This window comes from Sphingobacterium lumbrici, from assembly GCF_006476045.1.
Taxonomy (GTDB): Bacteria; Bacteroidota; Bacteroidia; order Sphingobacteriales; family Sphingobacteriaceae; genus Sphingobacterium; species Sphingobacterium lumbrici.
Window position 1 is genome coordinate 460,380 of record NZ_SRZY01000011.1, and the last position, 57,671, is coordinate 518,050.

Annotated in this window: 56 protein-coding genes and 1 pseudogene (2 of these 57 cut by a window edge); 28 read left to right on the top strand and 29 right to left on the bottom strand. The window is 40.5% G+C overall.

The features are described 5' to 3' along the window. From E4F24_RS04170 to E4F24_RS04215, 10 genes are all read left to right on the top strand, one after another. On the top strand, window positions 1–108 hold the 3' end of the coding sequence (locus E4F24_RS04170; RefSeq protein ID WP_140937406.1) for a cytochrome c oxidase subunit II. The gene continues 1,191 nt to the left of window position 1, outside the view; 108 of the gene's 1,299 nt are visible here — the last part of the coding sequence; the start codon falls outside the window, past its left edge; the stop codon is at window positions 106–108. Between the two features lie 27 nt (window positions 109–135). Continuing rightward, window positions 136–2,010, top strand: a complete 1,875-nt coding sequence (locus E4F24_RS04175; RefSeq protein ID WP_181182358.1) for a cytochrome c oxidase subunit I — start codon at window positions 136–138, stop codon at window positions 2,008–2,010. A gap of 20 nt (window positions 2,011–2,030) precedes the next feature. Continuing rightward, the gene (locus E4F24_RS04180; RefSeq protein WP_140937409.1) at window positions 2,031–3,074 is read left to right on the top strand and encodes a COX15/CtaA family protein; all 1,044 of its coding nucleotides are present in this window, start codon (window positions 2,031–2,033) and stop codon (window positions 3,072–3,074) included. A gap of 30 nt (window positions 3,075–3,104) precedes the next feature. Next, a complete protein-coding gene (gene cyoE, locus E4F24_RS04185; RefSeq protein ID WP_140937410.1) occupies window positions 3,105–4,010 on the top strand; it encodes a heme o synthase in 906 nt (301 codons plus the stop codon). A gap of 8 nt (window positions 4,011–4,018) precedes the next feature. Continuing rightward, entirely contained in the window at window positions 4,019–4,603 is a 585-nt protein-coding gene (locus E4F24_RS04190; protein ID WP_140937412.1) for a cytochrome c oxidase subunit 3, read from the top strand. Between the two features lie 9 nt (window positions 4,604–4,612). Then, complete coding sequence (locus E4F24_RS04195) at window positions 4,613–5,350, top strand: cytochrome c oxidase subunit 3 (protein WP_140937414.1); 738 nt, start codon at window positions 4,613–4,615, stop codon at window positions 5,348–5,350. A gap of 105 nt (window positions 5,351–5,455) precedes the next feature. Then, entirely contained in the window at window positions 5,456–5,833 is a 378-nt protein-coding gene (locus tag E4F24_RS04200; RefSeq protein ID WP_140937416.1) for a cytochrome C oxidase subunit IV family protein, read from the top strand. 5 nt (window positions 5,834–5,838) lie between these two features. Further along, on the top strand, window positions 5,839–6,561 hold the full coding sequence (locus E4F24_RS04205; RefSeq protein ID WP_140937418.1) for an SCO family protein: 723 nt from the start codon (window positions 5,839–5,841) through the stop codon (window positions 6,559–6,561). Window positions 6,562–6,569: 8 nt separating this feature from the next. Further along, window positions 6,570–7,103: a DUF420 domain-containing protein gene (locus tag E4F24_RS04210; protein ID WP_235891143.1), complete on the top strand. Its 534-nt coding sequence runs from the start codon at window positions 6,570–6,572 to the stop codon at window positions 7,101–7,103. Window positions 7,104–7,168: 65 nt separating this feature from the next. Continuing rightward, window positions 7,169–7,624 (top strand): PDZ domain-containing protein, encoded by a 456-nt coding sequence (locus E4F24_RS04215; RefSeq protein ID WP_140937420.1) that lies wholly within the window; start codon window positions 7,169–7,171, stop codon window positions 7,622–7,624. Between the two features lie 31 nt (window positions 7,625–7,655). Here E4F24_RS04215 and pckA read toward each other — a convergent pair whose 3' ends face one another. Continuing rightward, entirely contained in the window at window positions 7,656–9,269 is a 1,614-nt protein-coding gene (gene pckA, locus E4F24_RS04220) for a phosphoenolpyruvate carboxykinase (ATP) (RefSeq protein WP_140937421.1), read from the bottom strand. 214 nt (window positions 9,270–9,483) lie between these two features. Then, entirely contained in the window at window positions 9,484–10,386 is a 903-nt protein-coding gene (locus tag E4F24_RS04225; RefSeq protein WP_140937422.1) for a S66 peptidase family protein, read from the bottom strand. Window positions 10,387–10,535: 149 nt separating this feature from the next. On the opposite strand from E4F24_RS04225, the gene metG reads away from it, so the two are divergent. After that, complete coding sequence (metG, locus tag E4F24_RS04230; protein WP_140937423.1) at window positions 10,536–12,605, top strand: methionine--tRNA ligase; 2,070 nt, start codon at window positions 10,536–10,538, stop codon at window positions 12,603–12,605. A 46-nt stretch (window positions 12,606–12,651) separates the two neighbouring features. Here the strand turns inward: metG and E4F24_RS04235 are convergent, their stop codons facing one another. The 11 genes from E4F24_RS04235 to E4F24_RS04280 all read right to left on the bottom strand — a co-directional run bounded on the left by E4F24_RS04235 (window position 12,652) and on the right by E4F24_RS04280 (window position 21,377). Continuing rightward, complete coding sequence (locus E4F24_RS04235) at window positions 12,652–13,116, bottom strand: hypothetical protein (RefSeq protein ID WP_140937424.1); 465 nt, start codon at window positions 13,114–13,116, stop codon at window positions 12,652–12,654. 1 nt (window position 13,117) lies between these two features. Then, window positions 13,118–13,708: a hypothetical protein gene (locus E4F24_RS04240; RefSeq protein WP_140937425.1), complete on the bottom strand. Its 591-nt coding sequence runs from the start codon at window positions 13,706–13,708 to the stop codon at window positions 13,118–13,120. 35 nt (window positions 13,709–13,743) lie between these two features. Then, a complete protein-coding gene (locus E4F24_RS13725; RefSeq protein ID WP_181182359.1) occupies window positions 13,744–13,899 on the bottom strand; it encodes a hypothetical protein in 156 nt (51 codons plus the stop codon). 58 nt (window positions 13,900–13,957) lie between these two features. Beyond that, complete coding sequence (locus E4F24_RS04245) at window positions 13,958–14,221, bottom strand: hypothetical protein (protein WP_140937426.1); 264 nt, start codon at window positions 14,219–14,221, stop codon at window positions 13,958–13,960. After that, window positions 14,218–14,790, bottom strand: coding sequence for a tetratricopeptide repeat protein (locus E4F24_RS04250; protein ID WP_140937427.1), 573 nt, complete (start codon window positions 14,788–14,790; stop codon window positions 14,218–14,220). Before E4F24_RS04250 ends, E4F24_RS04245 begins: the two co-directional genes overlap by 4 nt. Before the next feature lie 82 nt (window positions 14,791–14,872). Beyond that, complete coding sequence (locus tag E4F24_RS04255) at window positions 14,873–15,193, bottom strand: hypothetical protein (RefSeq protein ID WP_140937428.1); 321 nt, start codon at window positions 15,191–15,193, stop codon at window positions 14,873–14,875. A gap of 11 nt (window positions 15,194–15,204) precedes the next feature. Then, window positions 15,205–15,774 carry a DUF6498-containing protein gene (locus E4F24_RS04260; RefSeq protein ID WP_140937429.1) on the bottom strand — a complete coding sequence of 190 codons (570 nt, stop codon included), beginning with the start codon at window positions 15,772–15,774 and terminating at the stop codon, window positions 15,205–15,207. A gap of 12 nt (window positions 15,775–15,786) precedes the next feature. Next, the gene (locus E4F24_RS04265; protein WP_216629125.1) at window positions 15,787–17,649 is read right to left on the bottom strand and encodes an MORN repeat-containing protein; all 1,863 of its coding nucleotides are present in this window, start codon (window positions 17,647–17,649) and stop codon (window positions 15,787–15,789) included. A gap of 277 nt (window positions 17,650–17,926) precedes the next feature. Then, complete coding sequence (locus tag E4F24_RS04270) at window positions 17,927–18,988, bottom strand: hypothetical protein (RefSeq protein ID WP_140937431.1); 1,062 nt, start codon at window positions 18,986–18,988, stop codon at window positions 17,927–17,929. Between the two features lie 10 nt (window positions 18,989–18,998). Then, complete coding sequence (locus E4F24_RS04275; RefSeq protein ID WP_140937432.1) at window positions 18,999–20,312, bottom strand: hypothetical protein; 1,314 nt, start codon at window positions 20,310–20,312, stop codon at window positions 18,999–19,001. Window positions 20,313–20,342: 30 nt separating this feature from the next. Next, window positions 20,343–21,377 (bottom strand): hypothetical protein, encoded by a 1,035-nt coding sequence (locus E4F24_RS04280; protein ID WP_140937433.1) that lies wholly within the window; start codon window positions 21,375–21,377, stop codon window positions 20,343–20,345. Window positions 21,378–21,813: 436 nt separating this feature from the next. Between E4F24_RS04280 and E4F24_RS04285 the strand changes: the two genes are divergently transcribed. Continuing rightward, on the top strand, window positions 21,814–22,950 hold the full coding sequence (locus E4F24_RS04285) for a helix-turn-helix domain-containing protein (RefSeq protein WP_181182361.1): 1,137 nt from the start codon (window positions 21,814–21,816) through the stop codon (window positions 22,948–22,950). Here the strand turns inward: E4F24_RS04285 and folP are convergent. From folP to E4F24_RS04305, 4 genes are read right to left on the bottom strand one after another with little or no spacing between them, the layout of a single operon-like run. Beyond that, window positions 22,947–23,786, bottom strand: coding sequence for a dihydropteroate synthase (gene folP / locus E4F24_RS04290; RefSeq protein ID WP_140937435.1), 840 nt, complete (start codon window positions 23,784–23,786; stop codon window positions 22,947–22,949). The genes E4F24_RS04285 and folP overlap by 4 nt on opposite strands. A 2-nt stretch (window positions 23,787–23,788) precedes the next feature. Continuing rightward, the gene (locus E4F24_RS04295; RefSeq protein WP_140937436.1) at window positions 23,789–24,223 is read right to left on the bottom strand and encodes a DUF4920 domain-containing protein; all 435 of its coding nucleotides are present in this window, start codon (window positions 24,221–24,223) and stop codon (window positions 23,789–23,791) included. 8 nt (window positions 24,224–24,231) lie between these two features. After that, window positions 24,232–24,810 (bottom strand): L-threonylcarbamoyladenylate synthase, encoded by a 579-nt coding sequence (locus E4F24_RS04300; protein ID WP_140937437.1) that lies wholly within the window; start codon window positions 24,808–24,810, stop codon window positions 24,232–24,234. A gap of 11 nt (window positions 24,811–24,821) precedes the next feature. Continuing rightward, window positions 24,822–25,634: a 2,3,4,5-tetrahydropyridine-2,6-dicarboxylate N-succinyltransferase gene (locus E4F24_RS04305; protein ID WP_140937438.1), complete on the bottom strand. Its 813-nt coding sequence runs from the start codon at window positions 25,632–25,634 to the stop codon at window positions 24,822–24,824. Window positions 25,635–25,774: 140 nt separating this feature from the next. On the opposite strand from E4F24_RS04305, the gene E4F24_RS04310 reads away from it, so the two are divergent. After that, window positions 25,775–26,179, top strand: a complete 405-nt coding sequence (locus E4F24_RS04310; protein WP_140937439.1) for an RNA-binding S4 domain-containing protein — start codon at window positions 25,775–25,777, stop codon at window positions 26,177–26,179. Window positions 26,180–26,235: 56 nt separating this feature from the next. Here E4F24_RS04310 and E4F24_RS04315 read toward each other — a convergent pair whose 3' ends face one another. From E4F24_RS04315 to E4F24_RS04340, 6 genes and pseudogenes are all read right to left on the bottom strand, one after another. Beyond that, the gene (locus E4F24_RS04315; RefSeq protein ID WP_140937440.1) at window positions 26,236–27,702 is read right to left on the bottom strand and encodes a glutamate synthase subunit beta; all 1,467 of its coding nucleotides are present in this window, start codon (window positions 27,700–27,702) and stop codon (window positions 26,236–26,238) included. Window positions 27,703–27,720: 18 nt separating this feature from the next. Further along, window positions 27,721–32,234 (bottom strand): annotated as a pseudogene (gene gltB, locus E4F24_RS04320) (glutamate synthase large subunit). A 319-nt stretch (window positions 32,235–32,553) separates the two neighbouring features. Further along, a complete protein-coding gene (locus tag E4F24_RS04325) occupies window positions 32,554–33,258 on the bottom strand; it encodes a hypothetical protein (RefSeq protein ID WP_140937441.1) in 705 nt (234 codons plus the stop codon). A gap of 213 nt (window positions 33,259–33,471) precedes the next feature. Continuing rightward, entirely contained in the window at window positions 33,472–34,089 is a 618-nt protein-coding gene (locus E4F24_RS04330) for a hypothetical protein (RefSeq protein WP_140937442.1), read from the bottom strand. Between the two features lie 505 nt (window positions 34,090–34,594). Beyond that, the gene (locus tag E4F24_RS04335; RefSeq protein WP_140937443.1) at window positions 34,595–35,557 is read right to left on the bottom strand and encodes a helix-turn-helix domain-containing protein; all 963 of its coding nucleotides are present in this window, start codon (window positions 35,555–35,557) and stop codon (window positions 34,595–34,597) included. 183 nt (window positions 35,558–35,740) lie between these two features. Further along, the gene (locus E4F24_RS04340) at window positions 35,741–36,529 is read right to left on the bottom strand and encodes a DUF3575 domain-containing protein (protein WP_140937444.1); all 789 of its coding nucleotides are present in this window, start codon (window positions 36,527–36,529) and stop codon (window positions 35,741–35,743) included. Window positions 36,530–36,865: 336 nt separating this feature from the next. Between E4F24_RS04340 and E4F24_RS04345 the strand changes: the two genes are divergently transcribed. The 4 genes from E4F24_RS04345 (at window position 36,866) to E4F24_RS04360 (ending at window position 40,332) form a co-directional block, all read left to right on the top strand. Next, window positions 36,866–37,963 carry a mandelate racemase/muconate lactonizing enzyme family protein gene (locus E4F24_RS04345; RefSeq protein ID WP_140937445.1) on the top strand — a complete coding sequence of 366 codons (1,098 nt, stop codon included), beginning with the start codon at window positions 36,866–36,868 and terminating at the stop codon, window positions 37,961–37,963. Between the two features lie 56 nt (window positions 37,964–38,019). Beyond that, window positions 38,020–39,000, top strand: coding sequence for a deoxyhypusine synthase family protein (locus E4F24_RS04350; RefSeq protein WP_140937446.1), 981 nt, complete (start codon window positions 38,020–38,022; stop codon window positions 38,998–39,000). A 56-nt stretch (window positions 39,001–39,056) separates the two neighbouring features. Further along, complete coding sequence (locus E4F24_RS04355; protein WP_140937447.1) at window positions 39,057–39,602, top strand: hypothetical protein; 546 nt, start codon at window positions 39,057–39,059, stop codon at window positions 39,600–39,602. A 157-nt stretch (window positions 39,603–39,759) separates the two neighbouring features. Continuing rightward, window positions 39,760–40,332 carry a non-canonical purine NTP diphosphatase gene (locus E4F24_RS04360; RefSeq protein ID WP_140937448.1) on the top strand — a complete coding sequence of 191 codons (573 nt, stop codon included), beginning with the start codon at window positions 39,760–39,762 and terminating at the stop codon, window positions 40,330–40,332. On the opposite strand, the gene E4F24_RS04365 is transcribed toward E4F24_RS04360, so the two are convergent. After that, a complete protein-coding gene (locus tag E4F24_RS04365) occupies window positions 40,329–42,677 on the bottom strand; it encodes an OstA-like protein (protein ID WP_235891144.1) in 2,349 nt (782 codons plus the stop codon). The two genes, E4F24_RS04360 and E4F24_RS04365, sit on opposite strands and share 4 nt — an antisense overlap. Before the next feature lie 767 nt (window positions 42,678–43,444). Here E4F24_RS04365 and tilS point away from each other — a divergent pair. The 5 genes from tilS to E4F24_RS04390 all read left to right on the top strand — a co-directional run bounded on the left by tilS (window position 43,445) and on the right by E4F24_RS04390 (window position 47,180). Then, window positions 43,445–44,764, top strand: coding sequence for a tRNA lysidine(34) synthetase TilS (gene tilS, locus E4F24_RS04370; protein ID WP_140937449.1), 1,320 nt, complete (start codon window positions 43,445–43,447; stop codon window positions 44,762–44,764). Between the two features lie 5 nt (window positions 44,765–44,769). Continuing rightward, the gene (locus E4F24_RS04375; RefSeq protein ID WP_235891145.1) at window positions 44,770–45,258 is read left to right on the top strand and encodes a hypothetical protein; all 489 of its coding nucleotides are present in this window, start codon (window positions 44,770–44,772) and stop codon (window positions 45,256–45,258) included. 168 nt (window positions 45,259–45,426) lie between these two features. Further along, window positions 45,427–45,744 (top strand): DUF4834 family protein, encoded by a 318-nt coding sequence (locus tag E4F24_RS04380; RefSeq protein ID WP_140937451.1) that lies wholly within the window; start codon window positions 45,427–45,429, stop codon window positions 45,742–45,744. 25 nt (window positions 45,745–45,769) lie between these two features. Further along, window positions 45,770–46,873, top strand: coding sequence for a DNA replication/repair protein RecF (gene recF / locus E4F24_RS04385; RefSeq protein ID WP_140937619.1), 1,104 nt, complete (start codon window positions 45,770–45,772; stop codon window positions 46,871–46,873). After that, entirely contained in the window at window positions 46,866–47,180 is a 315-nt protein-coding gene (locus tag E4F24_RS04390) for a DciA family protein (protein WP_140937452.1), read from the top strand. The genes recF and E4F24_RS04390 overlap by 8 nt, the downstream gene beginning before the upstream one ends. A 16-nt stretch (window positions 47,181–47,196) precedes the next feature. Here the strand turns inward: E4F24_RS04390 and E4F24_RS04395 are convergent, their stop codons facing one another. The 3 genes from E4F24_RS04395 to sucC all read right to left on the bottom strand — a co-directional run bounded on the left by E4F24_RS04395 (window position 47,197) and on the right by sucC (window position 50,830). Further along, complete coding sequence (locus E4F24_RS04395; RefSeq protein WP_140937453.1) at window positions 47,197–47,817, bottom strand: L-threonylcarbamoyladenylate synthase; 621 nt, start codon at window positions 47,815–47,817, stop codon at window positions 47,197–47,199. Window positions 47,818–48,036: 219 nt separating this feature from the next. Next, the gene (asnS, locus tag E4F24_RS04400; protein ID WP_140937454.1) at window positions 48,037–49,482 is read right to left on the bottom strand and encodes an asparagine--tRNA ligase; all 1,446 of its coding nucleotides are present in this window, start codon (window positions 49,480–49,482) and stop codon (window positions 48,037–48,039) included. 154 nt (window positions 49,483–49,636) lie between these two features. Continuing rightward, window positions 49,637–50,830: an ADP-forming succinate--CoA ligase subunit beta gene (gene sucC, locus E4F24_RS04405; RefSeq protein WP_140937455.1), complete on the bottom strand. Its 1,194-nt coding sequence runs from the start codon at window positions 50,828–50,830 to the stop codon at window positions 49,637–49,639. A gap of 152 nt (window positions 50,831–50,982) precedes the next feature. Here sucC and E4F24_RS04410 point away from each other — a divergent pair, with 152 nt between their 5' ends. Genes E4F24_RS04410 through E4F24_RS04430 form a run of 5 tightly spaced genes read left to right on the top strand, consistent with a single transcriptional unit; the run spans window position 50,983 to window position 55,303 of the window. Then, complete coding sequence (locus E4F24_RS04410) at window positions 50,983–51,633, top strand: ABC transporter ATP-binding protein (protein ID WP_181182376.1); 651 nt, start codon at window positions 50,983–50,985, stop codon at window positions 51,631–51,633. A 3-nt stretch (window positions 51,634–51,636) separates the two neighbouring features. After that, window positions 51,637–52,107 (top strand): hypothetical protein, encoded by a 471-nt coding sequence (locus E4F24_RS04415; RefSeq protein ID WP_140937457.1) that lies wholly within the window; start codon window positions 51,637–51,639, stop codon window positions 52,105–52,107. Between the two features lie 58 nt (window positions 52,108–52,165). Next, a complete protein-coding gene (locus tag E4F24_RS04420) occupies window positions 52,166–52,720 on the top strand; it encodes an HAD family hydrolase (RefSeq protein ID WP_140937458.1) in 555 nt (184 codons plus the stop codon). A gap of 15 nt (window positions 52,721–52,735) precedes the next feature. Continuing rightward, on the top strand, window positions 52,736–54,259 hold the full coding sequence (locus tag E4F24_RS04425; protein WP_140937459.1) for a S41 family peptidase: 1,524 nt from the start codon (window positions 52,736–52,738) through the stop codon (window positions 54,257–54,259). 33 nt (window positions 54,260–54,292) lie between these two features. Next, window positions 54,293–55,303, top strand: a complete 1,011-nt coding sequence (locus E4F24_RS04430; RefSeq protein ID WP_140937460.1) for a LacI family DNA-binding transcriptional regulator — start codon at window positions 54,293–54,295, stop codon at window positions 55,301–55,303. A 53-nt stretch (window positions 55,304–55,356) separates the two neighbouring features. On the opposite strand, the gene lpdA is transcribed toward E4F24_RS04430, so the two are convergent. Continuing rightward, window positions 55,357–56,745 (bottom strand): dihydrolipoyl dehydrogenase, encoded by a 1,389-nt coding sequence (lpdA, locus tag E4F24_RS04435; RefSeq protein ID WP_140937461.1) that lies wholly within the window; start codon window positions 56,743–56,745, stop codon window positions 55,357–55,359. Between the two features lie 238 nt (window positions 56,746–56,983). On the opposite strand from lpdA, the gene E4F24_RS04440 reads away from it, so the two are divergent. Beyond that, on the top strand, window positions 56,984–57,280 hold the full coding sequence (locus E4F24_RS04440) for a DUF3817 domain-containing protein (protein ID WP_140937462.1): 297 nt from the start codon (window positions 56,984–56,986) through the stop codon (window positions 57,278–57,280). Here the strand turns inward: E4F24_RS04440 and E4F24_RS04445 are convergent. Further along, window positions 57,277–57,671, bottom strand: partial view of an acyl-CoA thioesterase gene (locus E4F24_RS04445; protein WP_140937463.1) — the 3' portion only. It continues 19 nt past the right edge of the window; 395 of the gene's 414 nt are visible here — the last part of the coding sequence; the start codon falls outside the window, past its right edge; its stop codon occupies window positions 57,277–57,279. The genes E4F24_RS04440 and E4F24_RS04445 overlap by 4 nt on opposite strands.

Genomic DNA, 57,671 nt, shown 5'->3' on the forward strand with positions numbered 1-57,671 from the left:
AAGCAATGGTTGAGCACACAGGGCAAATATTTTACGGAAGATTTGCAAAAGGAATTTGCACAGCAAAATATAGAAATTGAGGGTATCACTACGGCTTCATTAAATTAATAGAACAAAGATTTTTTACAATAGAATATGTCTAGTACAGTTATATCGCACGACGCAGCACATCACGGTTCACATGATCACCATCATGAGACATTCTTGACTAAGTATATATTTAGCCAAGATCATAAGATGATTGCTAAGCAATTCTTGATCACAGGTATTATTATGGCAGTTTTTGCCATGTTGTTATCTATATTGTTTCGTATTCAATTAGCATGGCCAGATAAGGATTTTCCTATTTTGGAAGTGTTTTTAGGTAAGTGGGCTGAAGGTGGTCGTATTAAGCCGGAGTTTTTTCTTTCCCTAGTTACCATTCACGGTACAATGATGGTTTTCTTTGTATTAACCGCGGGTTTATCTGGTACGTTCAGTAACTTGTTGATTCCCTATCAAATCGGTGCACGTGATATGGCGTCTCCACTGATGAACATGTTATCTTATTGGTTCTTCTTTGTGGCCTGTGTTATCATGATCGGCTCTTTCTTCGTAGAAAGTGGACCTGCATCAGCAGGATGGACTATTTATCCGCCGTTGTCTGCTGTTCCGACTTCTATTTCGGGATCCGGAATGGGGATGACATTGTGGTTGATCAGTATGACCTTGTTTATTGCTTCGCAGGTATTGGGTGGGGTTAACTACATCAGTACAATATTGAATATGCGTACAAAAGGGATGGACTTGTGGAGAATGCCACTAACTATCTGGTCGTTTTTCTTAACAGCTATTGTAGGTTTGTTATCATTCCCTGTCTTAGTATCTGCTGTTGTATTATTGATTTTTGATCGTTCATTCGGTACATCATTTTACTTGTCTGATTTAGTCGTTCAAGGACAGATTCTACCGAATGAAGGTGGGTCACCTATTTTATTCCAACACTTATTTTGGTTCTTGGGTCACCCAGAGGTATATATTGTCGTTATGCCTGCTTTAGGTTTAACGTCTGAAGTGATTTCTACAAACTCCCGTAAGCCGATCTTCGGTTATCACGCGATGGTTTATTCGTTAGTCGGTATTACCGTTTTATCATTTATCGTATGGGGACACCACATGTTTGTAACAGGTATGAATCCATTCTTAGGTGGTGTGTTTATGATTACGACCTTGATTATAGCGGTTCCTTCGGCGGTTAAGGCGTTTAACTATATTGCTACATTATGGAGAGGTAATATTCGTTTTACACCTGCTATGCTGTTTGCAATCGGTATGGTTTCGTTTTTTGTGTCGGGTGGTGTTACCGGTATTTTCTTGGGTAATGCAGCCTTAGATATTAATTTACACGATACGTATTTTGTCGTTGCCCACTTTCACTTGGTAATGGGGTCGGCATCAATCTTTGGTATGCTGTGTGGGGTATATCACTGGTATCCTAAGATGTTTGGTCGTATGATGAATACAAAATTGGGATATCTGCATTTTTGGTTAACATTCCTGGGGGCTTATTTGGTATTCTTCCCGATGCACTTCATGGGTATTGATGGTGTGCCTCGTCGTTATTACGCGTTCACCGAATTTCCATTTATGGAAAAATGGGTTTCAGTTAATATTCTTGTTACCTGGGCTGCTATTGTTGCTGGTTTAGGACAGGTTGCATTTTTGGTTAATTTCTTCGGATCGATTTGGAGAGGTAAAAAGGCGACACAAAATCCATGGAAGTCAAATACATTAGAATGGACTACACCGGTAGAGCATATTCATGGAAACTGGCCTGGTGAAATTCCTGCCGTACACCGTTGGCCATACGACTATAGTAAACCAGGTCACGATGAGGATTTTATCTCTCAGGTCGTACCATATTCTCAGACGATGAGCTCTAATTCGTATCACGATTTCGAAGGCGATGAAGAGGCTATTGCAATACAAAGAGAATGGAATAAGGAAAATAATAGATCGGTAGAAGAGTAAGAAATAAAGCAAAAGAAGGTATGTACCCTAGTAGTGAGAAGCGATTTGTCAAAATAAACAGGGTTACGATCATTGTCTTATTTCTCGTGATCACAGCGGGTGGGATAGTAAGAAGTACAGGTTCCGGGATGGGATGTCCGGATTGGCCTAAATGTTTCAATCAGGTCATTCCTCCCAGCGATGTTTCTCAATTGCCCGAGGGTTATGAAGAGGAATACATTGCCGGAAGGGCTGCTAAGAATCAACGTTTTGCAAAGATGGTGGATTTCTTTGGTTCTGCGGAGATGGCTGATCGGATTCGGAATGATAAGTCGATATTAATTCACGAAGAGTTTAATGCTGCCAAGACTTGGACCGAATATATTAATCGGCTTGCAGGAGTTATTGCTGGTTTTTGCCTTCTGTTTTGTGCTCTTTTTTCATTTACTTATATAAAAACGAAGCCATCCATATTGATATGGAGCGTTCTTAATCTTTTTGCAGTAGTTATACAGGCTTGGTTAGGCTCTATAGTCGTTTCCACAAATTTGATGCCTTGGATTATTACTGTACACATGTTGTTGGCGTTGATTATAGTTGCGATAAGTATTTATACGTTTTATATGGCAACGACACTAAGAAACAAAACCATATTGGTGAATTATCAGTATGCTAGTGTTAAAGTTGTAGCTGTCATTTCTATTGTCATTACATTGGTTCAAGTGGTATATGGTACAGAAGTGAGAGAAATGATAGATCATTTGAATGATCAAGGCGTATCAAGATCGGAGTGGATCGATGCTATCGGACGGAATTATGATGTTCATCGTATTCTTTCTTATATCACATTGGCGGTTACAATTCTGTTTTTCTTTTTAGTGAAGAATAGATTTAGTCGCCTATCATTACAAAGTAAATATGCTTGGATTGTGTTGTTCTTGGTATGTTTACAAATGTTGTCAGGTCTTATTATGGCTCATTTTAATGTGCCCGCATTTGCGCAGACAACACATTTAGTAATTGCTAGTTTGTTTTTCGGAGCACAATATTATTTAATGCTTCTGATGACAAAATTGAAAAGATAGGTTAGGTAGATTTTGGAGATGTCGTATTAAATGAAAGCTTTTATTTCAGATTTTAACAAACTAGTTAAATTGCGTTTGACGTTAACTGTTGTTTTTTCTGCATCTATCTCATTCTTGATAGGAGCGAAGCAACAGGGTGATATTATGTGGTTCAATTGGCTTATGCTTACAATCGGTGGGTTCTTGGTTACCGGTGCAGCAAATGGTTTTAACGAGATCATTGAGAAGGATATAGACAGGCTGATGAAAAGAACGATGGATCGTCCGTTACCCTCGGGTCGGATGAATACGGGGCAAGCTTTGGTACTTAGTCTTTTAATGGGCATAACGGGCACGTTGGTATTGGTACAGTTAAATTTTGTTGCGGGCTTATTATCTGTTTTTTCAATATTTCTATATGCCTTTGTGTATACTCCATTAAAACAGAAATCACCTATTGCAGTTTTTGTAGGTGCATTTCCGGGAGCATTACCCCCATTGATCGGTTATTATGCTGCATTTCAGTCTGCAGGATTCGGATTGGCATACGCCGAAGTAAGCGAGGCAGCGATTGTTATTATCCCGTTGGTGTTATTTGGCATTCAGTTTTTATGGCAATTTCCGCACTTTTGGGCTATTGCATGGGTAGCAGAAGAAGATTATAGTAATGCTGGTATTCATTTGCTACCTACAACAAAGAAAGATAACATATCTGCTTTTATGATTTTCTTTTCAAGCTTGTTGATGGTGCCTGCTGGATTTTTGCCGATGTATTATGGCTTTGGAGGTTGGGTATTTACCATTGTGTCGGTAATCGGCGGACTTCTTTTTACATGGTATGGATATAAGCATATGATCGAAAAGACGGATGCTTCTGCAAAGAGAGTAATGTATACATCGTTTTTGTATTTGCCATTAACGCAATTTATACTGTTATTTGACTTTATTCCTTTATAATAAAATTGATGGAAAACAAAGAATTGGTAATAGCTGATTTATTACGTACACGAAAGGCAAAGAAGTTTAGTCTTTGGTTAGGCTTGATAGGTATGTTTATGATGTTTGCTGCTTTGTCTAGTGGGTTCATTGTATACACAGCGAGTGGCGTTGATAAAGGTATCAAGACTATTTTGCCACATGCATTTATATATAGTACGGTAGCAATTATCTTGAGTAGTGTGACTATACATTTCGCTTTTCAGGCTGCAAAGACGGGTAACTTGGTTAGACAGAAATCTTTGCTGATATTTACTTTGGCTTTGGGACTTGTTTTTTTTGTGCTGCAATTGAAAGCATGGGGAATTCTGACCGAGAGAGGGATTTATTTTATTAACAATAATGCTTCGCAATCTTTTATATACATATTTACAGGATTGCACTTAGCACACATTATAGCGGGAATCATTGTTTTATTGCGGTGTTATATTGGAGCTGTGAAGCCCATAGCACATGATTACAATGTTTTTCGGATGGATCTGGGCGCAATTTTTTGGCATTTTCTAGATCTTTTATGGATTTATATTTATGTTTTCTTACTTTTGAATCAATAATAGTAAACAATGAGTACAACTGTATCGCAATTGGATAAGGTAAAAGACGGACCGTGGAACGGTGGCAAGTCTCCTTGGAACCTAGAGTATGGAAAAATCATGATGTGGTTTTTCTTAGTGTCGGACGCATTTACATTTTCTGCCTTCCTAATTTATTATGGCGCGCAGAAATTTGCACAACCTACATGGATTGATGCGGATAAAGTGTTCCAATCTATTCCGGGCATTGCCGAATCCGGACAACCTTTGGTGTTCGTAGGTATCATGACCTTTATCTTGATTATGTCTTCGGTAACTATGGTGTTAGCGGTAGAAGCAGGACATCGTAATTCCAAACATGAGGTTGTTAAATGGATGTTATGGACGATTTTAGGAGGTTTGTTGTTTGTTGGCTGTCAGGCTATCGAATGGACTCACTTACATCATCAGGGATTTTGGTTTGGACGCAATCCGGCAACGGGTTTAGATGGAGATCTTGCTATAGCAGACGCATTGCGACCTTATTTCACAAATGATATATCGTATACCGCAGCATTGCAATTTTCGAACTTGTTCTTTACCATTACCGGGTTTCACGGATTCCACGTGTCTATCGGTATCCTTTTAAATATAATTATTTTGAGTATGACACTCAATAATACATTTGAAAGAAGAGGTACGTATTTGATGGTCGAAAAAGTTGGTTTGTACTGGCACTTTGTGGATTTAGTGTGGGTATTTGTATTTACTTTCTTCTACCTAATCTAACTTGTAAAATATAATAAAAGGTAAAAATTAAAAAAAATAGGTGTTGTATGGAGTATCGGCTAAGAATACTCGATATTTAATACTCAATACTTAATACTAAAAAAGATGGCTAATCACGATCATATTGCTACACATGATGCGCACGCGCATGAGGATGGAATGGACAAAAAAAGAATTTGGTCTGTATTCTTTGTACTGTTGGCATTAACAGCATTAGAGTTTTTAATTGCATTGGGCTTCGTTCACCATTGGGGAATCCTACAAAAGGGAACTTTAGTAACTGTAATCTACATCATTCTTACATTAGTGAAGGCATTCTATATTGTTGCGTTCTTCATGCACTTAAAGTTTGAGAAATCCAGTTTTATAGTCTGTTGTTCGATAGTATTTCTTTTTATTATCTATTTTATTGTACTGATGTTAATTGAAGGTGACTTTTTGTTAGGTGCGTTTCAAGATCATCCACTGTATCCAAATAAATAGACTGAATGAGTAATACTACTCAAAAAAGGAACTTTTCAAAAGTAATTATCCTGGCCATTGTTTTATTGGTGCCAGGATTTTTATATTTATTGCTCAATCGTATCGGGTCTAATGAATACGTAAAGTTGCCCATCTATGGCGAAAAGTCGCTTTCTGGAAAGATGAATAGAAAAATGGGAAGAGAGATTCCGGACACAACTTATCATCAGTTAGCCCCCATCGATTTTATAAATAGCGAAGGCGATTCTATACATTTTTTGGCGTCGGATACCGTGATTACGGTAGTGCATCTTTTTTATACTAAGGATACGACATTGTCTCGCGGCATGATGGATAATCTTTATGCTATTGCGAATAGGTTTAAAAATAATTCTTCCTTGCGGCTGCTGTCTGTTTCTGTGGATCCGCAGGACAATCCCGAAAGTTTGAAAAATTATGTGCGACCTTATGATACATTGATTGGTAAATATTGGAATGCAGTGAGTGCCTCTCATACTGATATGTTGAGATATGCACGTGAGGAAATGTTGATTGATGCCATGCGAAACCCAGCTGATACGAATGCGTTTGTCATCAGTAATAATTACCTGTTGATAGATTCACAACGTCGCATAAGAGGTTTTTACGACATAAACCTCAAAACAGAGGTGGACAGGCTAGAAGACGAAATAAAGCTTCAATTGGTAGAGGAAATAAGAAATAACCCATTAAAAGTAGAGAAGAGATAAAAATGGCAATGACAGAAGAAGAAAAGAAATATAAGGGCTGGATTTGGACCTTATCGATTGTAATTCCATTGGCAGTAGCGGCCCTATTTGGCGTCAACTTAAGAAAGTTGGGATATGATGTGGAACCACTTTCTTTCTTGCCTCCTATTTACGCATCTATTAATGGCTTGACGGCAGTACTCTTGGTATGGGCCATATCAGCCATAAAAAAAGGCAACGTTAAATTACATGAGGGATTGATTAAGCTTTGTATGGTTTGTTCGTCTCTATTCCTGATCATGTATGTAGCTTACCACATGACGTCGGATTCTACCTCTTATGGAGGCGAGGGTTTTATTCGGTATGTGTATTTCTTTATATTGATAACACATATCTTACTATCCATAATTATTATCCCTTTTGTTTTGTTTACTTTTGTAAGAGGGATAGCAGGTGCTTATGAAAGGCATAAAAAATTAGCACGGATCACGTATCCGATGTGGCTTTATGTAGCGGTTACCGGGGTAATTGTATATATGATGATTTCTCCGTATTATAGTTAGCTAGTTGTCTTCCTAACTTTCTAGCTCTATAACTTTATCACCTTATAACTTTTTAACTTTTAAAAATGAAAAAGATTTGGATATATCAGACGGATAGGATTCTTTCGCCAGATGAAAGTGCTCAGATTATGGAAAGGGTGGGGCCGTTTATTTCTTCCTGGACAGCTCACGGCAGTGCTTTGGCAGGAAAAGGGTATCTAAAACATAATTTATTTCTGATTCTTGAAGTCGATGAAGAGCAGGCTGGGGTAACAGGTTGTTCCATAGATAAATCGGTTCATTTTATAAAATCGCTGGAAGAGGAATTTAACGTTAACTTCTTTGATAGATTAAAGATAGCCTATCGCGACGAGGCACATGCGATTCAATTGGTGGATCGTTCCGTTTTTGAAGAATTGATCAAATCGGGAATAGTTCATTCGCAAACTATCGTGTTCAACAATATTCTGACGAATGCATCTGAACTGGAGTCCAATTGGGAGATTCCTTTTCAAGATAGTTGGCATAGCAAGGTCTTTTAAAAAGGGTTGGTTTTTAAAAACCAACCCTTTTTTATAGTACTGTTTTTGGAGCTGCGGATAGAATCTCATCGCTAGCCCTATCTTCAAATTGTTTGAAGTTATTTACAAACAATTGAGCGAGTGATAAGGCGCGTTGATCATACGCCTCCGTATTTTCCCATGTGTTTCTTGGATTAAGGTACTCACTAGGTACACCTGGACAAGATTGAGGTTTTAATACACCGAATACCACATGAGGTAAATATTCTACCTTATCCAGATCTCCATTTATTGCTGCGTTTATCATAGCACGTGTGTATTTGAGGCTAATGCGTTTTCCTATACCGTAAGGTCCACCTGTCCATCCGGTATTAATCAGCCATACGTTCACATCGGGATGCTTCTCTAGCTTTTCGCCTAGAAGTTCAGCATATTTTATGGGATGTAGCGGCAAAAATACTCTTCCAAAACACGCTGAAAATGTTGTTTGAGGTTCTATTATGCCGATCTCCGTCCCTGCTACTTTAGCGGTATAACCCGATATAAAATGATACATTGCCTGTTCCTTCGTTAATTTGGATATTGGCGGTAAAATACCGAATGCATCACAGGTCAAGAAGAATATGTTCTTTGGATTTCCTCCTAACGAGGGATTTTTCGCATTTGTAATATATTCGATCGGATACGCCGCGCGGGTGTTTTCGGTGATACTGGAGTCTGTATAGTTAACAATATTAGAATTAGGGAAAAAGGAAGTGTTTTCCAATAATGTATGCTCTTTTACAGCAGCAAATATTTCGGGTTCTTTCTCGGCACTGAGGTCTATACATTTGGCATAGCACCCTCCTTCAAAGTTGAAAATTGATCCATCGGCCCAACCATGTTCATCATCACCGATAAGTGACCTATTTGAATCGGCCGACAACGTAGTTTTTCCAGTACCACTGAGCCCAAAAAATAAAGCAACGTCTTCTGCTTTTCCTTCGTTAGCCGAACAGTGCATGGGCAAAACGTTGTGGTGATAAGGAAGAATGAAGTTCAATACACTGAATATCCCTTTTTTTATTTCTCCGGTATATGCGGATCCCCCAATCAATATTATTTTTTTGCTGAAGTTGACGATTGTGAAATTTTCTTGTCTGGTTCCGTCTATGTTAGGGTCTGCTAGGAATTCTGGAATTTGAAGAATCAACCATTCCTGTTTAAAATTGTGTATTTCTTCTGCCGTGGGTACAATAAAAAGATTACTGCAAAAGAGATTTGCCCATGGTGTGGTATTGATTACTGTCACATTCAATCTGAAATCAGGATGTGCTCCCGCAAAGCAATTTCTTATCCAAATTTCTTTTTTTGTTAAGAAATCAATCATCTTGGTATAGAGATGATCAAAGGTGTGTTCTGAAATCGGAATGTTGATATCTCCCCAATCGATCGTGTTTTCTGTATATGAATCCTTTACAATAAATTTATCTTTCGGGGATCTTCCGGTAAATTTTCCGGTACTGACACATAATGCACCTGTATCGTTTAATTTTCCTTGACCAAGCTTCAGTGTTTGTTGAGTGAGTGTGCTTCGATCTAGGTTCCAGTTTATCTTATTCGATAATAGGCCCAAATGAGTAATGTCAATGGATGGACTTTTTGTTCCTAATTCTAGTAGCTCCATATATGTCATAATTTACGAAGCTAAGGTAAGGACAATATTAAAATGAAAATAAATAATGTATATTTTTGTAAATATAATTTTTATATATTGTTTTTTGTGATTTATTTTATTATATTGGTAATATCTTTTGATTTTTTCGTTGCGTTTATAGTGAATATTTGAAAGAATATTAATTGGATATTGACTGATAATGGTGTTTTTTGAGCCACCATTACTAAGATAGGTACGTCAAAGACACTTTTGTCCCCTCGACATTAAGCTTTATTTTGCCCCCCAATACTAACGCCCTATTGTCTGTAATATGACCTGCTGGGAATCCGAATGCGATAGGGAAATCGAATTCGTTGACCTTGTCCATAATGATTTCCTCAAAACGCTGTCCAAACGGTGGCTCACTATCCCGCAATGACGTAAAGCCTCCCACAATAAGACCTTTTAAATTGTTGAATTTATCAGCTCTTTTTAATGTCCACAGCATGCGGTCTACATTATAATGAGATTCACCCACATCTTCAATAAAAAGAATCTTACCATCGTATTTGGCATCCGACACTGAAGCAAGGATACTTTGTAGTATGGCTAAGTTTCCTCCGATGAGAATACCCTCGCTCTCTCCGGAACGATTCGGAAAATCGTTGTTTGCGTACGTGATATCCATAGGTTTTCCAAAAAGTGCGTTTTTAAGTGTTTCAAGCGCTTCAAAAGTTGAATCTGCGAAAGATTTTGCCATCTGTCCATGGATGGTAGGAATGCCAAACTGACGCTGAATGTGACTGTGAATAACGGTAATGTCACTAAAGCCTACCAGCCATTTCGGATTAGCTGTGAATTGGTTGAAGTCCAAATTATCAATAATTCGAACAGAACCATATCCGCCCCGGCCAGCTATTATTGCTTTAATTTCAGGGTTATCCAGCGCTTGCTGGAGATCGCTGGCACGCAGGCTATCTTCACCGGCAAACTGATGAAATTGCGATGTAACAGAGGAGCCGATCTGAACCGTTAATCCCCAACTTTCTAAGGTTTTTACGCCTATCTCAATATCTCCTTTTATATAGCTTGCCGGACATACAACGGCTACTTTATCACCGGGCTGTAGATATGGGGGGATCTTCATGTTTAAATTTGTATTATCGTGTCAAAAAAAAAATGTCTATTCCAACGGAATATTGTTCGATAGCTATTTATTAAGCTCAAATTGAGTTATCTTTGCAAACAATTTTACGATTTATTTCTTTAGTATTAACATTAAAAATACGATATATCTTGAGTACTTTATCCAAAAAACGCTATACTATTACTTCTGCCTTACCGTATGCAAATGGTCCTTTGCATATCGGACATTTGGCTGGAGCCTATATACCGGGTGATATTTTTGTTCGCTTTTTGCGCTTGAATCATAAAGATGTGGTGTATGTGTGCGGTTCGGACGAACATGGTGCAGCTATCACGATTAAAGCAAAGAAAGAGGGGGTGACACCCAAGGAAATTATCGACAAATACAACAAGCAGATTAAAGATAGCTTTGAGGATTTTGGTATCTCGTTCGATATTTACCACAGGACATCGGAGCCTATGCACCATCAACTTTCCCAGGGATTTTTCTTGAATCTATATGAAAAAGGAGAGTTTATTGAGAAATTCTCAGAACAATATTATGACGAAGAATTCAATCAGTTTTTAGCTGATCGGTATATAGTTGGTACCTGTCCACACTGCCAGAATGAAGGGGCTTATGGGGATCAGTGCGAAAAATGTGGTACTTCATTGAGTCCGACAGATTTGATTAATCCTAAATCTACCTTAAGTGGGAACACGCCGATTTTGAAAGAGACAAAACATTGGTACCTTCCGCTAGATAAATATCAACCCTGGTTGGAAGAATGGCTTATCGAGGGCAAAAAGGGAGAGTTGAAATCAAACGTGTTCGGGCAATGCCAATCCTGGCTAAAATCCGGATTGCAACCGCGATCGATGACGAGAGATCTGGACTGGGGCGTAGACGTACCGTTGTCGGAAGCCGAAGGTAAGAAACTGTATGTGTGGTTGGATGCACCGATTGGCTATATCTCCGCGACGAAGCAATGGGCTATAGATCACGGGAAAAACTGGGAAGACTATTGGAAGAAGGCCGCGAATCCGGAAGACGAGTCTACGTTGATTCATTTTATCGGTAAAGACAATATTGTTTTTCACTGTATTATATTCCCGGCGATATTGCATGCGCATGGCGGCTATATTCTACCGGATAATGTACCGGCAAATGAGTTTCTAAATCTTGAAGGAGATAAATTATCTACCTCCCGCAATCACGCGGTATGGTTACATGAATACTTGGAAGAGTTTCCGGATAAGCAGGATGAGCTACGCTATGTATTGACATCGATTCTGCCCGAAACATCGGATAGCGAATTTACATGGAAGGATTTCCAGGCGCGTATTAACAATGAACTGGTCGCTATCTTAGGCAATTTTGTAAATCGTGTGATGGTATTGTCGCACAAATATTTTGATGGTAAGCTGTTACGAGGATCGATGTTTACCGCTGCAGATCAAAACGTGTTCGAAGAGTTAGCAAAATATCCGGGATTGATTGAACAGTCCATAGGTAGCTACCGTTTCCGTGAAGCACTGTCCCACTTTATAAATGCGGCACGTCTCGGAAATAAATACCTAGCCGAGGAGGAACCGTGGAAAGTCATCAAGAATGATGAGGAACGGGTAAAAACAGTGCTTTTTGTTGCTTCGCAAATCGTTGCGAACCTAGCCGTTTTGGCACAGCCTTTCTTGCCTAAAACAGCGATAAAATTATTTGAAATGCTGAATCTGCCTCAGCAAGGCTGGGATAAAGCGGGACAGGTAGATTTATTGAGCGAAGGACAGCAGTTGGGTGAAGTACAGCTGTTATTTGAGAAAATAACGGATGAGCAGGTGGAATTCCAATTAAATAAACTGGCCCAGGCTAAGATAGATAATGCAAAAGCTGCTTCTGTTGCGGCACCAGCTAAGACGAATGTGACCTTTGATGACTTTATGAAGTTGGATATTCGTGTAGGTACAATTTTGGAAGCGGAGAAAGTAGCCAAAACCAAGAAACTGTTGAAATTAAAAATTGATACAGGGATAGACCAACGAACTGTTGTATCGGGAATAGCCGAATTCTTTGCTCCGGCAGATATTGTGGGTAAACAGGTTTCAATTTTAGTGAACCTAGAGCCTCGCGAAATTAAAGGCATTATGTCGCAGGGGATGATTTTGATGGCTGAGGATGCAGATGGTCGATTAGATTTTGTCAATCCTACCAGTGCAATAAAATCGGGAAGTACGGTCAGGTAGTTGAGACCTTGTTGGGGAGCGCTTTGATGCGTTAGGGATAATATTTTTATGCCGTATGGACGTCCCAGATCAACTTCTTGCCTTTTGGTGTTCTTACGATCGAATAAGGCGCAATAACGACCGGGGTATGTGGTATGTTGGATTTTCCGAGGCGGAAGTCTGCCGTATCGAGGATTTCGGCCGGGTATTTCTTTGTTCGATGCAAGCCTATGATGGACCAAGTTTGGATCAGGACGAAGTTTTCTCCTGTTCTTTCGATGCATAAGATATACCGGCCACTGAGCCATAGCATACAGATGAACATCACATTGCCCATGACCAGCATAAAGGCCATCCAGAATATAGCCGATAGGAGGGAACTAAATTCTTCAAGGAACCTTTCCAGATTGGAAAAGATCATATAAGCGACAAAAACGGATAATGCTAGCGTAAGGATACTTACTCCGTACAGGATTGGTTGTCTTTTGTTTCGGTATATTATTGCGGTTGTCGTATTATCTTTTGTTTTCATGTCAGTATATTTTAATGGCAGGTAATATATTGTTGGGAATAGTGTCTCCTTCTTGTAGTGTGCGTGGAAAATATTTGGCCATGCTAACGACTAGAGGACTGCTTAATAACAGCAAAACCAAGCCCATGATAAGGCTTTCTGTATCGTTGGAAATATGTTGTTTGTAGGTGAACACTGGCACGCACAACAAAAAAATAACCGTAGCCAGATAAAACAGCCAAGAAGACCAACTGTGTCCGACAATGAGCCGGGCGGAAGGATTGTGCTGTTTGACTTTACGGATAAATTCAAGAACAAAGGTACGGTAAGTCTCGTAGTTTTCGGTTTTCGTGTCGTTGTTGGCACTGCTCAGCATTTGCTTGCTGCTCCAATAGCTTTTTACGGAAAAATAACAACAGAATTTTGCCGCAGACCCTCTGCCGCCGATATGAAAGCATAAGCGTACGGAATCTATTTGAGCGTAGGGAAATTTCTCTACAGTCTGTTTCTTCGAGATACGAAGGAGATGATCCGTATGCAATTCCCACGTGGCAGAGGTCAGTAGATCCTGTAGATTGTAGGCTTGTGAATGATATGTTTTCGAATTGTTCAATTTTATTTAATTAAGAACGCTGTCCCCTCTTTTTTCTATTTAACTTTTTCTCCTTTGTGATTGATGTAGTACTCCATATTTTGGTCGGTTTTCTCATCATAGGTGACGACTTTTACCTTGCCTTCTTGCTTGAACGTGCTACTGTCGCTCTGTGCTTGCAGCAGAAACGGGATAAAGAAAGCGAATGTCAAAATGTAGGACAGTATAAAAGGAGTGTGTAGGGAGCCTTTTTCATTTGTGTTGTTTTTATTATGGTACAATATTTCTTTGGATATAAATCCAAGCCAGCATCCCTATGGAGCACAACAACCCTATAATCAGGACTATTGGAATTATTTTGTTTCTTTTCTTTCCATCATTTTTGATATTCTGCCAGATAAAAAGCGAGGCGATGCCAAATGGATAGGCTACGAACAATGCCGCCCAATACACCCAGAATATCCCGGTCGTGGTAAACCATAGCGCAAATACAAGCGCGAGTGTAAACAGGATGTCGTTTTTTGCTATTTTCATTTTTTCAGTTCATTTTCTATTTCGTTCAGCATTAATTCCGCAGTTATGTCGCCTAATTTTTTGGCTTTTTCAAAATACTGCTTAGCGAGCGGTAAATCTTTTTTTACCTTTTTGGGACTGTACAAGATGAGTTCTGCCATAGTTGCTCCATTTGCACTGCCATAGTCTGCACTTCTTTTGAACCATCTTAATGCGATATCTTCATCAGTTTCATTTCTGTATTCGTGCCCGATAACTTCTGCCATATATCCCATATCATTGATGTTGCTACCGAACGTAAGGGATATTACGGCTTTATGTTGCGTATAAATCTCATGCAGGAGGGTAATACTGTTTTCATGGTACAATCTTAATCCCTGATTCAGCCAGAAATAAGCTACGACAAAGCCGTCCTCCATAAAATTTTTGTCGTTGTAGATTTGTCCCAATGCATACATCGCTTCCGGATTGCCTTTGTCTGCGGCTTTGCGGTACCAGTTCATGGTTTCGGTATAATTTTGTACCCGCGCTGCTTCCTTACCTTTGTCATATTCGGCTGTGCCGTTGTCGGTTTGTGCGTACGTTGTCATTGCTCCAAAAAGCAGATTGTGATAATCCTCCCCCAACCCCTCCAAAGGAGGGTAGAAAGAGTATGTTTTTTTATTGATTTTTTCATATCCTTGTTTTTTTGACTAATTCCTGTACAAACACCGTATAAGCCCCGGCCTGATCGTTAAATTTTGCCACGTCAACATGGTGGGTGGAGAGTATGTCGAATGTACGGCTACCTACCTTTATCGTACAGCAATAATTGTTGTGCCGATAACGGTTGTAGGGCTGGAAGCGTAGCCGTACACTGCTGATTGTGCTGTAGGAAATCAGTTGCTCTCCACTGTTTCCTGGTTTAAAAAGAATGCCTTGATCGGATAATTCCCGATATTGGGCTTTCTCCAAAATCGATTTTCTAAAGGTGTAGTTAGCATGCCATTCCATAGCTTATTTGCTTAGCTTTGTTTATCCAACAATATTTTCAACAACAAGAATGGTCCAATCACCGCCACCGAGCCCCATAGTCCTGTCATATCATAATGCTGCATAACGACGAGCTGGATGAATGCGCCTACGATAATGGAAATATGCAGGATGATATGGCGGCGGTTGAAGGTCTGGATTTGCAGATTGTTGTCCTCCACTTTAATGCGGAAATAGGTGTATTCTATTAGAAACAGTAGGATATTGACGTTAAAAAACGTGTTTTGGAAGAAAAGCACCCGCGCATTTGCGCCAAGGAGCTCAGATTGTTCCCAATTCAGCATAAAACCGAACAGTACGACGATGAATACCAGATAGACAAACAGCAGAAAACCTGCGCCGAAAGCCTGCGCAAGGAGCAGTTTTCTATCTGCTAAGGTTTTTTTGTGCAACAACAGATAAATGAAGTCAACCAATGTCCGGATGGCTTCCTGAAACCAGAATAGGTAAATGATATAGAATACGGTCACCTCGCTCCGGAGTATACCCCAGATGGTGATGACCAATATAGTCAGGATGTCTATCTGACGGAGTTGTTTCATTTTTTCACTTTTTTATCTTTGGTTAGGTCTTAGCGGTACAGGCTCGTGCCCTGCCGAGCCTCCGCTGCATGCTGTACATCTGTTCGTCCGGTGTGTAGTAACCGGGGCTGTAGTGGTAGTCGTGGTTTTTTCCCACACGACGTAACCTGTGGGGCCTGTTTGGTAGCTTTTTTGTGTTTGGGTTACACCAGAGAAAACGGTATTGCTGGTCGGGTTTAAAAATCCGGTTCCATTGCAAATATTGCAGACTTTTCTTTGTACAGAACGTTCGCCTGTCAGCGATAGATTTGCCGTGCTGGCTACATCTATTCCGTCTAAATAAATCCGGCCGTTTGCTTTATTCATAATTACGTATTTTTTGCCATTGTACAGCACCACTGCGCCAGGGTAAAAGTTGTTGTCATACATTTTATCGGTTACGCTGTTGCCCGACAAAAAATTGCCGTTTTCAAATTCGCCGACTTTCTTCTCATCATTGTCATAATAGCTCCCTGTGCCGTGCAACTTGCCGTTTTGGAAATTTCCATAGGACAAGTCTCCTATGCCATTGTCAAATCCTTGATACCAGATATGGCTTCCCTTGCCGTTGAGCTCACCCTGCCTGAAATCGCCGTGGGTTACATAGTATCCGTGAGGTTGGTAATATCCGTTGTTGGATGCGTAGTTAGGGTCATACACGGGGGCCGGGCGTGCTATTCGTGTTCCGTATACCAGTGTGTTTCCGACGTGCATACCCCGACTACTGTACCTGATTTCGGGCTTGTCTAGCTTAAAATCTTGTCGTATGCCCAGACCATCGGGCATGCCATTTTTGAACTGCCCGATGTAGTATTCGTCGTCATAGTGGTTGACGGCATACATTAGGCCCCAGCCGTGGGGTTGGCCGTCCTTGTTGTAGGTGCCTTTGTAGATATATTTCACAGGCATACCGTGTATGTTTTTTGCTGTCTCGTCTATGATGACGTATTCATTGAGCCGCTGAAAATTGGTCAGAAACTCCTGAAACTGTTCTCGGTCTTCTACGGGTTCTCTGCCCAGGTTTTGGCGCAGCTCCTCCAGCAGGTCTGGTTCGATGTTGAACTTGCGAACATCATTCTTCCAATTTTTTTCTATGCCTGCGGGCAAGCTGAAGACAGTAGTGAAATAGGTCTTGCCGTTGTGTAAGTCCATTCCCAATGAAAGTGTTTTTTTGTCGGTATAGATGTTTATTTTTGTGGAATTATTCCAGGTTCCCACAATTTTTTCGCCTGTCTTCACAGAGGTACTGATTTCAAAACCTGCTTCCGCAAGCTGTCCGTTTTCATCGAACTTTTTGATGTGTTCGAGTACCAAAGCTTTGCCACCTTCTTTTGGAATATATTCGATTGTACCGGTAGTTTTGCCGTTTTGGCTGTAGTTGACGAGCATTGCTGTTTCATAATTTTTGATGCTCTTTAAGCCGGATTTGTACTGGAACAGCTTCCCGATGGTGAGCGGGATTTTGTTGGGGTGCAGGCTGTTGATGTCGTAGATATAGGTGGTGGTGCCGAAAGCTTTTATTTTCGGGCTTCCGCCGCTGGCGTATTCGTCCACCTCAAGGACAACATCGGGTTGCGTTTCTGCCACCACGATGGGATTTTTGTCTATGTCCGCCGCTATTTCTTTCACATATGCGGTTTTGGTGTCTGTGTTGTACTTTTTCTTTGCCCTGATGTTGTAGCCGGAGAAAAAGAACAGTACCTGTTCTTTTTTGTTGCCCTGCGCATCGGGGGCAAGCTCTACATAAGCCATATATAGGTAGGCGTGCTTACCGCTATTGGGCGACTTCAGGTCGATGACCATGTTAATGTCCGGTTTCATCTCGTGAGACAAGATGTAATCGGCGTAGAGGTACATTTTGCTGTATTTGGGGTTCTTGCTTTTTATTTCTATGCCGCCGGGGTCGAGACCTGACTTGCTTTTTTCTCGGAACTTGCTGAACTGCATATATATTTGGCGGTACGCTTCGTCATGTTGTTCGCGGCTTATACCTTTTCCTTCGGGGTCAAAGGACCTGCGGCAGGAGCTGATAGGTGATTGCGCATAGCTTGCCACCGCAAGCAGGGCAAAGACGATTGACAGTAGTACTGATTGTAAGGTTTTCATAGCTGTATTATTAATCAATTTTCCATTATCACTTATCAAATACCGTTTTCGGCAACTCCGGCATTTTCTTGGCAGCTTTGTATAGACCATTGCTTGTGCCTACCCAGAGGTAGCCATTGTTGTCTATCGAAGCACATTGGAGTTCGCCTTGCAGGTTTTTGTGGTTGATAAGGTATTTGCCATCGTAAAACAGCCTGTTGGCCTGCGACACATAAACGGCGTGTTTGCCCGTCAGATCCTGTCCGATATGGTACACTAGGTCGGCTTTCCAATAGAGGGCGAGTCGCAACCAACTGTTGCCGACCCCTTTACTGCCCGATTGATAGGGAGAAACGATACCCATCATAGCAGTAGGATTATATTCGTAGACACACAAAACAGTCGTTGCGCTATTGTTCTGTATATAAAAACCTGCACAATGGCTTTGTTGCCGTGTAGGCTCTCTATCGTCTATACGTGAAAAAGAAGGTGTACGACGGCTAAATATCTTCCGTCCATCCGGTGTGATGTTTCCGAAAAATCCATCCATTTTGGTCGTGCGGCCAAAACTGGCGTAGACCGATCCATCGTCATTCCATTGCGTACGTTGAAAATCGTGGATAATCGGATCGTTAAGCTGTGCAAGAATAGCTTCGCCATCGTAATCTAGGCTAATGGTGCCATTTTTTGGTGTATGGTACACCCAGAATTTTGCCCCAAAGGTGTACGGGCCTACACTAACTCCACCGATAAACAGTTTCTCGCCGTCTGATTTCAGCGCAATACTTTTCAGTGTTGCCCCAGTGATTTTCAGGCGTTCGGTCCAGGTATTTCCATTATCGTAAGAAAAGAAAATGCGGTTGTCGTTGTCCAGCAAGGCACCTACGGCAGCATTAAAAACGATGTCTTTATAACTCCATGTTCCGGGGGAAACGCCGATTTTTTCAAAACGTACCTCCTTTGCCCAATCGATCATGATTTCTTCGGCTGTAGGCTGTTTATCGGGCTGCGGATCTTCTTTTTTTCCGGGACATCCCCATAACAGCAGACAAAACAACAGCCATGTGTTGTTTTTGAGCAGAAGACCGATGGTGATATGTCTTGTTTTCATAATAGTCGGATTAATTGCACGCCGAAACAGTCTGGCTAAAGTTTACATCCTCCACGGTATAGGCCATGTCTTCGCTTCCGGAATAACTCATAAACGAAGTGAAAGCCGCGACATTGGTTTGTACCTCCGGGGTGTTAAAAGCCAGTGATTCGAGTTTGATATCCGTTAATCTGTTGTTGGATTTACAACCGGGATTTTTGGTGTCGACCCATTCGATAATAGTATTCTTAAAGTTATTTTCATTGACTAAAGTCACCATCGATGTGTTAAACGAAATAGCTGACCTTTTCAGGTTCGGCGGAAGGCTTACCTTATGGATTAGCTCCAGGTTCTTATTGAATATCAGTACATCTTTCGTTTTTAAATTGCTGCCCAGTTCGATAGTCGTGTTGAATGCAACGGCATAGTTGCCATCCTTGTCTCGGTGCATCCGCGTTACTTCAAACTGATCCAAACCATCTTTCAGGATAGCACTGTTCAGGATTTTTCCGTCGGAATCAAATTCAATGATGACCCCTCTGGGAAATAACGAGGATTGTTCACGGTAATGTGTTACGGCAAAAAATCGATTGGCTGCAACGTCAAGAATGGTATTGGTCGGAAACCCTGAAGTGGGAAACATCTTGAAGGGAGTTTTAACGGATTTAAGGGGTTTCAGGTCCGAAGTCCGCAGGATATGAAAATGCAATTGCCCGCCTCCCATCTGTACCATGATGTTTTCGCCGGCCTTAATAATATCCTGCCCGGGTGTCCAGCGCTCCCCTGTACTGCTAATACCGATTGTGTTAAGGACTTCACCATTTTCCGGATTCACCTTGAACAGGTACAGACTTGACAAGGCCCAAAGGTAGCCGTTGATATGTTTTACGGCTACAGGCTGCATATCACCCGGATCATTGTAGGCACTCAAGGTCATTTTTAGTTTTTTCTTCCATTGTACATTACCATTAGCATCTATTTTCATAAGCCCTACATTTCCTCCGCCAGCCTTTGCATAGTAATAGATATTGCCCTGTATATCTACGGAATGAGCGATTGCCTGAAAGGTTTCCGCTGAGCTGTATTTTTTAAGGATATCCATTTTTAGGTCTACAGTATTGAAACGGGCAAGGTAAGTGCCGGTAAGAATATCACAGCCGTAGATATGGTTGTTGTGCGCTCCAATCCACTCGAAATTAGGGATAGGAAGGCTTAGTTGCGTACTGCCGCTATTGCTCAGCCTAGGATCGGGTGTGCCCGGATTGTTATCATCGGTTTCTCCCGGAACTTCTTTCTTTCCGCAGGATAGCAATAACAGGAGGCAGAGTATGTGTAGCGCCTTCATAAGCGAAAATAGTTTGTAATTCTTAATGGATTAGTTATTCGCTTTAATATAAGCAATAAGATAGTCGTTGTATTTGTCCAGTGCATCCAGAACGGCTTTTTTATAAGCCTGTGGATTAGCTTGAATGGTATAGGTCGCTTCTAGATTGCCCCTTCCACTTTTGACTGCACCACGAGAAAAGATACTTGCCAAATCACCGACCACGGCACTTTTAATTTTTTTCATACTCTCTGGGATACCATCTGCAACAACTACATCATTGGCGTAGGGTACATTTGAAACTATGTTAAAGCCGTTCTGGAACATAGCATTGCAATAGCTCCAATTATCACCGGTGAATTTAGCGTATGTACCATCACCCTTGAACTGTTTGCCCATTGATGCCGCCGTTATGCCCTCAATGCGGATAACAGGGCGCATATCGGTTTCAAATTTATCGGTACGGGAACTGCCGTCCGTCAGTGTGAAGCTTGAAAGCCCCCGACTGATATTTTGGGTGATCTCGATAAAATCCACGGTAATGAACAATTGTCCGACCGGCATTTTCAAGTCATTGCCCAAAGAAGCATGTGCGCCCATCATCCCTGTGGGATACTCGATATAGGGCGCTTGATTAGCGGTAAATATTTTGGCTACCCCCCAATTTTTCTTATTGATTTCCCGTTGAAGATCAGTGTTATTCTCCACTAGTTTTTGGTAAGACTTGTGATCTTTGTAGCTGTCGTTCAGCGAAAAGCCATTTGCTTTGAGTTTTTCCGATAGACTTTTGTAATATTCGTTCGCTATTTCCTGCAAAAGGGCGTCATCGATACCTTCGAGGAAACCCCAAGTGATGACATTGCCTACCTTGCGCTTCTCCTGTTCCTGACGGGTGGCTAGTTTGAATTGCAGATTGACGCTCGTGAGTGCGGCTTCAGTAGCTTTTTTAAAAGGCGCACGGTGTGTCCCTTTCGGCGCGAACGCTTGTTTGATTTCTTTTTCGGTAGGTTGTTGTGCTTGTACTATACCCGTGATAGCGATGATAAGTAATGCCGTGCTTGCTAATTTTTTGATTAATGTATTCATGATTTTTATCGATTAGAATGGTTATTGTAGCGGAGTTTCTAAAAAGGCCTAGAAATTCCTGTGATTTCTCGAATTTTAATAGCAATCTAATTAACCAATAAAACGGAATAAAAATGCCATAAAGGATGACGGGCTTGTCTCAACTTCCTCGTAAAGTAGTCTCAATTTCTTTTGTGTATGGTTTTAAACGCCTGAAAAATAGTGCTTTTTTGTTTTTGTGTCATTTAAAATAGAAGTATCGGTTTGATACCGAAAATTAAGCTCTGTACACTGTCAAAGACGTATAATATCGAAATTTGGGTACTTTTTAGTATTATTGTAGCATAGAAAGAATACTTATCAATATACCAGATAGGCACCGATGTATATTTCAGACTCGTTCGTTTTACAAATAAATCTGCTGGCAATTATTGTCCTGTTAACTATAGTATGCAGCTTGATATTCAGAAAGAATAATGTAAAAGCAAATATTTTTCTTGGGATTTTGGTGTTGTATGCTGTATCTACAGTTATCCATAATGTTATTTCTATTTTTTTAGAGAAACCAGAACTGCTGTTTCTCAATTCGATAAATGGCAGTATCAACTTTACTTTTGGCCCTGTATTGTTAGCGTATTTGGCTCTCATACAAGGGAAACACATCCGGTCGGAAGTAAAGAGTTTATGGCATTTTGTGCCTTCGGTATTGACTTTCTTGAGTTCTGGATATTATATTATGATTCCGTACACAGAAAAGGTAATCGTTATGAATAAGGTACAAGCAGGCGAAGAACCCTTTTTCAATGTGATGTCCCTGCTATTGCTTATTCACTTTTGCTGTTATCTATATGTGGGCTGGAAAAAAGTAAGCCAGTATAAAGAAAAGGCGATAGATTTAGGGATGGATGAGATAACGATTTCCGTGAAATGGCAACGAGCATTTCTACTGTGTCTCATTTCGCTGAATCTGTTGCTGTTGCTGGCTTATGTCGTTCCGGTACTCATCACGGGGAAATCACATGTTTATTTGGATTTGCTAGCTGTGCCTGTTGCATCCCTTTTTATGTACGGTTTTATGCTGTACAAAGGCTTATCCTACCATGCGATATATAACAAGCCGGCATATCAGGCATTCTCGGAAACAGTTACTCCGCTTAATAATTTTATTGAAGAAGTTGAAATATTAACAAAGGCAAAAACAGCGCATAGGGATGAACTTAACAGTGATGTCAATCTGCAACTAAGACTGCAACAGCTTTTTGATATAGAAAAAATACATACTAAAACCGGATTGAAATTGTATGATGTTGCAGAACTGTTGCATGTCCGTCCGGCAGTGTTATCCACTTTCATCAATACACAATTGAAGATGACTTTTTTTGAGATGGTAAACCGCTATCGTGTCGAAGAGGCAAAACAAATGCTGATACATAAGGACTATCAGCGCTATAAAGTGGAGTATATTGCTGAAATTTCCGGTTTTAATTCCAGAGCATCCTTTTTCCGTGTTTTCAAAAAACATCTGGGTAAGACACCTCAGGAATTTAGAGAGGAATACTTTTTGAACAGCGAAAAGTATGCGGAGCAATCTTAATAGAACAAATCAATTAACTGTTTTGCTTCTTTCACATCGTGTACGCGAAGTATCTGGACACCTCTTTCCAATAAAAGAGTGTTTAAGGCAGTCGTGGCATTTAGGGATTCATTTGGCGTAATCCCCAGTTTTTTATAGATCATAGACTTTCTCGATATACCCCCAAGGATAGGTAATCCAAGGTAATGTAATTCATTCACGCGATACAGCAGCTCATAATTCTGTTCCGTTGTTTTTGCAAATCCAAATCCCGGATCGAGAATAATGTCTTTTACACCGAATGCGCGGAGGGCGGCCACACGTTCTCCCAATTCGGTAGCTACATCAGTGACGACATCTTCATAAGTTGTTAATTGCTGCATGTTTTCCGGTGTTCCCCGCATGTGCATCAAGATGTAAGGAACCTGTAGCTGCGCTACTGTAGTAAACATCTCCTCATCCAGATTGCCGCCTGAGATATCATTGATGATATGTGCACCCGCCTGTACACAGACTTTGGCGATATGCGCTCTAAATGTGTCTATTGATAGGATAATATCAGGAAACTCATGAATTAAGGCTTCGATAACAGGTGCAGACCGGTCAATTTCCTCTTGTGGAGAAATCCAGACTGCTCCCGGTCTTGATGAGAATGCACCGATGTCGATGATATCGACCCCTGCTTGAAGCATCCGTCGGGTATGTTGTAGTGCTTGAGCTACAGTATTGTGCCTTCCCCCGTCATAGAAAGAGTCCGGAGTTACATTCAATATGCCCATAATAAGAGGCTTGTCAAATGTCAGGAGTCGACCATTGATACGAATGCTCTGTGTGGGATGAGACCTGAATATATACATATTTATTTGATCACGAGGATGCCGTTGGCAATTACAGTGATGGTGCGTTTTTTCTGTTGGGTATCTTTATCTTCTCTCTCTCGGGCTGTTGCTGCTCCTTCCAGAACAATATTTTTTCCGACCAGATCCTGAGGTACAATATAAGCGTAGTCGGCAAAGCGAACCATGATAGGCTCTTTAGTACTTTCATTTTGCAAGGTGAGAAAACAGCCACTGCTCTTGCACACCTGTGTGACCTTGCCTGTTAGCTTGCCTGAGAATTTATCTGATTTTTCCAAATAGTTTTCCAGTCCCTGTACTGAGATTGCATTGTTTTTATCAATAGTTTTTCCATAGTTGACCCCTGGTTTGGCAGGTTTGACATCATCCTTTTGCTGTCCAAAGGAGTTGAACATGAAGGCTACTATAAGTAGTGTGATTGTGAATAAAGCTTTCATTAGGGTATTTATTTACGTAAAAATTCAAATTTTCCAGTTGAATCGAGCTTCATAATGACCGAAGGTTGTCCTTTGCTTTTATCCTGTTGACCGAACTTGACAATATAATCTACGCCTGTTTTTATTTCGTCGGATATGTTGTCGAAGGATTTTGCCGAAGGTGCTCTACTCAGATTTGCTGAAGTAGAGATAATAGGTTTTCTAAACCGTTGCAATAATTGCTGACAAAAAGGGTGCTCCACGATACGGATTCCAATTGAACCATCTTCGGCAACGACATTTTCGGGTAAATTTTTCGATTTGGAATATACTATTGTAAGCGGTCTATCGGTCGCTTCGATCAATTCATAAGCAATTTCCGGAACATCGTGTACATAACCCGCCAGTTGATTGTCGCTATGTAGTAGAATGATCAGGCTCTTGCTTTTATCCCTGCCTTTTAATGCAAATATTTTTTCCACAGCTTCCGAATTTGTTGCGTCGCAACCGATACCCCAAATGGTATCGGTTGGATACAAAATTAATCCGCCGTTTTTTAACGTCTCAAGTGCTTGATTGAGATCTTCTCTATTTACAAAAGTAGACATGGTTTATTTTGTTAAACAGCAACGTTATGCTCACGCAAAGCATCGTTTAATGAGGTTTTCTTGTCTGTAGATTCTTTACGTTTTCCAATAATTAAAGCGCAAGGCACCTGATATTCACCAGCAGGGAATTTTTTAGTATACGACCCCGGAATAACGACTGAGCGAGCCGGAACATAGCCTTTGTATTCAACAGGCTCAGGTCCTGACACATCGATGATTTTAGTCGAGGCTGTCAATACGACATTTGCACCAAGTACAGCCTCTGTTTCAACGCGGATGCCTTCAACAACGATAGCACGGGATCCTACAAATACATTGTCTTCGATCACAACTGGTGCAGCTTGTACGGGTTCTAATACACCTCCAATTCCGACACCTCCTGATAAATGGACATTTTTGCCTATTTGAGCACAAGAACCTACTGTAGCCCAGGTATCGACCATCGTTCCTTCATCTACATAAGCACCAATATTTACATAAGAAGGCATCATGATTACACCTTTCGCGAGATACGCTCCGTATCGGGCTGAAGCTCCGGGTACTACACGAACACCTAATTCTTTGTAGTTTGTTTTCAATTTCATTTTATCGTGATATACGAAAGGTTTGTTGTCAATCTCCTTCATTTCACGGATAGGGAAATATAAAATCACCGCTTTTTTAATCCAATCGTTCACATGCCAACGTCCACCAATAGGTTCTGCCACCCGTAAATCACCCGTATCTAGCTTCATGATTACGTATTGGATAGCCTCAAAGTATTCCTTATATTGCAATAATTGTCTGTCTTCCCAAGCTTCTTCGATTAGTTTTTGTAGTTCCATCTTTAAATTAAATACTGATTAAAAAATAAGAACAAAGATGCTCATTTTTGTTGAGAAGTCCTTTACATGATGGGCTATTTTTGATGTAATATGACTAATTTAATTTTGTATATGCACGCCAAGTTGGCTAAGTTTGTTGTATGGCTACTGAATCCGAAAAATTACGCGTTGATAAATACTTATGGTGCATCCGTGTCTTTAAAACCAGAAGTTTGGCGACTGAAGCCTGCAAAGCCGGTCGGGTAAAATTGAATGGACAAAATATTAAACCATCCTACGTAGTAAAGGTAGGAGAGGCATATACTGTCCAAAAGGGTGTGGAAAGAAAGGTGATACGGGTAACAGGTTTGCTTGAACGACGTGTAGATGCAAAAACAGCTGTTCAATTTTATGAAGATGAAACACCTGTAGAAGAAACAAATGCTTTTAAATCGGTTTTTCAGGCACCGGTCTTAAAGAGGGACCGAGGGGCAGGGCGTCCGACTAAGCGAGATCGCCGTGAAATAGATAGTCTTCAATCGGATTGGTGGGAAGAAGAAAAATAAAACCGTCTTCTAGCGAGCTAAAAGACGGTTTAGATGTAAATATATTGATCGATTAGTTAGGCGTAATTATAAACAGCTTCCTTACTTTCCAATTCGGTACTTCCCATTAAGAATTCATCGACTTTACGTGCGCACTCACGACCTTCCGAAATGGCCCATACGACTAAGGATTGTCCTCGACGCATGTCGCCGGCTACGAAAATTTTGTCTGCAGTTGTCTTGTATTCGTTTTCCGTAGCTTGTACATTTCCTCTGCCATCCAACGTTACCCCCAATTGTTGTAGAAGGCCTTCATGTTGCGGATGTAAGAAACCCATTGCTAGGGTCACCAATTCGCAGGGAATTTCACGTTGAGAGCCTTCCACTTCTTTGAAGGATGTGGGTCTTCCTAACGCATCTGTTTCCCATTCCAGGTCTACGACTAATGCGCCTCGCAAGTTGCCTTCCGCATCGCCTAAAAACTCTTTGGTGCTAATGCTCCAATGTCTTTGGCAACCTTCTTCATGAGAGGTTGTTGTCTTCAATAGCATAGGATATGTCGGCCAAGGCATGGCAGCAGTACGCGTTTGCGGAGGTTGCGGCATTAACTCAAATTGGGTAACGGATTTAGCGCCATGACGGTTAGATGTTCCGACACAGTCAGATCCCGTGTCACCACCACCTATTACCAACACATTTTTATCTGTTGCCGTTATTTCTGCAACATTGATCGGTGAGTTTCCTACACGTTTATTTTGCTGTTTCAAGAATTCCATCGCGAAATGAACTCCTTTAAGATCACGTCCCGGGATATTCAGATTACGTGGAATAGTGGATCCGCCGGCTAATACGACAGCGTGATATGCGCTCAATTCGGAAGCGGGTACATTGTTTCCGACTTCTGCATTGGTACGGAATTCAATGCCGGATTCTGCCATGATTTCAATACGACGATCGATGACAGATTTGTCCAATTTAAAATCGGGTATGCCATAACGTAATAATCCTCCTACTTTATCGTCACGTTCGTACACAACGACATCATGACCAGCTTTGTTTAACTGTGCCGCCGCCGCCAGGCCCGATGGCCCTGAACCTACAACAGCAATCTTTTTTCCTGTTTTTAAATGGATTTTGTTGGGTTTAACGTAACCCTTTTTGTAAGCAATCTCGATAATGTGTTTTTCGATCTCTTCGATAGCTACTGGTGATTTATTGATGCCTAATACACATGCTGATTCACACGGTGCAGGACAGATACGTCCTGTAAATTCCGGAAAATTGTTGGTAGATGATAATATATTATAGGCATCTTCCCATTTTCCATCGTAGACTGCATCGTTAAATTCGGGAATTACGTTCCCCAATGGACATCCTGAATGACAAAATGGGATTCCACAGTCCATACAACGTGCCGCTTGGCTATTTAGTTGATCCTCCGAAAAGAGGTGTACAAATTCTTGATAATTTTGTTTTCTACTTTCTACAGCGTCTTTTTGAGGAGCCGCTCTGTCAAATTCTAAAAATCCTGTTGGTTTTCCCATGATACTTTCCCTCTTATTTTATGCTACAACCAATTTTTTTCTTAATACATTTTTATATTCACGTGGGAATACTTTGATGAAACGTACTTTCTCTGTTGCCCAATTGTTTAGGATATAAGATGCTCTTTCACTATTTGTCAATAAAATATGACGTTTCAATAGTGCAATGATTGTAGTCTCATCTTCGGATTCCAGTGGGTCTAGATCAACCATTTCCTGGTTGCAATTTTCTCTGAAGGTGCCGTTGATGTCATAGATCCAGGCAATACCACCGCTCATTCCTGCAGCAAAGTTACGCCCTGTAGATCCCAGGATCAGGGCTTTACCACCTGTCATATATTCACATCCGTGATCACCTATTCCTTCTACTACTGCGGTAGCTCCAGAGTTACGTACGGCAAACCGTTCGCCGGCCATACCGTTAATAAACAGGTGTCCCGAAGTAGCGCCGTAAAGGGCAACGTTGCCAATGATAATATTATCGTGTGGAACAAGTGTGCTCACTTTCGCTGGATAGATGGCTAGTTGCGCTCCCGATAAACCCTTACCTACATAATCGTTTGCTTCACCTTCTAACTCAAAAGAAATTCCTTTGGTATTGAATGCACCAAATGACTGACCCGCTGAACCTTCAAATTTGAAATTGATGGTATTATCGGGTAGCCCCTCAGCGCCGTATAATTTGGATATTTCATTGGATAATAAAGTTCCGATGGTACGGTCTGTATTTTTTACCAGGAAGGTTCCGAATACAGGTGTCTTCGTGTCCAAAGCCAGTTTAGCTTGTTTTACGAGACCCCAGTCTAAAATCATGCTCATACCATGATCTTGCTCTTCGGTGTTATACAGTGTTTCACCCGTTGCATTTCTAGCGACGTGTAAGATTCCGGAGAAATCAATTTTGTTGGCTTTCCAATGCTGAATATCTTCACGTTTTTTAAGGAATTGTGCACGACCTACCATTTCATTGATGGTACGGAAGCCTAATTCTGCCATGATTTCCCGCATTTCTTCTGCTAAGAATTGGAATAAGTTTACGATATCTTCAGGTTTTCCGGAGAATAACTTGCGCAATTCCGGATCTTGTGTCGCTACACCTACCGGGCAGGTATTTAAGTGGCATTTGCGCATCATAATACATCCACCCGCTACTAAGGCCGCAGTTGCCACACCCCATTCTTCGGCACCTAATAATGTAGCGATAACTAAATCGCGACCTGTTTTCATTTGGCCGTCGGCTTGCAATACAACACGACTTCTTAGTTTGTTCTGTACCAATGTTTGATGTGCCTCGGCTAATCCTAATTCCCAAGGAAGACCTGCATGTTTAATCGAACTGATGGGAGAGGCTCTGTACCGCCGTCATATCCTGCTATTAAGATTACATCAGCGTGTGCTTTTGCAACACCTGCTGCAATTGTTCCGACTCCGGCTTTAGAAACTAATTTCACGTTGATACGTGCGTCTCTGTTCGCGTTTTTAAGATCAAAGATTAATTGTGCTAAATCTTCAATGGAGTAAATATCGTGATGTGGGGGAGGAGAAATTAAACCCACGCCAGGTGTTGAGTGACGTACTTTAGCAATCCATTCGTCTACTTTATGTCCGGGTAACTGGCCACCTTCTCCTGGTTTAGCCCCTTGTGCCATTTTGATTTGAAGCTCATCTGCTTGTGTCAGGTAATTGGATGTTACACCAAATCGTCCCGAAGCCACTTGTTTGATAGCCGAGCGCATCGAATCACCGTTAGGCAATTTTTGATAGCGTAACTCATCTTCCCCACCTTCACCCGTATTGGACTTCCCGCCGACACGGTTCATGGCAATAGCTAATGTACTGTGTGCTTCATGCGAAATAGATCCAAAGGACATCGCTCCGGTTGCGAATCTTTTCATGATTTCACTTACAGGTTCTACTTCATCAATAGAAATAGCTGTACGATGCTTTGCAAAGTCCAACAGCCCACGTAAGGTAAAAATACGTTCTTTCTGATTATTAATAAGTGCAGAATATTTTTTAAAGGTCTGAAAGTCATCTGTGCGGCATGCCTGCTGCAATAAGTGTACAGTTTGCGGATTCCACAAGTGTCCCTCGCCACGTCTTTTCCATTGGTAGACACCGCCTTCCGGCAATAAGCTTTTTGGAGATCGATTGTTTTCAAAGCTTCTCCAGTGTTTGGCTAATGCTTCTTTTGCGATATCATCTAACTGTAATCCGCCAATACGTGAAACTGCTCCACAGAAATATTTATCGACTACTTCTTTGTCTATACCCAATACTTCAAATATTTGAGCACCGTGATACGACTGAAGCGTCGAGATGCCCATCTTTGAAAATATTTTCAATAGGCCGTTGCAAACTGCTTTGACGTAATTTTTCCGTAATTGATCCCAGGTAAGTTCGGTGTCTAACTGCCCTTCTTCGCGCATGGTACGGATACTTGCTAACGCCATATATGGATTGATTGCCGTAGCACCAAAAGCCAACAAGCATGCGAAGTGGTGTACTTCCCAGGCATCTCCGGCTTCGACGACTAAACCAACAGCTCCTCTGTTTCCGGTTTTGATCAAATGGTGATGTACAGCAGATACGGCCAGGATAGAGGGTATGGCTGCATGTTGTGAGTCAATGGCTCTATCCGATAAGATAATTACTTCGAAGCCATCACGTACGGCATCGTCAGCATAGCGACAGAGACGCTCAATACCGGCTTCTAAAGAGCCTGGCTTGCCATCTGCACGGAAATAGGATTGTAATGTTTTGGCTTGGAATACGCCGGTGTCGATCGAGCGTAATTTCTCCAGTTCGCTAGACGTTAGTATAGGATGTTCTAAGGTTACACAATGACAGAATTTTTTATCTTCAATGAGTATGTTTCCGGCATTTCCAATGAATGTCGCCAAGCTCATAACCAAGCGCTCGCGAATAGGGTCTATGGGCGGGTTGGTAACTTGTGCAAAGAATTGTTTGAAATAGCTTGATAAGTGCTGAGGTTGGTCTGACAATAATGCCAATGGAACATCTGTGCCCATTGAACCTATTGGCTCATAACCTGTAACGGCCATGGGTGTAAGGATTGTTTCCAGATCCTCGCGTGAGTATCCAAAAGATTGCTGGTATTTGAATACAGACTCTTTTGATAAATAGGTGAATGTAACACGTGGTTCAGCTAATTCCTCTAACTTGATTTTGTAATTGTCTAGCCATTCACCGTAAGGTTGTTGACGAACTAATTCACCTTTTACTTCCTCATCGCTGCGGATAAGACCGGCTTCCATGTCCACAACAAAGATTTTTCCGGGTTGTTGACGGCCTTTTTTGATAATGGTAGATTCATCTATAGGAAGGGCTCCGGCTTCAGAAGCTACAACAACACGGTCATCTGATGTGATGGCATAGCGCAAGGGACGAAGGCCATTGCGATCTAATGTCGCGCCAATCGTTTTACCATCCGTAAAACATAATGCAGCGGGGCCGTCCCAGGGCTCCATTAGTGTCGCGTGGTATTCATAGAACGCTCTTTTCAACGGATCCATCTGTGTATTACCATCCCAAGCTTCAGGAACAAGCATGAGCATCACATGGGGTAAACTACGGCCGCTGTGCAATAAAAGTTCTACTACATTGTCTAAACAGGCCGAATCAGATTGGCCTTTGTCGACTATCGGTAACAGGATTTCCATTTCTTCTGCTGTAAAATAGGGAGAAGAAAGGGAGCGTACACCTGCATAAAACCAGTTTAGGTTTCCGGTAAGTGTATTGATCTCGCCGTTGTGTGCAATCATGCGGAACGGTTGAGCTAATGACCAGGAAGGGAATGTATTAGTAGAAAAACGCGAATGTACCAATCCGAAAGCGGAAACGACACGGGTGTCACGAAGGTCTTCGAAATAAGAGCCTACTTGATAGGTCGTTAATTGACCTTTGTAGATGATCGTTTTGCATGATAACGATGCAATATATAAAGGTAGTGGATAACTTTGTTTTTGTTTTACTTTTTGAATGATTAAACGTCTTAATACATAGAGTTTTCGCTCGAACTCTTCTGTATTTGCCACACCATCCGGGCGGGAAACGAAAAATTGAATGATTTCTGGTTCAGCACCTAACGCGGTAGGGCCAATGCCTTGGCGATTCACGGGAACGGAACGGAATCCAAGAAAGGTCATCTTGCGTTCTTCCGCAGCTTCTTGTATTATAGTTCGGCAGAATTGATTTAATTCGGACTCCTTTGGAAGAAATACCATTCCGGTTCCATAATAACCCGGTTCTTCCAGTTGAATACCTAATTTAATGCATTCTTCCCACAAAAATTCATGTGGTAACTGAATCATAATACCAGCGCCATCTCCACTCTCTGGGTCGCATCCGCATGCACCACGGTGTTCCATGTTTTCCAACATAGTAAGCGCATCTTTCACCTGAGCATGTGATTTTTGCCCTTTGATATGGGCAACAAAACCAACACCACATGCGTCATGTTCAAATTCCGGGTTGTAAAGTCCTTCTTGCTGCATTCTTTCGTTAATCATTTTCTCTCCTCAAAATATTGGTTTGCTAATATATGAATAATTTCTGTGTTGTATTGAATTATTTATAAAAATAATGTATTTATTTTGATTTTTCTTTAAAGAAGATTTGTAAAAATAATTGAATTCACATTTATTTCGCTTTTAAATACAAAAATGGAAATATCATTCAGTAACGGTGACGTATCAGCGAATAATGATAATTTGTGACGACTTCCCCATCTGCATACAGTGTTTTTTATGAATATGTATAAATTATGTATAAATAATATATTCCTGTTTGTTATGACAGGTACTGTTCTAGCGGAGCTTTTTCGTAAGACTATTCCCTGTCTAAAGGGAAATTCTTGTTGACGTACTGTTGAATTCGTTCGGCTCTACTGTAAATTTCTTGGGACTGTTGATGTACTCTGGTATACTGTTCGAATACGATCTCCCCATAGTCAAAAAAATCAGTTTGAATTTTGCGAATTTCGCCAAGTACCCCAAAAAAATCCTGCTGGTCCCGATCCAGCGAGATAATATCTACAGAAACCTCCTCATAGCGGCTGAATACCTGATGTATCAAGTCACAGCCTTCATCGTCCTGTTCATCAAACCAGTCTTCATTTTCATAGATATAGTCTGCCCAATCGTTGAACCAGGTCTGTTCGTCTACGATTTGTTTGTGCAGTTCAATAAGGTCTTCACGATGACTGTCGTGGGCTTGGTAGAAATCGGTAATATCGATGCTGAAGGGCTCTTCGATTACAGGTAGATCCACTTGGTCTACAAGTTTAAAAGCTGCTTCCAGAAAGTCCAGTTCCTGTTCTATAGGTAATAGTCTGTATTCGAGTTCCGTCGTTTTAATGTCAAGATCAAAAAGCGTATCCTTATGCTGTAATAGATTTTGTTTGGTTTCCCAAGATCTGTCGTGCATGCGGTAATAGGCTTCCAGGGCTTTGACCTCCAAATCCAGTGCTTTCTTTTTGAGGTCAAATTGAAGGATGATGGGGCGCAGTGGGTGTTCTTTTACAATTTCTTTCATTTTATTTGATCGTTAAGGCAGTAGCCGTTCTCAAAAGCAATACAATATAAGTTGTTTTTTTGAAATGGCAGCCGTTATTTCGATCTCGCTAGGGTGATCAGAAATAACAGCGCCTTTCCTTATGTATATTATGCCTTTGCATATTGTTTGTTACTTCTAACGGTTAGAAGTTCTATTCTTTGTTTCAGAAAATATTGTTCCGTAGAACTGTTTTTACACCACGTAGCTGGATACGATTTCGCTGTAGTTGGGCGTAGGATCGATGCCTATATAGGTGGCACGGAATTCGTATTCCCCAAACATCTCCAATCCCTCTATGGTGCAGGTTGATTTTGAGCTGAGCAGATCCGACCATGGAGCATCGCTTCCTTTTTTACGAAATTGGAACTGATACATACGGGCTCCTTTCCAGCGATCGACTTTTAGTTTGATGCGGGATGATCCTACTTGCTGGGGCTCGGCTACCAGGCGCTTGGCCTTCGGTGCCGGGCCAGCAAAGGATTGCGCTTCTTGGGTAGGCATAAAGCCAGCTGCCAAAATGATCGTAGGATCGTTGTGTGCAACCGTATCTACATATTTCGATAGTTCGCTGATTAAATATTCCAGCTCTTTTCTTTTTCCTCTCCGAATCAAGATGGCTCTTTTGTCCCGGTATGCCGCTTCAGTTGTTGATAGGCGAAAGTCTGTCAACGCTGTTTCGATCTCATTCAATTCGGGTACAGGGTCAGGGAAAATTGCTATGGCTTCTCCCATTTTTGTAACAATTTGTTCTGTATATTGCATCAGATCTGTGTCGCCTAACCTTTGTGATTGTGTTGTGGGTTTTCTCATTGTTCTAATTTTTTAAACATTTACATTTATTTTATAATTGTTGCAACGATACAAACATACGACGTGTGTTTGGCGCGGATGGGGTAATTTTGTGCCAATTTTGAGCATACCCCCAAAAACTTTTTGGCACAAAATTACCCCATGAATGATCAGATTTAAAACGTTTTTTTAGACAAAAAGTGGTTTATTTCTGTTTTGAAGCTGTTTTTTTAACTCGAAAACGGTGAGATAGTCCGGAAATTAAAAACGCGTACTAAAACAAAAAAGAAAGCAACAATACAAAGAGACACGATTATGTTGGGGCGCTGTCGCTGTATGTTTCTTTTTTGTGCTGGTATGCTATATCTTTTTAGAAATGCCTTTTCTTTTTGTACGGATAGCACGTTGCGCTGGAGCTGTATTATTCTGCGTCTTGCGCGTATGTTACGGCATTTGTCTCGTGCGAAGCAAAATCGTTGCTGTATATAAAGACAGCTTAGGGCAAGTTAAAAGCATTGTAGCTGTATTACCGTTTTTTCTTCTTTGATTTAATGTGCAGTTCGCGTTCTTTCGACGGTGAATGTCCGAAGAGTTGCATATATTGTCTGTAAAAATACTTTGCCGTAGAAAAGTGTAATCGAAAGGCTATGCCATCTACAGTCATTTTGGTGTCACGCAGCAGTTCTCGGGCTTTGTGCAGGCGGATGATCTGGATAGCGTTTTTGATGTTGGTATCTTTACCTTCAAAGGCGCGGTACAGGTTACGAACACTTACATTTAGGACTTCGGCTATTTTGTCTCTGTTGATATCTTTGTCCATATAGTTGTCACGGATGTAGAGTGTGGCTTGGTGATAGAGGGCAAGGTCTTCTTTTTGCAGTGCACGCACCTTGTCTTTCAGATCCTCATGATAGATGTCTATCAGCTGGCAAAGGTGGTAACAGATTTTATGCTGTAACGAAAAAGGGCTGGCAGTGTACTGTTTGATTTTTTCGAAAACCTGTTTTACACGGTATCCTATGTTTATGGCAGAAAAGGGCGGATGATCTGCTGTGGTGGAGGTGGCGAGTAGCGGCCATTCTGAAGTAAAGATCGCTGCGTCATCTATCTTTATGCCCATTAGTACCATCCAGGTTTTTCCGGCCTTCATCTGGATTTTCTGCGGTTTGTCCCTGCTGTAAAAGCCTATATATTCGCCGTTGGACAAGGTTGTTTGCGTTGTTGAAACCCGTTCGGAATGTCCGATGAACTGAAAGACCAGCCAGAAGCAGCTGGGAGGAAGCAATTCAAAATGCCAATCCGTCTCGAATAGGCCTTTGGTTTCGATAACATGAAGATCTTCGAAGTGTTTACTGGATAGGTAGTTTTTTTCGTCGCAGATGGCAGCATCTTCTGCCGTCATAAAATTCAAAAATAAGTTCTTAGGGCTGCTGCCGCTTATGGTATCTGTTGTAAATTGAGGTGTAATGATGATATCGTTATTGTACATAATTGCAAAAGGCACGGGTCTATCGCCTTAAGGTACGAAAAAAATATAAATCCTATCTGTCGGTAGCCTGAACCTACCAAAAATATACTTTGGCCGGATACCGTAAAAATACCCAATAGAAGGTGCTTTTTAGACACCTTCTATTATCTCCAACAATGGGAAGGTAAAAATTCAGATGGTTAATTAAAACCGGTAGGCGATAGACAACCCACTGCGGATCCCTGCCCATGGGCTTCTTAACACTTTAATGTTTGCGCCATCGGCATTTACATCGTAATCAATCTTGACGGACAAAGGCAAATCTTCCATATCAGTTTTTAGATCGGCCAGACTCTCGCGAAGTGCGGACTGTTCGTCTGCATCCAAAGCCATTTTACCGGATACACTTCCTTTAGCAGATCCGTATCCAGGGCCCATAATTCGCCAATCCAAGTGGATGTTGCGTGAGAGTTTGAAGTTGACACCACAAGATACGCCAGCGGTGAATGAGGTAAGATCTCCTTTTAATGGGATAGTTTCGGTACGGCTGTAGATACCAGTTTCCTCGATATCAAAGTCGAGCGGTAGGGAGGCACCATAGCTGGCGTACTTGACATAGGGAGCAATATAGAATCCTCTAAACGGCCCACGCTTGGATGTGTAAAAGCGTACTTCCGGTGTGATCGAGAAGTTGGAACTGCTAAACTCATCGATAAGCTGATTGAGCTCTTCATCGTCAGCAAAGTTTTTGATAGTTGATCTAAAGGGAAGTCCTTTGTTGGGGCGGATACTAATAGCGGCCGCTGCTGCAATACGATTGGTCAACATCCGTTCGTACTCAAATGAAAACTTACCTCCGAATAGCGACATTGCGTTGAATTTTACCATGTTAAGGCTCTCATTTTCTGTAGAAGGAATGGTTTGCGCTTGTGAATTACTGAGTACTAGTAATAGTCCTAGTAAGGGGACTAATTTTAAAATTTGATTTTTCATAACTTGACTCGAATTAATAATTAATTTCCAATATTGGTATTACCAAAGTTATCAAATTTCGTAACAAAAAAAAATGCCTAAAAGTAGGTATTTTCAACTTTTCTGTTTTCGTCATATTTATCTAACCATAAGAAACATACTCCTGATAGGTGAGGATAAACCGGATTTCCTGTCGTGGGGTTTTATAGCGGAATCCCTTGAACTTTATTATATTCGCTTGATATTGTAGTATATTAAGAATACTTGTAGCATTGCGTGCTCGTTACGCAACACTTTTGTTTTTGAACAGAGCTTAGGTGGGTTTATCTTTAAATAACTTTAATTTTTACGTTTTCAATGAAAATCACACAAATAGAAATCTATCGATTAAGTATTCTTATGGAGCCATTCGTCATTGCAACGGGTACAATGGATTATGCCCAGAATACGTTTATTCGAATTCATACCGATGCTGGCCTGTATGGTGTAGGAGAATGCTCGGCTTTCCCTATGATTGTGGGTGAAACACAGAACACCTGTATCAGCGTAGCACAGGATTTTGCGAAGATTCTGAAAGGTAAAGATCCATTGGCTATTGAAGATCGTCTCGCAGAGCTTAACCTCTATATTGCTGGAAATACCACTATCAAATCAGCGTTTGATATGGCGCTATACGATCTCGCAGCGAAGTATGCAAGTGTACCACTATATCAATACCTTGGAGGTAGCCCACGGGATATCGCAACGGATATCACCATTGGTATTTCTACGCCCGATGAGATGGCGACCAAAGCATTGGCATTAAAAAGTAATGGAGCCCTTGCATTAAAAATTAAACTTGGCAAACATCCACAGGATGATATTGCTCGGATCCGGGCGATCCGTCAAGCTGTTGGGTTTGATATTCCTATTCGTATTGATGCAAACCAAGGTTGGAGTTATGAGGAGGCCGTTGAAGCGTTAACGGGGTTAGAGCCGTATAAAATTCAATTCTGCGAACAACCCATGCGTACCCACAACGATCATTTAATGCCTGAATTGCGGATCCAAACGATTATACCTCTCATGGCAGATGAGTCTGTTTATTCGCGTTATGACGTAGATAGGTTGTGTAAAAGTGATGCTTGTGATTACATCAATATTAAATTTTCCAAATCGGCCGGGATTCAGGAGGCGTTGAAAATTCAAACTATAGCGGCAGAATACGGTATTCCTTGTATGATCGGCGGCATGTTGGAAAGCCGTTTGGCTTTATCAGCGAAGGTCCACTTCGCTTATGCCTCACCCAATGTTAAATTTTACGATCTGGATACCTGTATGATTGGACATTTGGAAGATCCCGTGGTAGGTGGTGTTCAGTACAACGGTTATCGTATTACGATCTCAGATGATATTGGAATTGGAGCGGATATGAAACCGGAGTTTTTGGACAGGTGTGAAAAGTGGGTGATATAGATTTATATATTTACAATTATCTGTACCTTTGTCCTACTTAATAAAAAGAAAATATTATGAGTTCACAAAAAGGTCCTATTTCCCAATTTTTGGAGAAAAATTACCTGCATTTTAATGCTGCAGCATTGGTGGATGCAGCTAAAGGATATGAAGCCCATTTGAATGAGGGTGGTAAGATGTTAATCTCCTTGGGTGGTGCGATGAGTACTGCTGAATTGGGTATCTCGTTAGCAGAATTGATCCGTCAAGATAAAGTAGCTATTATTTCGTGTACAGGTGCTAACCTAGAGGAAGATGTGATGAATCTGGTGGCTCACTCCCATTACAAACGTGTACCAAATTACCGTGATTTAACGCCGGAACAAGAACGCGAATTGTTGGATCAACATTATAACCGTGTTACGGATACCTGTATTCCGGAAGAAGAGGCTTTCCGCCGTCTACAAAAGCATTTAGAGGATGTTTGGCAAGCGGCCGAAGCAAAAGGAGAACGATATTTGCCACATGAATTTTTATACCAGGTGGTAAATTCGGGTGTGTTGGAACAATACTACGAAATTGATCCTAAAAACTCATGGATCGTTGCGGCAGCGGAAAAGAACTTGCCTATTGTCTGTCCGGGATGGGAAGATTCGACTACGGGAAATATCTTTGCTTCTAACGTCATCAAAGGAAAGTTAAAAGCCAGTACCGTGAAGTCTGGTATCGAATACATGATCTATTTGACGGAATGGTATCGGGCCAATTCAGGAGGTAAAGGTGTAGGGTTCTTCCAGATTGGCGGTGGTATCTCCGGTGATTTTCCAATCTGCGTGGTGCCGATGATGTACCAGGATCTGGAATGGGAAGATGTTCCTTTTTGGTCTTATTTCTGTCAGATATCGGATTCAACGACTTCTTATGGATCGTATTCCGGAGCTGTTCCAAATGAGAAGATCACTTGGGGTAAATTAGATATTGATACACCTAAATTTGTCATAGAATCTGACGCTACGATTGTAGCCCCTCTGATTTTTGCTTATTTATTAGGGCAATAATTGCGGTCTCGCAAATTTGCAAATAAGCGGATTTGCGAACCTTAAATAAATATATTATGATGAGCCTTTTAACGGATAACGCAGTAGCACTCCAGGCATTGATGTCGGAAACAATTTTTTCGACGGGATTTTCTGAGAAAGAGGATACTGGCTCATCTGTTTCTAATACAACTACAATTCCTCAGCCGAGCACAGTTACTGGTTCAGCTGAGGAATTTATATATCAAGGTGACAAGTCTACGGGTGTCCTTTTTATACTTCGATACCCCGAGTATCCCTATTTTTCACCACAGGCAGAAGATGCTTTTGTCAAGACGATAGGTGCACTACAACTTACAACGCATAATGTTGCGGTAGTCAACTTGGCAAATCCGCACAATCCCAATGATTTTAAGCTTATCATGCAGTTTTTTCAACCCAAGAAGATAACACTGCTCGGCGTCGAACCTGCTTCATTGAAATTACCGGCTATTGCCCATAATTCGTACATGAAAGGCAAGGTAGCTACCGTATTTAATACATTTAGTTTTGAAGAGATGTTTGTCGATGTGGAGAAGAAGAAGCTATTTTGGGGAGAGTTTAAGACTTTTATTGGGAGTTAGTGACTTGTGACTAGTGATTTGTGACTGGTGATTGGTGAACAGGGATTGGAAGTGGCGATGGTTAATGGCTAGTTTTCTAGCTTTGTAACCTTTTAACTTTATAACCTTTTAGCCTTTTCACTTATTACTTTTGATTTACTACTTTTTACGTTAAAACATGTTAGAATTAGTTTTTGCTACGAATAATGCTCACAAATTAGAAGAGGTACAACAGGTTGTTGGTAGCCGATTTCAAATCAGGTCCCTCGCTGATATCAATTGTCATGATGATATTCCAGAGACGGGAGACACCTTTGAAGAGAATGCAAAGCAAAAGACGGATTATCTAGTCAATAAGTATGGATTGTACTCTTTTGGGGATGATTCCGGATTAGAAATTGAGGCTTTGGATAACGCACCCGGTGTGTATTCAGCACGGTATTCGGGATCGCGGGATATGGAAAAAAATATTGATTTGGTATTGGAAAGCTTAGCGGATAATCCGAACCGTAAGGCACGTTTTCGGACTGTTATTTCACTTTTCTTGAATGAGCAACAACACTTCTTTGATGGAACAATCGAAGGACAGATTATTCAGGAAAGAAGAGGAGAGGGCGGTTTTGGATACGACCCTATTTTTATGCCAGATGGGTACGATAAGACATTTGCGGAGATGAGTGCAGCGGAAAAGAATCAGATTAGTCATCGTGCAATTGCTGTACGTAAATTAGCAGATTTTCTGAACGATTAAAGCTCTTCTTGCATGGCTTCGGTTTCTCGTACAGCTTCGATTGGATCTGTTTCGAGGGACTTACTTTCTGTTCCTTGTTCTGTTTGTTCCGTCGCCGGGGGTAACTCAGTTACTTCTTCGGCTTTTGGAGTTTCGCGCTTTCGATTGAGCAAATCTTCCTTCGAGGTTGGTCTATCCTGTGGCCGCCAGATAAAACCGGGCAATATCTCGTTCTCCTGATTTACCAACTTTAACGGATACACTTTTTGATCCACTTTTCGGACGGAAACATAATCTATGATTTTTTTGCCTTCCATTTTTATCTTTATCCGGGCCCCGCGATCATGGAACATTTCGGTAATAATGCCTAATTCTGCATTCTCCGTAAATATGAGATTTTCTGCATTGCCATCTACATACAATCGGTCGATATTGTTGTTGGTGAAAAATGCAGTTATTTTTCGTCCTTTTAGCTGGTTGAACCTTACTGTATCTAGCACGGCATTAACCATCATAGCGTTTTCTTTGAGCAAAGCATTATCCAGCTGTTGGTTTAATATCTGCATAAAAATAGTGTCTGCGGAAATCTGGGATCCCTGTGCCCAGATCATTGGTCGTCCCATAAAGCGAAACATGGAGTCTGCCATGCCATAATAAACAGAATCTGCTACGGCCTGTAGATCGGATTTAAACAAGCGTACATTATAATAGGCTTTCACGATCCGGGTACGTGCCGTATCAGATACGGCATTTATTGTCGTGCTATCACCCATAGAAATATTCTTTGTAGTGGTATCTTGGGTTTGTGCAACCTTTAGGGCATTGTTAAGGAGGCTATCTGCCTCAGATCCTGTGGGGATGACGGCATTTTGACGCATCAAACTATCCGCTTTTATAGTTGCTTCAATGGAAGGAGGCTCTTCCTTTTTACTGTTTTGTGTTTTCTTCGTTTGTATAACAGGTTTCTGCGGTATGCTTTTTAACGTACTGTCAGGAATGTTTTGTTGTAAAATATCAATTTTTTCCAAACTATCAATTACGGTTTTGCCCGAGTCCAGGTTTAGCGTTAGTGCAGCTGAATCCGTATCTAAATCTATTGAACCGGCATCTAAATCCGAATCATCATTATCTCCATAATCCACATCGTCTTCAACAATTAATTCTCCTCCACTGCGATCTAGTTTTAAATCGAGGGCAATATATTCTTTTAACGGAATTACTTTAGAGAATAGGGTGTCGGCGGTCAGGTACACCGAATCCATCTTTGTCTCTTCTTTAAGTTCTGGTGGCGTTATCTCACTTTCGATAGTGGCGATGCTGTCGGTATCTGCTTCCAGTTTTTCTTGTTTTTGCCATTCCTGCTGTGCCTGTCGGCGTTCGTGATGCGACTTTGCTTCAGCAGTATTTTCTGTACTGTCTATTTTTGCGTCATTATCTATGCTGTCGTTTTTGACCAATGTAATGATTAGCGGTTTTTCGGTCATAGTGATAGACTCGTCAGACTGTCGGTACAATCCAAACCCGCCGTATGCGTAGAACTTATCGAGCGTATCGACAAAAACAACATTTCTGTAGGCCGTGCCTATGCCACTTTCCCGTTCATAATGGAGGCTATCGCCTTTTAAGAACTTTGTGCCCTCGGTATAAAGATTGTTTTTGTTAAAATCAGCTATCCCTGTACCCGTATTATAATGCCCTCGTTCGGTGTACAAATTTTTCTCTTCCGTGTTATCTTTGATATTTGTCGGGCCAGAGAAATAGGTCATTTTACCCACTGAATTGTAACGCATACTATCCGTGTAAATCTTTACATTGGGTGTGCGTACAATTACCGTATTGCGAAAATAAGCATCTTTGGTGTTCTCAAAATAATATGCATTTTTGGAAGTAATGGTGTCGCCTTGGGAAACGATACGGCCACCGCCTGTATAGGTTCCTACTTTGGAGCGCATGTTGTAGGTGAGGAAATTGGTGGTCAATGTCGATGTACCATCTACCATTTTTACATTATTGGTCAATCGTGCGTGTTGCATAGCAGCATCGTAATGAAGCCTGTCTGAATAAATGACGGAACCTGAAGGTTGCGTGACTATGACATTCCCGAATGCTTCGAAAAACTGACGCTTTACTTCGTCTTCATAGATATAGCCGCTATCTGCAGATAAGGTGCTGCCTTTGTGTTCGTAGACCGGGCGGTAGAATATCATGTGTCCTGTTGTCGCATTGATTCGCCCACTACTGGCTGAGACCAAATTTAATCGGTCTTGTCCACCACCTTGTTGAACAGGAGTTCCCCCAATTGGGGTTTGACCAAAAGTAAGTTGTAAACCGACTACGAAAAAGATAAAAATCGACCAATATTTCACGAAGGCAAAAATATGTAAATAAATAGCAAAATAATGTTAATTGATGAATTTTCGTTCTCTCAGTAAGAAATCGTACGGTTATGTTTTTAAGGGGTAAGAGTTTGTGGTGAACGAAGGTTTAATTTAGACAGTTTATCGCTTACTAATTCCAAATTGTATTAGAAACCATTAATATCTGTAGTTTATCTTTTTGCCCTCGCCGGCGGGCAGCCTCCTTCTTTTCTCTCAAAAGAAGCAAAAGTCGTCGCTGTGCCGGCTCGCCAAAACGGTTCACCATTCCTGCTATCGGCGACCCACCAAGGCGACATTGATCTCGCATGTACCGATAGTGCTTCTATTTTTTTTTGTAAATCTTTGTACTCTAGCAGAATTTAAAAGAACGGCCTTAGCGGATTTGGATGTGCAGGCAGCAGATGATGTGTTGCAGAAACTTACATCTCAGCACTTAACCAAGCAGATCTCAGCCCTTAAAGTGGACTAGTGCGTTGGAGGCCTAAGAGCTGTGCACTGCATCATCGCGTCGCCGGAACGACAAATACGATATCAGCCTTGACTCCCTGCCTGCCGGCAGGCAGGTTTGCTTCTTTCTCGTCTAAGGAGAAAGAAGAAGCCCTGCCACGGCCAGTGGCGGAAGGGTAATGGCGATGGGTAGCTCAAAATTTGATTAAAAAATAGGTTCTTTTAACATCAACACCACTACAGTAAAATCGGATTGCATCGTTTTGTTTAAATCATTAAAATCAATTAATATTCACTAAATTTGGTTAATGGAACTTTTGGATCGTTTTAAGGATTACTGTGTTGAGAATGAATTGTTTGCTACTAGTGACAAGCTTTTGCTTGCAGTAAGTGGAGGACGTGATTCCATGCTGATGGCGACCCTGTTTTTGAAAGCGCAGATAAATATTGAAATTGCGCACTGTAATTTTGGTCTTCGCGGACAGGAATCAGATGGTGATGAAGCCTTGGTGCGGGACTTCGCACAACGGCATAAGGTGCCTTTTCATGTAAAGCATTTTGATACGGTTTCCTATGCCGAAATGCATAAGATATCCATTCAAATGGCGGCACGCGATCTACGGTACGCTTGGTTTGAGGACCTTTCGCGAGAATTGAGTTGCAGGTATATAGCGATTGCACAGCATAAAAATGATCATATCGAAACGGTACTGTTGAATCTGACACGTGGAACTGGACTTCAGGGACTTCAGGGAATCAAATCAAAACGTGATAATATTATTCGTCCGCTTTTGTTTTTGACGGCTGCAGAAGTAACTAGCGCCGTCGAAGAGCTAAAGGTGCCTTTTCGGGACGATTCTTCTAATTTTTCTACTAAATATGCCCGGAATAAGATTCGCTTAGATATCATACCTCAATTCGAATCTTTAAATACTGATTTTATTGATACGATGGATAAAAATATACAACGTTTTCAAGAAAATTATGTGTTACTCCAAAGTTTTATTGATCCGTTGCGCAGTCAGTTGTTTGAAACGGATACAGAGGGGCGCTGGAAAATTAAAAAGGAAGATCTGAGTAGGCAAAATATATCATTGTTATATGCACTTTTTGAACCTTTCGGGTTTTCCAAAAGGACACTTGAGGATTTGATACAAACACTGGAAGCCGAATCTGGCCGTATTTTCGAATCGAAGGAATATCAGCTATTATTAGACCGGACCTATGTACTTCTCAAAAAGAAAGATAGGTTAGCGACCGAATTGGAAGTTTCGGAAGATGCAACGGTCATTAACTGGTTAGATAAAACCTTCGAAATCCTGCTCTCGGAGCACACCGAAATTTGCCCGGATGTTCAAGTGGCGCAAATAGATTATAATAGACTTATTTTTCCATTGAAAGTTCGACCTTGGCAAGAAGGGGATGTTTTTTATCCACTGGGAATGCGGGGCAAAAAGAAACTGAGCGATTATTTTGTAGATCGGAAAATCAGTCTTTTTGATAAAAAGGCTATTCCGATTTGGGTGAATGGAAACGGAGATATTATTTGGATTAGCGGTTATCGCCTAGATGATCGGTATAAGATTACAGATAATACACAAAAAGTACTTACCTTAGTTTGTAAATAATAGATATGGACAAAGAAAATCTTTTTGTCGAAAGACAATATTTGGGAAGAGACAAAACATGGATCAGTGTGCGTCTTATTTTGGCATTGTTCTGCTTTATTGCCTACTACCTAAATTTAGATCATTTGGCGTCTAGGCAATTGTTTTTTATTGTGGGCGGGATTATCATCATCGTCTCTGTCGTCATGATGTATATGCTGTTGTATAAAACCTCGGTTACCCCAAATAATATAACGATCAGTGGACTGTGGTCTACCAGTCTGGTAAAAATTGATTTATCGTCGATTATCTCTGTTGAGAAGAAACGGTATAGTAGTTTTATATTTAATAATCCGGTGTACAATTTACATACTAAAGGTAAAATTCGCTTTTATGCCGGTGGAAAAGATGCTGTATGGCTGAAGGACCGTGATGGACTGGTTTATATTATAGGTACTCAGAAGGCAGAAGAATTGGCAAATGCGATTCATACGGCAAAGCGTGCAGCATCTTAAAAAATGTTAAGGATATTGACTCTGACATTTTTTTGACGCTTTCGTTTTTTAAAATTTTTATATTTACGCTAATTGAATGAAGGTATCTACTGCTGGAAGCAGGCTCCGGTCAGCTGCAGTACAACAAAATAATAGGTGCCCTTAATTAGAAAATAGAGAACATAAGAGATGACATTTTTATATTTTATTTTATTCACCATACTATTTTATTACGTTTTTAAGTTTTCGATGCGTTTGATCATGCCTTTCGCTATGCGTAAACTGGCGGAGCGTATGATGAAAAAAGCACAACAATCACAGCAATACACACATGGAGGGCAGAACCCTTTTGGACATTCGAATCCTTTTGGTGGTTATCAAGATCAATCGCAATCCCGTAAACCGGATAATAAAGTACATGTAGATTATGTTCCGCCGAAAGAGGAACCTAAAAAAAATGGAGCTGCAACAGCCGGAGAGTTTGTCGATTTCGAAGAAATTAAATAGTACTTTTGGCTTTTTCCCTGTTACTATGTGGCTAAAGCAATTATCCGTTTTAAATTTTAAGAATTATACAGAATCGACATTAGATTTTCTGCCTGAAGTAAATGCTTTTGCGGGGCAGAATGGGGCGGGTAAGACTAACCTATTGGATGCGATTCATTATTTATCTCTCTGTAAATCCTATTTTAACCCTATTGATTCACAACACATCAAAAAGGGAGAAGACTGGTTCATGGTGCAGGGCGAATTTGATACAGATGATCGCTTAGACAGTATATCCTGTAGTCTCAAGCGTAACCAAAAAAAGCAATTTAAGCGTAATAAAAAAGATTACCCACGGTTGGCAGACCATATCGGGCAGTTCCCCTCCGTGATGATTTCTCCGAATGATAGTATCATTATTACCGAGGGAAGTGAAGAGCGTCGTAAATTCATCGATAATGTAATTTCGCAAACGGACAACAGGTATTTAGATACGCTTATCACTTATAACAGGATATTACTTCAACGCAATGCTGTACTGAAAAATATTAAGGAAAGAGGTGTTTTTGACCTTGGTCTTATGGAGGTCTTGAATGTTCAGCTGGTAGATGTAGGCGAAATTATTTACGAGCGTCGCAAGCGATTTATGGCTTCATTTTTACCCGAATTTCAACGTCATTACAGCTTTTTGTCGGAGGGAGTAGAGGCGGTATCTCTTGAATACGAATCTCAATTGCATCAGAACGAGTTTCTCGCTCTTCTGAATCAAACTCTAGAAAAGGATCGGATATTAGAGCGTACTACTCAAGGTATCCATAAGGATGATCTGTCGTTTACGATTCATGGAGATATGCCGCTGAAAAAATTTGGGTCTCAAGGACAACAGAAGTCGTTTTTGATCGCGTTAAAATTAGCGCAATATAGCTTTCTGCAACGTGAAAAAAAGTATAAGCCTCTTCTGTTACTGGACGATATCTTCGATAAACTGGACGAAAAACGAACCAAGAAATTGATGCAGATGGTGTCTGAGGATGAATTTGGACAAATTTTTATTACGGATACCGATGCATTCCGGCTTGAGAAGATTTTTGAGGATATTGCCCAACCTATACGTATCTTTGCTATACAAGGAGGGACGGTAGATGTATAAGAAGAAACTAGAGGAAATTCATACCCGGGATGATATCAGTATGAAACAAGCCGTTGAAAAATGGCTTGAAGTTTTCAAATTGCGTAAAAAATTTGATGAATCTTCCATCGTTTCGGCTTGGCCCGAGATAATGGGTCCTTCTATAGCCAACCGTACACAACAGATTTATATTAAGGATAAGAAACTCTTTGTAAAGGTCGAATCTGCGGTGATCAAAAATGAACTGGCCTTAATGAGGAGGCAGATAATAGGTCGCGTAAACGAACATGTAGGACAGGTCATTATTGAAGAGCTGGTTATTCTGTAACTCTCGGTTGGTAAGTTTACAAGTAAAGTTCTAAATCGCCTTTTCCGTCCCGGATTACTTCAAATTCTCCATTGGTTAGGTCAACAACGGTGGAGGCAATATTGTCTCCGTATCCGCCATCAATAACCATGTCGACTTTATCTTCATACTTCTCGTAAATCAATTCTGGATCGGTCGAGTATTCTATGATTTCGTCTTCATCGTGAATGGAGGCCGTTACGATGGGATTTCCTAATTCTTTGACGATTTCTCTCACGATGCTGTTATCCGGAACACGTATACCTACCGTCTTTTTCTTTGAACTCAATAATTTGGGTACCTGATTACTTGCATTAAAGATAAAGGTAAAAGGTCCCGGTAATGCCTTTTTTAGTACGCGGAATACCGTCGTGTCAAAAGGTTTGGTGTATTGGGATATGTCCGTCAAATCGTAACAGATAAAAGACAAGTTAGCCTTATCGGGGCGGAGACCCCGAATGGAACATACACGTTCGATTGCTTTTTGATTCGTGATATCACATCCAATACCATATACCGTATCAGTAGGATAAATTATCACACCGCCTTTCTTCAAAATATCTACCGCTTGTTGGATAGCTTTTGGATTCGGATTGTCTTCGTATATCTTAATTAACATTTTATAAAATCAAAAGTAATAATTCAAAAATCAAAAGTAATAAGGTTAGAAAGCTAAAAAGCTAAAAAACCAGCCATTAACCATCGCCACTTCCAATCACTATTCATCAGTCCCTAATATCTAACCCCTAGTCTCTAACTCCGGCACCTCACTATACAATAAAACCGTCAAAAGTATAATTTGTTTTGACGGTTTTTAAGACCTTTGTATAGGTACTGATTAAAATTCAGCGTTGTTAGGTGTACGTGGAAAAGGAATTACATCTCTAATGTTGGTCATACCTGTTACAAAGAGTACCAATCTTTCGAAACCAAGTCCAAATCCCGCATGAGGAGCAGTACCAAATCGTCTTGTATCCAAAAACCAATCCATCTCTTCGGCAGGAATGCCTACTTCTTCCATGCGCGCTAATAATTTATCAAGATTTTCTTCCCGTTGTGAACCACCAACCATTTCTCCAATGCCTGGGAACAGGATGTCCATAGCACGTACAGTATGACGCCCCTGTGCATCCGGTTCATTTTGTTTCATATAGAAAGACTTGATTTCTCGCGGATAATCGATCAGGATTACCGGTTTTTTGAAATGTTTTTCAACGAGATAGCGTTCGTGTTCTGATTGCAAATCGGCTCCCCATTCATCAATCAGATATTTAAATTGTTTTTTCTGATTGGGTTTACTGCGCTTTAATATTTCAATAGCATCCGTATACGTTACGCGTTCGAAATTATTCGCCAAAACAAAGTTTAGTTTATCTACCAAATTTAATTCAGCACGCTCATTTTGAGGTTTAGATTTCTCTTCTTCTAATAAGCGACTTTTCAAAAAGTCAATTTCTTCTGCGCAATGATCCAGGGCATATTTAATCACATATTTCAATAGATCTTCTGCCAGATCCATATTGTCTTCCAACTCGTAGAAAGCCATCTCGGGTTCGATCATCCAAAACTCAGCCAGGTGACGCGTTGTGTTGGAATTTTCTGCACGGAAAGTCGGGCCAAATGTATAAATATTACCCAATGCCATGGCAGCAAGTTCCCCTTCCAGCTGGCCCGATACCGTTAAGTTGGTGGCTTTGCCAAAAAAATCTTCTTTATAGTCTATTTGTCCTTGCTCGTTGCGAGGAATACTGTCAAAATCAAAAGTAGTTACTTTGAACATTTCACCTGCACCTTCAGCGTCCGATCCGGTGATAATAGGTGTGTGCATGTAGACAAAATCTCTTTCATTGAAGAACTGATGAACTGCAAATGCTAATGCATTTCTTACTTTGAAAACTGCATTGAATGTTCCCGTACGAAAACGCAAGTGTGCTATTTCGCGCAAGAATTCTAAACTATGCTTTTTGGGTTGTAATGGGAATTTCTCCGGATCAGAATCACCTAAAATTGTTAGTTCTTCTACCTTAATTTCAACACGTTGACCTTTACCCAAAGATTCGACCAATGTTCCTTCTACACGTACAGCTGCACCAGTCGTTACCCGTTTTAATAAAGCTTCGTCTGTGTTCTCAAAATCAACTACTGCTTGGATATTATTTAAAGAAGAACCATCATTAATCGCTATAAATTGATTATTGCGGAAAGTTTTTACCCATCCTTTTACAATAACGTGTTTGCCGAATTCCTCGGATTTTAATAGTTCTTTAATACGTGTGTGTTCCATTTTTAGTACTGATATATTTGAATAGATGATACGCTGATAACCTATTGCGTTTTAATAAGGCAAAAATAGCGATTTATAGTAAGAAATGAGGGGTGTAAGAACAGAAAAAAGCCTCTGATTTTCAGAGGCTTTCTATAAACGGATTAAAAAGAAATTATCCTTTTAATACTTTAGTAACTAATTCGGCAGCTTCTTTTAATTGAATAGCAGAATAAACCTGTAATCCTGACTCGTCGATTAACTTTTTAGCTTCAGCAGCATTTGTACCTTGAAGACGTACAATGATTGGAACAGGAATGTTCCCAATTTCTTGGTACGCATCGATAACACCTTGAGCAACACGGTCACAACGAACGATACCACCGAAGATATTGATTAGGATTGCTTTTACGTTAGGATCTTTTAAGATGATGTTAAAGCCGGCTTTTACCGTTTCTGCATTTGCTGTACCACCCACATCTAAAAAGTTAGCTGGTTCCCCACCGGCTAATTTGATGATATCCATAGTTGCCATCGCAAGACCGGCACCATTTACCATACAGCCAACGTTACCATCTAATTTTACGTAGTTAAGGTTTGATTCTCCTGCTTCTACTTCTGTAGGATCTTCTTCTGTTACATCACGTAATGCTGCGTAAGCAGCATGGCGGTATAATGCGTTTTCGTCAAAGTTTACCTTTGCGTCAACAGCTAAAATTTTGTCATCAGAAGTTTTTAATACCGGGTTGATTTCAAATAAAGAAGCGTCAATTGAATCGTACGCTTTATACAAAGCAGCGATGAATTTAACCATCTCTTTGTGTGCAACACCGCTCAAACCTAAATTGAAAGCAATTTTACGAGCTTGGAAACCTTGTAGTCCTACTTTAGGGTCAATTTCTTCTTTGAAGATTAAATGAGGGGTAGTTTCTGCTACATGCTCGATATCCATACCACCTTCCGTAGAATACATGATGATATTGCGGCCTTGAGCGCGGTCTAATAATACAGAAACGTAGAATTCTTTTATTTCATTTTCGCCAGGATAGTATACATCTTGAGCTACTAAAACTTTACTTACTTTTTTACCTTCTGGTCCAGTTTGAGGAGTTACCAATTGCATCCCGATGATGTCGGTAGAACGTTGCAAAACTTCGTCGTGGTTTTTCGCCAATTTCACACCACCACCTTTACCACGGCCACCAGCGTGAATTTGAGCTTTTACAACAACCCAATCAGAGTTGAAGTCTTCTTTTAACTTTTTGGCAGCTTCAACAGCTTGCTCTGGAGTTTCTGCAAGAATTCCTTCTTGAACCCTTACGCCGAAACCTTTAAGTATTTCTTTTGCTTGATATTCGTGAATGTTCATCGATAAAAAATTTGGTGTAAAAGTAGTGTTTTTATTCGTAAGGGTCAAGGTTTTGTTAGTTAAAAAACTACTTTTTTCATCCTTGCAGATTGTGTTTTCAATATGGTGAAGAAGGGGCTAAGTTTCATACTTTTTGCTAACTTCGTGTTATGATATTGAAAGCAAGTAATATTTATAAAAGCTATGGTGAACTGCCCATTCTGAAAGGAGTCAGTCTGGAAGTGGAGAAAGGTGAGATTGTTTCGATCGTAGGGGCCTCTGGTGCTGGAAAAAGTACATTGTTACACATTGTCGGAACCTTGGATAAGGCCGATAAAGGGGAGCTTTATATCAATGGTTCTGCAATACATTCTCTCTCCGCTAATGCACTTAGTGCTTTTCGCAATGAACATATCGGTTTTGTATTTCAATTTCATCATTTGTTGCCGGAGTTTACAGCGTTGGAAAACGTTTGTATTCCCGCTTATATCAAAGGTCAAACACATACGCAAAGTGAAAAAAAAGCGATGGAACTATTGGACTTGTTAGGTCTAGCTGAGCGTGCAAAGCATAAGCCTTCCCAGATGTCTGGGGGCGAACAACAACGTGTTTCGGTGGCTAGAGCGTTGATTAACAATCCGTCCATTATTCTCGCAGACGAACCCTCGGGAAATCTAGATTCTGAAAATGCCTCATCCTTACATAATCTGTTTTTTCATTTGCGGGATACGATGCATCAAACGTTTATCATCGTGACACATAATGAAGAGTTAGCCGGTATATCAGACCGCACTATTCACATGCGGGATGGATTAATTTATTAAATTATGCAAAAGCTATTAATTACGTTCGGTACCCGGCCATTGGCAATCCGTCTGTCGAAGTTAGTGCAACAAAATTATGAGGTGCTTCTTTCCACTTCGGAGGAGGTGCCTTCGGTATTAAAAGACAAATACCTGACTATTCCGACAGGAACGAATCCAACTTTTTCGCACGAAGTACTCAAGCTTGCATTGGATCACAACGTGCAATTCATGCTCCCTTTGGGAGCGACGGAAGTACAAGCTATGGGTGAATCCATACAACTATTTGAAGAGTACGGTATCCGTGTGATTTGTCCTGCTAAAAATGAACTTATAGAATTGGATGTATTATTTGATCCAACGAAAGATTTACCTTTAAGTATCGTGTTGGATAGTGTAGATTTAATCTCAGGTCAATCCGTTACTTGCGCTGTTAATGGCTTGGGTATGGTTTCAGATTCGGGAGAAGATTTTGTTTTAGCAGTTTTGAAGTAATATGAAATACGCATGTTTCCCAAACCGGGCTTGCGAGTTCACAAAGTAATAATGCACAATGAATATTGAAGATATACCTTTAGATAAGGAAGTTTATTTATTTGAGGTCGATGATGTCTTATTTGCGAAGTCTGATTACGATTTACAGGTTTACTATCTCTTTGCAAACTTTATGGAGTTTACAACGGGATTTTTATCGGCAAAGGATTTAGTTGATTTTATGAAGAAAGTTTATGAAAACCAGGGGGAGGAATTTGTTTTTGAGGGGTTGAAAGAAGCGTTCGGAATTGATGAAAAATATAAGGAAAATTTGTTGCGATTAAACGTTAATGCCCAACTACCACTTAAATTAGTATTATTTAAAGAAGTGGAGGAATTGATCGTTCGACTTTTTACACAAAATAAGCAGGTTGCTATTTTAACAAAGGGTAATCCGGTCGAACAATTAAATAAGCTAAAGCATATAGATTGGGGAGAGGCAAATCGGTTTAAAAGTTTTCTTAAAGTTTATTTTGTAGATGAATTAAAGTTTAGATTTTTAGAGCCAATTGATTATATTGCTGAAGATTACGGTGTGAGATCCGTAGATTTATATTGTATTAACGCTGATTAGTCTTAAACAGGTGTCATGAAAAAATATGTATGGCTGATCTTAGGGATTGGTTTTTTAGGAATTCTTCAAAGTTGTAAAAAGAATCCTACAAAGATTGAGGATCCGGTTGAGGTAGACAAAGGCCCCGAAAGTGAATTCGAAAAAAAAGAAGCCATGTTAAAGGATTCTGTTTTTTATTACACCAAATTATTGTCTCTCTGGCAGGATTATATGCCTCCCCGTAACGTCAATGATATTACAAATAGCAGCATTTTACGATCTTATACGAGTAAATATGGAACCGCGGAGGATGTATTGGATTTCTTAATCGCTTTGACACCAAACGATCCTTCTACCAATAAACCAATAGATAGATTTAGTTTTTTAGACCGGGGAGGGCTTGTAAGCGGTGAGATTCAGAATGCGGTAGCAACTAATTATGGCATGTACGTGTTTTATTTACAAACACCGATGTCAGGAAATAATGCCCATTTGTATGTACGAATGGTAGATGTAAATTCTCCGGCTTATGAAGCGGGGATAAGAAGGGGTGATCGCATTTTGCTTATTGACAACAAATCGAATCTTGATTACAACTCACAGCAAAGTCAGGGGTTCAAAGGCATAAGCGAGGCATTGAACTCTTCCTCCATGAAGGTTAGATGGGTAACTCCTGATTCAAAAATCATAGAAAAGACAATTACGAGTAGCTTGTATAATTTTAATCCCATACTAAGCGATAAAGTATTTGATGTAAACGATAAAAAGGTAGGCTATTTGGCGTTTAGTTCATTCGTAAACATTGAGAATAAGGGTGTGCTAACAAAAATGTATACGGATTTTCAGACTATATTTCATTCTTTTGAGCAAGAATCCATTACGGAGTTAATAGTCGATCTACGCTATAATGGAGGAGGGGCGGTGAACACGGCAGAGTATTTAGCGGATAAAATAGCGCCTAGTTCGGCAGATGGTAAAAAAAAGTTTTACTATAAGTTGAATGAAGTGTTAGAAGAGTGGGAGTGGACAGAGCCGGGTGAAGAATTTGCTCCAGTCTATTTTGATAAAAGTGGAAGCCTGAACCTATCTAAGGTCTACTTTTTAGTTTCTAGATCTACGGCCTCAGCTAGTGAATTGCTTATTAATTCGTTAGTGCCTTATATGAACGTTCAGATAATAGGACCGGAAAAAACCTATGGGAAACCAGTTGGTTTCTTCGGTTTATATATGGATAAAGAGAAATCAGTTGAGCTTTACGCGACCTCGTTCCAAATGTTTAATGCCAATGATTTTGGAGATTATTTTGATGGATTGACCCCCAATAAAATCACCTATGAGGATTTTTTTAAAGAATTTGGTGATCCAGAAGAAGGCCTAATATCTGAGGCTCTTTATCATATTAAGAATAATAAATATCATACCGGAAGCACAGGAAACTCAGCTAGTTCTTCGAAAGAAGGATTATTGAGAGACAAAACTATTAATATTAAGAACATTGGTGAAAGAGCCCATGACTACGGTATGTTCAAGTTTAAGGGCACACACTTGAAAATAAAATAGTATCTTTGAGATATTAACTTAAAGTAACCTTTGATGACAAAGCCAAATAAGCCAGCGACGATAAAGGAAATAGCGAGAAAGCTTAAAATTTCACCTTCTACAGTCTCTCGTGCACTCAACGATCATCCAAGTATTGGGCTTGTGACGACCATGCGTGTTAAGGAAATGGCTGTAGAGTTAAATTATGAACCCAATCAGACGGCCATATTTTTTAAGCAGCGTAAGACATTTACAATTGGGGTTATCTTGCCGACGTTGTCCGAACCTTTCTTTTCACTAGCAATTAGCGCTATAGAGACTGTTGCCGAAGAACATAAGTATACGGTACTTTTGGGACAATCCTTAGATAATGAAGCGCGGGAACTTCAAATTATCAATTCGTTTAAGAAACATCGTGTAGATGGAATATTGATGTCCATGGGTAAAAATACGACAGACTTAAGCTTTATTGAGATGTTAAGAGCTGCAGACATTCCAATCGTATTTTTTGACTGTGTGCCGGAGTTGGATAATGTGGACAAGGTTTATAGCGATTTATCTTCCGGTATGGAGGAAGCGATAGAGGCTTTTGTCTCTAGGGGGCATCGGCGCATAGCACTAATTAATGGGCCGGATACGTTGCTTGCTTCTAGTGAGCGGACAGAAGCGTTCAAAAGTGCGCTTAAAAGGTTTGATATCGTGATAGACGAAAAATATATTGTTCATACGGATTTAACGGAAAAAGGAAATGAGGATGCGATGGAGCAATTATGTTCGTTGTCCGAACGACCTTCGGCGGTGGTGTCTTTTAATGATTTTGTGACATTAGATGTGATGAAGTATGCACGTCACAGGGGGATTGTATTAAGTCAAGATATGCATTTTATTAGCTACGCAAATTATCCATTGTGGAAATATATTGAAAATCCCCCAATAGGAAGCATTGAACAATATCCGGATAAACAAGGTGGTAAGGCTGCGGAAATTCTTTTTGATATCCTGACTTCGAAAGAAGAACTTGAACCGGAAAATACCGTTTTCCCTTCTAAATTGGTGCTAAAATAAAAGGCGCGGTTTTTATAAAAACCGCGCCTTTTATTTTAGCTAGCAGTAAGCTTTTACAAGTGAATTACTTCACCGTATGCATCTGCAGCTGCTTCCATGATAGCTTCGCTCATTGTAGGGTGAGGATGTACCGATTTGATGATCTCATGGCCAGTCGTCTCCAATTTTCGGGCTACAACTACTTCAGCGATCATTTCAGTTACATTAGCTCCGATTAAGTGAGCTCCTAAAAATTCGCCGTATTTCGCATCAAAAATAACCTTTACGAAACCATCTTTTGCACCAGCTGCTGAAGCTTTTCCTGAAGCGGAAAATGGAAATTTACCCACTTTGATCTCGTATCCAGCTTCACGGGCGGCTTTTTCTGTATAGCCTACCGATGCAATTTCAGGAGAACAATATGTACAGCCCGGTATATTATTATAATTGATAGCCTCTACATGAAGACCTTTAATTTTTTCTACACAGGTAATTGCTTCCGCTGATGCTACATGGGCCAAAGCCTGACCTTTTACAATATCGCCAATAGCATATACACCATCAATGTTTGTTTTGTAAAAGTCGTCTACAACTACGCGGCCCTTATCAACTTTTACGCCGACTTCTTCAAGTCCTAAATTCTCAATATTTGGAGAAATACCAACAGCAGATAAGACCACTTCAGCCTCGATTACTTCGTTACCTTTTGCTGTTTTAATATTAACTTTAGAAAGATCTCCTTTTGTGTCAACAGATTGAACTTCCGATTTCGTTAGAATTTCAATACCTGCTTTTTTGAGGGATTTTTCGAGTTGTTTTGATACTTCTTCATCTTCAACAGGAACAATACGATCCATGAATTCTACAATCGTAACCTTAGTTCCTATTGTATTGTAAAAATAAGCAAATTCAACACCAATTGCTCCAGATCCTACGACAACCATCGATTTGGGTTGTGTTGGTAAGTTCATCGCTTGGCGGTATCCGATGATTTTTTTTCCATCTTGAGGAAGGTTAGGTAATTCTCTAGAGCGAGCACCGGTAGCAAGAATGGTATGTTTTGCCGTGTACTCTTTTGTCGAACCGTCTGCACCTTTTACAGCTATTTTACCACCTTTTTTGATTTTGGCAGTACCCATGATCACATCGATCTTATTCTTTTTCATTAAGAATTGAATACCTTTGCTCATCCCGTCTGCAACACCACGGCTTCGCTTTACGATAGCACCAAAGTCAGCTTCTCCACCTTGTACTTTGATACCGTATTCTTCAGCATGATTTAAATATTCAAATACCTGAGCACTTTTTAATAATGCTTTAGTTGGAATACATCCCCAATTTAAGCAAATACCTCCTAAAGCTTCGCGCTCCACAACAGCAGTCTTAAAACCTAATTGAGCAGATCGGATAGCAGCTACATAACCTCCAGGACCACTTCCGATGACGATGATGTCGTAGTTCATATAATTAATGATTTTGTGTCTTTTACAATAAAATTCAAAAATACATTTTTTTTTTGGTAGCACGTAATTTGAACGTGTGATTTTGACAGTATCATATTACGGTAAATTGCTTTTTTATAAGGAAAATAAATTAGAAAAGGATATCGTATAGGTTTGTCACCGGGTGGTCAATAATGGTGAATAATCTGTGGGATATGAATAATATAGCTAAGTTTGTTGCCGAAAACACCTTATTCGTATGCTAAGAATATTTCGACAAATCGCGCTCTGGGAGGCAATTTCTACTGTTATATTATTTTTTGTGGCGATGCCGTTAAAGTATTTTGCGGATGTACCCGAAGCGGTTCGTATTGCGGGATCCATTCATGGATTTCTAGTTGTTATTTTTGTTATCTTGCTATTGGCATGTTGGCAAATGTATCACTGGAAACTCTCCAAAGTGCTAATCTATTTTGCTGTATCTCTGATACCTATTGTCTCTTTTTGGGTTGAAAAAGATCTAAAAAAAGTTATAGAAGGTAAAAAGAGTAATTAATCCTTGTTGTCCTTATTCGGTAAGGTATCTATACTCATATAGGCATAGGTAATTTCGGTTTTGCCATGTGGAGCAGGGATGCCGTTCTCATTGAGATTGACGAAGACTAATTTGTCAATGGAAAGAATTGTTTTCCTTGTAATTTTGTTTCGTACTTCACAAGCCAATGTGATGGATGTCGTGCCGAAATGAGTGGCTACAATACCTAGTTCGATAATATCCCCTTGTTTGGCTGAGCTGACAAAGTTTATTTCGGAAATGTATTTGGTCACGACATGCGGGTTGCTCAATTGGACGATGGCATAAATAACTGCCTCTTCGTCGATCCATCTTAATAATGTTCCTCCAAATAAGGTGCCATTCGGGTTAAGGTCTTCTGGTTTTACCCATT

Coding starts and splice junctions, on each gene's coding strand:
- E4F24_RS04175 (WP_181182358.1), top strand. CDS start 136: ATGTCTAGTACAGTTATATCGCACGACGCAGCACATCACGGTTCACAT.
- E4F24_RS04180 (WP_140937409.1), top strand. CDS start 2,031: ATGTACCCTAGTAGTGAGAAGCGATTTGTCAAAATAAACAGGGTTACG.
- cyoE (WP_140937410.1), top strand. CDS start 3,105: ATGAAAGCTTTTATTTCAGATTTTAACAAACTAGTTAAATTGCGTTTG.
- E4F24_RS04190 (WP_140937412.1), top strand. CDS start 4,019: ATGGAAAACAAAGAATTGGTAATAGCTGATTTATTACGTACACGAAAG.
- E4F24_RS04195 (WP_140937414.1), top strand. CDS start 4,613: ATGAGTACAACTGTATCGCAATTGGATAAGGTAAAAGACGGACCGTGG.
- E4F24_RS04200 (WP_140937416.1), top strand. CDS start 5,456: ATGGCTAATCACGATCATATTGCTACACATGATGCGCACGCGCATGAG.
- E4F24_RS04205 (WP_140937418.1), top strand. CDS start 5,839: ATGAGTAATACTACTCAAAAAAGGAACTTTTCAAAAGTAATTATCCTG.
- E4F24_RS04210 (WP_235891143.1), top strand. CDS start 6,570: ATGACAGAAGAAGAAAAGAAATATAAGGGCTGGATTTGGACCTTATCG.
- E4F24_RS04215 (WP_140937420.1), top strand. CDS start 7,169: ATGAAAAAGATTTGGATATATCAGACGGATAGGATTCTTTCGCCAGAT.
- pckA (WP_140937421.1), bottom strand. CDS start 9,269: ATGGAGCTACTAGAATTAGGAACAAAAAGTCCATCCATTGACATTACT.
- E4F24_RS04225 (WP_140937422.1), bottom strand. CDS start 10,386: ATGAAGATCCCCCCATATCTACAGCCCGGTGATAAAGTAGCCGTTGTA.
- E4F24_RS04235 (WP_140937424.1), bottom strand. CDS start 13,116: ATGAAAACAAAAGATAATACGACAACCGCAATAATATACCGAAACAAA.
- E4F24_RS04245 (WP_140937426.1), bottom strand. CDS start 14,221: ATGAAAATAGCAAAAAACGACATCCTGTTTACACTCGCGCTTGTATTT.
- E4F24_RS04250 (WP_140937427.1), bottom strand. CDS start 14,790: ATGACAACGTACGCACAAACCGACAACGGCACAGCCGAATATGACAAA.
- E4F24_RS04255 (WP_140937428.1), bottom strand. CDS start 15,193: ATGGAATGGCATGCTAACTACACCTTTAGAAAATCGATTTTGGAGAAA.
- E4F24_RS04260 (WP_140937429.1), bottom strand. CDS start 15,774: ATGAAACAACTCCGTCAGATAGACATCCTGACTATATTGGTCATCACC.
- E4F24_RS04265 (WP_216629125.1), bottom strand. CDS start 17,649: ATGTACCTCTACGCCGATTACATCTTGTCTCACGAGATGAAACCGGAC.
- E4F24_RS04270 (WP_140937431.1), bottom strand. CDS start 18,988: ATGAAAACAAGACATATCACCATCGGTCTTCTGCTCAAAAACAACACA.
- E4F24_RS04275 (WP_140937432.1), bottom strand. CDS start 20,312: ATGAAGGCGCTACACATACTCTGCCTCCTGTTATTGCTATCCTGCGGA.
- E4F24_RS04280 (WP_140937433.1), bottom strand. CDS start 21,377: ATGAATACATTAATCAAAAAATTAGCAAGCACGGCATTACTTATCATC.
- folP (WP_140937435.1), bottom strand. CDS start 23,786: ATGTATATATTCAGGTCTCATCCCACACAGAGCATTCGTATCAATGGT.
- E4F24_RS04295 (WP_140937436.1), bottom strand. CDS start 24,223: ATGAAAGCTTTATTCACAATCACACTACTTATAGTAGCCTTCATGTTC.
- E4F24_RS04300 (WP_140937437.1), bottom strand. CDS start 24,810: ATGTCTACTTTTGTAAATAGAGAAGATCTCAATCAAGCACTTGAGACG.
- E4F24_RS04305 (WP_140937438.1), bottom strand. CDS start 25,634: ATGGAACTACAAAAACTAATCGAAGAAGCTTGGGAAGACAGACAATTA.
- E4F24_RS04310 (WP_140937439.1), top strand. CDS start 25,775: ATGGCTACTGAATCCGAAAAATTACGCGTTGATAAATACTTATGGTGC.
- E4F24_RS04315 (WP_140937440.1), bottom strand. CDS start 27,702: ATGGGAAAACCAACAGGATTTTTAGAATTTGACAGAGCGGCTCCTCAA.
- E4F24_RS04325 (WP_140937441.1), bottom strand. CDS start 33,258: ATGAAAGAAATTGTAAAAGAACACCCACTGCGCCCCATCATCCTTCAA.
- E4F24_RS04330 (WP_140937442.1), bottom strand. CDS start 34,089: ATGAGAAAACCCACAACACAATCACAAAGGTTAGGCGACACAGATCTG.
- E4F24_RS04335 (WP_140937443.1), bottom strand. CDS start 35,557: ATGTACAATAACGATATCATCATTACACCTCAATTTACAACAGATACC.
- E4F24_RS04340 (WP_140937444.1), bottom strand. CDS start 36,529: ATGAAAAATCAAATTTTAAAATTAGTCCCCTTACTAGGACTATTACTA.
- E4F24_RS04345 (WP_140937445.1), top strand. CDS start 36,866: ATGAAAATCACACAAATAGAAATCTATCGATTAAGTATTCTTATGGAG.
- E4F24_RS04350 (WP_140937446.1), top strand. CDS start 38,020: ATGAGTTCACAAAAAGGTCCTATTTCCCAATTTTTGGAGAAAAATTAC.
- E4F24_RS04355 (WP_140937447.1), top strand. CDS start 39,057: ATGATGAGCCTTTTAACGGATAACGCAGTAGCACTCCAGGCATTGATG.
- E4F24_RS04360 (WP_140937448.1), top strand. CDS start 39,760: ATGTTAGAATTAGTTTTTGCTACGAATAATGCTCACAAATTAGAAGAG.
- tilS (WP_140937449.1), top strand. CDS start 43,445: ATGGAACTTTTGGATCGTTTTAAGGATTACTGTGTTGAGAATGAATTG.
- E4F24_RS04375 (WP_235891145.1), top strand. CDS start 44,770: ATGGACAAAGAAAATCTTTTTGTCGAAAGACAATATTTGGGAAGAGAC.
- E4F24_RS04380 (WP_140937451.1), top strand. CDS start 45,427: ATGACATTTTTATATTTTATTTTATTCACCATACTATTTTATTACGTT.
- recF (WP_140937619.1), top strand. CDS start 45,770: ATGTGGCTAAAGCAATTATCCGTTTTAAATTTTAAGAATTATACAGAA.
- E4F24_RS04390 (WP_140937452.1), top strand. CDS start 46,866: ATGTATAAGAAGAAACTAGAGGAAATTCATACCCGGGATGATATCAGT.
- E4F24_RS04395 (WP_140937453.1), bottom strand. CDS start 47,817: ATGTTAATTAAGATATACGAAGACAATCCGAATCCAAAAGCTATCCAA.
- asnS (WP_140937454.1), bottom strand. CDS start 49,482: ATGGAACACACACGTATTAAAGAACTATTAAAATCCGAGGAATTCGGC.
- sucC (WP_140937455.1), bottom strand. CDS start 50,830: ATGAACATTCACGAATATCAAGCAAAAGAAATACTTAAAGGTTTCGGC.
- E4F24_RS04415 (WP_140937457.1), top strand. CDS start 51,637: ATGCAAAAGCTATTAATTACGTTCGGTACCCGGCCATTGGCAATCCGT.
- E4F24_RS04420 (WP_140937458.1), top strand. CDS start 52,166: ATGAATATTGAAGATATACCTTTAGATAAGGAAGTTTATTTATTTGAG.
- E4F24_RS04425 (WP_140937459.1), top strand. CDS start 52,736: ATGAAAAAATATGTATGGCTGATCTTAGGGATTGGTTTTTTAGGAATT.
- E4F24_RS04430 (WP_140937460.1), top strand. CDS start 54,293: ATGACAAAGCCAAATAAGCCAGCGACGATAAAGGAAATAGCGAGAAAG.
- lpdA (WP_140937461.1), bottom strand. CDS start 56,745: ATGAACTACGACATCATCGTCATCGGAAGTGGTCCTGGAGGTTATGTA.
- E4F24_RS04440 (WP_140937462.1), top strand. CDS start 56,984: ATGCTAAGAATATTTCGACAAATCGCGCTCTGGGAGGCAATTTCTACT.